This is a genomic window from Streptosporangiales bacterium, from assembly GCA_009379825.1.
Classification (GTDB): domain Bacteria; phylum Actinomycetota; class Actinomycetes; order Streptosporangiales; family WHST01; genus WHST01.
In genome coordinates, this window is sequence record WHTA01000048.1 from 1 (window position 1) to 44,778 (window position 44,778).

The window sequence follows — 44,778 nt, forward strand, 5'->3', positions numbered from 1 at the left end:
CACGTGATCGTCGACCACCACATACAGTGCTGTCAGGAGGGTGTTCAGTTCTTTGGTCACACATCGATCTTGAACACCCTCCGCCCCACGTCTCCGCAGCCGCGCCGACCACACCCTTCAAGGAATCACTCATCTAGCTGTTGGCCCGCCGATTCCCGGCGGCCTGGTGGATCGCGCTGCGGATCTCCGGGTAGCTGCCGCACCGGCAGATGTTGCCTTCCAGGTGCCTGGCGATCTCGTCGTCGCCCGGTTCCGTGTTGTCCGCGAGCAGCTCGTGCGTCATGAGCACGAAGCCGGGAATGCAGTAACCGCACTGCATGGCGCCCTGCTCGACGAAGCACGAGACGACGTCATCGTCGGTCGGTAGCCCGTCGGCTGTCGTGATGTCCGCGCCGTCGTAACGCACGGCGCGGGCCAGGCAGCTGCTCACGCTCGCGCCAGACACCAGCACCGTGCAGGCGCCGCAGGCGCCCACGCCGCAGCCCTCCCTGGTGCTCGTGCACCCGACCTGGTCACGCAGCACGTCGAGCAGCAGGTCGTCGTCGGCGACGACGACCCGGTGTGCGACCCCGTTGACGGTGAGCTCGATCGGCGTCACGCCGCACCTCCTTCAAGCGCGGTGAGCACGCGTTCCGGCGTCAGTGGCAACGTGGTGAGGCGGATGCCGGTCGCGTCGCGTACGGCATTCGCGATCGCCGGTGCGAGCGGGATGAGCGTCGTCTCGCCTACGCCCTTCGCGCCGTACGGGCCGGTGCGGTGCGGGCTCTCCACGATGATGGGCGTCAGCTGGTCGGGGACGTCGGTCATCGAAGGCAGCTGGTAGTCGAGCAGGTTGCCGTTGCGCACCTTGCCCTCGTCGATGACCAGCTCGTCGAACAGCGCCTGCCCGAGCCCCATCAGCGCGGCGCCGGTGAGCTGCTGCTCGACCAGCTTCGGGTTGATCGCGCGGCCGACGTCGCCGGCGATCGCGAGGTGTTCCACGTGGACGCGCCCGGTGCGGGTGTCGACAGTGAGTTGCGCGGCCGCGGCGCCGGCGAACCAGTGCTCGGTGATCCGCGGCGAGCGCCCGGTGGCCTTGTCGTACGGGACCCACTCGGTGACGAACCCCGCCTCCGTGGTGAGCGTCGTGCCGCGGGCGCCGAAGTGGCTCTCCACGAGTGCGTCCAACCGCGTGCTCTGTCCGGACTGCGGGCAGCTCAGCCCGTCGCCGGTGAGCTTGACGTCGGTCGCGGCCACGCCGAACGACGCCGCCGCGATGTCGGTGAGCCGGTCGCGCATAGCTTCCGCGGCACGGCGGACGGCGTTGCCGGTGTGGTAGGTCGACCTGCTGCCCGCGGTGATGGTGTCGTACGGCGTGACGTCGGTGTCCGCGCCGACCACCCGCACCTTGCCCTCGTCCAGGCAGAGCACCTCAGCGACGATCTGCGCCATGATCGTGTCGCTGCCCTGGCCCATGTCCACGGTGCTGATGAGCAACGTCGCCGAGCCGTCCTGGTTGAGCTGCAGCACGGCGTTGGAGATCGTCGGGGTGAGCACGGCCTTGATCCCCACGGCGACCCCGCGGCCGCGCAGGTAGCCGTCAGGTGCCGGTGGCAGGGGAGCGTCCCAGTCGAGCGTGGCGGTCACCGCGTCCAGGCAGCCGACGAAGTCGGCGCTGTGCATGGTGGTGCCGAGCACCGACTCGTCGCCTTCGCGCAGCAGGTTGCGGCGACGGAACGCCGCCGGGTCCTCGCCGCGCTGCCTGGCCAGCTCGTCCACGAGTGACTCGTGTGCCCAGGTGACCTGCGGTACCCCGAACCCGCGGTACGGGCCGGCCGACGGCTTGTTGGTGTAGATGCACCGGGACCTGACCAACGCGCTCTCCAGCCGGTACGGGCCGGTCGCGACCATGCCGGACTTGGCGGCGATCCGCGGGCCGATGTCCGCGTAGGCGCCGGTGTCGTAGCGTACGTCCGCTACTCCCGCGACGACCCGTCCGTCGTCGTCGGCGGCCATGCTCGCCGTCACGGCGACCCCGTGCCTGGTGGTCAGCACGAACGCTTCCTCGCGCGTCACGGCGATCCGCACCGCCTTGCGGTGCAGCCAGGCGAGCGTGGCGGCGAGCGGCTCGAGCCGGTCGTACATCTTCGCGCCGAACCCGCCGCCGAGCGGCGCCGTGGTGACCCGGACCCGGCCGAGCGGCAGGTCGAGCAGGTCGGAGATCGCCTGCCGTACGTACGACGGGGTCTGCGTGGTGGTGAGCAGGGTGAGCCGGTCACCCTCCGGCCATGCCGCCGTGTACGGCAGCTCGATCGGCACGTGCTGTGTCGGCGGGCACCAGAACTCGCCGTCCACCGTGGTCGCGGCGGCCGCGGCCTGCTCCTCGGCGTCGCCGTGGCGGAGCAGGAACTCGTAGTTGACGTTCGTCTCCCGCTTGCCGCTGAGATGCCGCAGGTCGGCGAAGACCGTGGATGGTCGCAGCTCGTCGTGCACGTACGCGCCGCCGCGGACGGCGTCGTCGACGTCGTGCACGGCCGGCAGGTCGCCGTACTCGACGGTGACGGTGGCTGCCGCCTGCCGTGCGGTCTTGCGGTCGTGGGCGAGTACGGCCACGACCGGCTCGCCGACGTACCGTACCCGGTCCACGGCCAGCGGCGGTTGGTCGGAGAACGCCGGGCCGCTGTGCAGGCGGTCACCGAACTCGGCGGCCAGGTCAGCTCCGGTCACCACCGCGACGACGCCGGGCACCCGCCGCGCCGGTTCAGCGTCGATCGCGGTGATCCGCGCGTGCGGACGGGTACTACGGTGGACGGCGACCTCGAGACACTTGGGCACCGGCAGATCGGCGGCGTAGAACAGCTCGCCACGCACCCGGGCACGTCCGTCGCTCCTCGGCCACCGCCCACCGACGGCCGTGGTCATCTCGCCACCTCCTGCCATGCCTGCCGGGTCGCGTCCGCGATGGCGACGAGGGCCAGCTTCCGCTTGTACGAAGCGCTGCCGCGCACGTCGACTGTCGGCCGGATCAGCGGCTGCGCCGCCTGCTCGGCCGCGTCGATCGCGTCGTCCACCGTGGCGCCTGTCGGCAGCTGGACGCTGACGAAGACGGGCACGTCGGCGACCGCGCCGAGGCCGAGCCGCAGCTCGCGCCGGTCCTCGGCGGGTGCGAGCGCGAGCGCCGCCACCGAGGCGCACGGCCAGTCGGCCTCCGCGAGGCTCGTGTACTTCGCGAACGCGGCGCCCGACCCAGGCGGCTGCCGCGGCAGTTCGACGCCGGCGACGAGCTCGCCGGGCGCGAGCGCCGTCGCATGCCGTCCAACGAAGAACTCGCGCGCGGCGACGCTCCTGCTGCCGGCCGCCGAGACGACGTCGATGCGTGCCTCGAGGACCAGCAGGCTGCCGAGCGTGTCGAGCCTGGGGTCGGCGTAGCCGATGCTGCCGCCGATCGTGGCGACGTTCCTGATCCTGGGGTGCGCCACCTCCGCGGCCGCCTTCGCCAGCAGTGGTGCGGCGTCGGCCACCTGCGGGTCGCGTTCCAGCCGCCGGATCGTGACCAGCGGACCGAGCCGGAGGCCGTCCGCCGTGACGGAGAGGTCGTCGAGCCCGGCGACGCCGGAGAGGTCGACCAGGTCGGTGGGGGTGGGCAGTCCCTGGGTGGCGAACAGCGGGATCGCCGTGCCCCCTGCGTACACCGCCGGCCGTGCCGGCCCGCTGAGCAGCTGGCACGCCTCGTCCAGCGAACTCGGCCGGTAGAACGCCGCCATAGGTCGACCGCCTTTGATGACCGCTATGAAAGACTAGAAGTACTGTATAGAGGACATTAAGTGGTCGGCGCCGCAGGGTCAATGATGTCGACACTTGGTGGGCGAGCAGGCCGAGGAGGGTGAACATGGCCGACGTTCCCGCCGTGGCGGCCGCCGTCAAGGTGCTCGAACGCATTGCGGACGCATGGCCGCAGGCGGTGTCGTCCGGTGTGCTCATCAAGGAGCTCGGGCTCAACAGGAGCACCTGCTACAACATCCTCGGCACCCTGGAGCGCGCCGGCTGGGCGACGACCACGGGTGCGCGTTCCGGCTGGTCGCTCGGCCCGCGGCTGCTCGGCCTCACCGGCGTGCCCGCCGAGGCGGTGGCGGCGATCGTGCAGCGTGAGCTCGACGAGCTCAGCGCGCAGCTCGGCTTCGTGCTCTTCGTTGTACAGCAAACCGGCAACGGGGAGTACTCGGTCATCGCCAAGGCGGAACGCGGACAGGGGGTACGCGTCACGGTGAGTGTCGGCGACACGTTCCCGTTCTCCGCGCCCGCGATCATGCAGGCGTTCCACGCCTGGACCGACCGCGACGAGTTCGCCCGCCTCGCCGAGCAGCACGGCATCGACAGGTTCACCCGCCGCACGAAGACGTCGCTCGACCAGGTGGCGCGGCAGCTCACCCGCGCGCGACAGCGCGGCTACGGCACCAGCATCCAGGAGTACGACCTGGCCCAGTCCGGCGTAGCTGCCCCCATCTTCGACCCCCGCGGCGAGGTCGCGCACGTCCTGTGCTCGCTAGCGTTCTCCTCCGAACTCGACGACACCAACGTCGACCAGACAGCCACCCTGGTCCGCGACTGCGCCGCCCGCATCACCAACCAAACCGGCGGCCACCCCCCGCAGTAACCCCGCCCGAGCGCGGAGCGCCCCGCCGAACCGGTTCGCCGGAGGGTCCCGCCGCGGCGGGCCGCGGTCAGGGCCACCGGGCTTGGCCACCCGGGTTCGCTGCCCGCACCCGCACCCCGCGGCCGGCGGTCCGCACCCCCAACCGCCTGCGGCTACCGGTGGCCGCCGCCCCCACGAGGCACTGTGCCTGCGCGGCCCCCCGCGGCCTGGGGCCGGCATCTGCGGTCACCGCCGACGCGCAACCGTGGTCGAGGCGTGGCCGCCGCCCAGGGCTACCCGTGGTGGTCGTCCCAGGGTGCGCCGGTCCGGGCCACTCCTGTCGTGGTGGTCGTCCCAGGGCGCGCCGGTCCGGGCCACTCCTGTCGTGGTGGTCGTCCCAGGGCGCGCCGGTCCGGGCCACTCCTGTCGTGGTGGTCGTCCCAGGGCGCGCCGGTCCGGGCCACTCCTGTCGTGGTGGTCGCCCCAGGGCACCGGTCCGGGCCACTCCTGTCGTGGTGGTCGCCCCAGGGCACCGGTCCGGCCGCCCCGCCCGCGGCCGTCGGCCAGGGCACCGGTCCGGGCCATCCCGCCGGCGGCCACGAACGCCGGCGCGCGCACCACTGCCAGCCGCGCCGTCGACCACACCTGCGGTCGGCGGGTGGACACGAAACGGGGGCGGGGGTGCCCGTGCGTGTGCATGTCTTGTTTCGCGCGAGGTGGTCACATACTATCCAGTCAGTATGGTTGCTCTCGAGCGCGACGACGCCACCGCTGTCGACACTCCCGATGGGTTCGGGGGACAGCGGGTGGGGTCGCGCGGGAAGAAGGCGGAGCAGCGCAAGGCGAGCGTCGAGCGGCTGATGACGCTGGCGCGCAAGCACTTCATCGAGCGTGGTTACGACGCCACCACCGTGGACCAGATCGCTGCGGGCGCCGGCATGAGCAAGGGCGCCGTGTACTTCTACTTCAAGAGCAAGGCGAACCTGCTGCTCGCCCTCATCGACGAGGCGGAGCAGCTGACCGTCGAGCCCGCCGTCGAGGCGGTACGGGGTGCCAGGGGGTCCGCGCGCGACCAGCTGGTGGCGTTCCTGCACGCGCAGTCCGTCGCGGGTCAGGAGCACGCCGACCGGATGATGCTGGTCATCCTGATGTCGATCGAGCTGCACGGCCGTGACGGCCCGGTGGAGGAACGCCTGATCGCCGTCAACGAGTCGATGAAGAAGCTGCTCAGCGGTGTGGTGACCGCGGGCAAGCGGCAGGGGGTATTCACCAAGAAGGTGCCGGCGAAGGAGCTCGTCAGCATCATCATGGCGGTCAACCAGGGCTGTTTCCTCGAGTGGTACAGGAACGGCGATCAGCTCGACGGACATCAGCTCGTACGCGCGCTCAGGACCACGGTCCTGCAGGGCGTCCTGGTCGATGCCGGGCACGGCGGCAGTGGAGGCGATGAGTGATGACACAGGTGATGGACCGCGCCGACGACGCGAGGGAGCGGGCGCTGCGGCAGCGGGTCAAGGCCGGCTACCAGCTCGAGGACCCGAGTGAGATGACGCCCAGGTACCGCGACGTGCTGGTGAATACCATGCACATCGCCGCGGACCTCGAGGTCGTCACCCTGCCGACGTACTCGCCCGCGATCAGGACCTCGCCCACGCTCGACGACAAGATCGCCATCGCGTCGGCCTGCCAGGACGAGCTCGGCCACGCCCAGGTGATGTACCGGCTGCTCGAGGAGTTCGGGTACGACACGCAGAGCTTCCTGTTCGAGCGCGACCCGCAGGAGTGGCGCACGTTCCAGATGCTGGAGTTCCCGCACGAGGACTACATCGAGTCGGTCGTCTCCATGTGCTACGGCGACCGCGCCGGCTACATCACGACCGTCGACCTGGAGGAGAACTGCTCGTTCGCGCCGTTCGCGCGCTCGCTGCGGAAGGTGAACTTCGAGGAGACGTTCCACATCGGGCACGGCGAGCGCTGGGTGCGGTTTTTCTGGAACCTCAACGAGAAGTCGCGCAAGCGGGTGCAGCAGGCGGTGGAGTTCTACTTCCCGCTCTGTGCCGCCTGGTTCGGCGTCCCCGACGAGATGAAGAAGCGCACCGACCAGCTGGCGTACAAGATCCGTGGCGCGTCGAACGACGAGATGCGGCAGAAGTGGCTGTCGCAGGTGGTGCCGTTCAGCGAGTCGCTCGGCATCCGGGTGCCCGCGCACTACGACGAGGAGAGCGGCAAGTTCGTCCTCGACTACGAGCCACCGATCTACCTGGACGAGAAGACCCGCACCTGGGACTACGACAGGCAGATCACCTGGGAAGAGCAGTTCAAGATCTGGAAGAAGGGCAGCAGGCACAAGGTGCCGTCCATCACCAGACTGCACCACGAGGTGTACGGCGAGGACCTGTGGTGATCACGCCATGACCACACAGGCGGAAGTCGTCGAGGCGCTCGAGGACGTGCACGACCCGCACGTCCCCGTGAGCTTGCGCAGCATGGGCATGCTCGCCGGCGTGGAGGTGAGCGGTGAGCACGTGCAGGTGGAGGTGTGCATCCCTTGTATGGCTTGCCCGGCGTCGGAGTTCATCACCGAGCAGGTACGGGAGCGGGTGCTCGCGCTCGACGGTGTGACGTCGGTCGACGTGACTCCCGGGTTCCACCTGTACTGGGACCGCGAGTCGGTCGATCCGAAGGCGCGTGAGCTGTTACGAACCGCCGGCATCCAGCTCTGAGTGGAGGAAGCATGAGCGAACCGGCTGCGGTGCGGAAGACGTTCGACCCGGAGCGCGAACGCGGCGGGCTGACGCCCCGCTACTACGAGGTCTTCGCGCGGAAGAGCTCCGACGACCACCTCGCCCACGTGGGTTCTGTGGAGGCGCCCAACGACGATCTCGCGCAGGTGCGCGCCTGGTACATCTACGACCAGCACTCCTGGAAGGAGATGTGCGTGGTGCCCACCGAGGCGATCATCCCCGTCAGAATCGGCAAACACTCGACCCGGATCAAGATGGCCTGACATGAAACCTTCCCTCGACGGTGTCGACGCGATGACACGAACGTTGCTCCAGGACGAGTTGCTGTGTCTGGCGGACACCAAGCTGGTGCTTGGCAACTGGTTCGCCGAATGCGTGATGAACGGCAAGTCGCTGCCCGACTTCGCGGCCATGCTCGGCATGTGCACCGCGTCGTACGGCCAGACCCGCGCGATCTACCACTACCTCGACACCCTGGACCACTCGTACGGCCATCTCGAACGCGGCCGCGGCCCGGGCGAGATCAGGTCGATGGACCTGCTGGACGCGCCACCGCAGAACTGGCAGGACTTCATCGTCTCCATCTGGCTGGCCGAGCAGGCGACCTGGTCGATGGCGTCGGGTTTCCTGCACAACAGGGACAGGACCGTAGCCGGCGTCGCACGCAAGATCGGTGAGGAGGCGTACTTCCATCTGAAGTACGCGGTCGGCTGGTTGCGCCTGATAGAGGCGTCCGACGTCGAGAGCGAACGCGCACGCGAGTCGCTGCGGCAGCGCTACCCGCTCGCGCTGCGTTGGTTCGGCCCATACACCGAGGACGATCTCCACACCGCCGGCCTTCGTGACGACCCGCTGGTCGACGTCAAGGCCGGCTTCGTGCACGAGGTGAACGACGTCACCAGCTCGCTCGGGGTCTCGACCGACGACCTGCCCGCTGCGTCGTTCGCGCCCGACTGGCGCACGGACGCACGCCGCACCGGTGAGCTGCCTGCCGGCCTGTTCGAGGTGATCAGGTTCAAGGACGAGGAGCTCGCCCGATGACGGGGCCGACGCGCGACGGAGGGTCCAGGCGGCCACCGGACAGCGAGCTCTTCCCCGTCGATCCCGACTTCGCCGACGTCGTGTGCCCGGACTGTGCCGGTCACGACATCGAGGTCGCGTCGTTGTTCGGCAGCACGACCTCGGAGGTGCTGTTCCGGTGCATCTCCTGCCACTCGCTCTTCAACTGGGTGAAGTGGCGTCACCAGCTACCACCTGTCCCAGCGCGCCGTGCCGGCGCAACCGCATGATGGAGGTTACGTGACCTACGACGAGTACGAGTTCCTCGAGATCAGCCGCCGCGAGCGGGTGTTGACCATCGCGCTCAACCGGCCGGAGAAGCTCAACGCGATCAACGGCGGGCTGCACGAGGAACTGTCCCGGGTGTTCGACGACCTGAACAGGGACAGGGACATCGACGTGGCGATCCTGACCGGCGCCGGCCGTGCGTTCTGCGCCGGCGGCGACGCCGACTGGCTGGACACCCTCATCGAGGACCCGCTCGGCTGGGAGCAGCTGAGCGAGGAGAACCGCCGCACGATGATGGGCATCCTGGAGTGCCGGCAGCCGATCATCGCGAAGCTGAACGGCACCGCAGCCGGGCTCGGTGCGACCCTTGCGCTGTTCTGCGACGTGGTCATCGCGTCCGACAAGGCGAAGATCGGTGACCCCCACGTAAAGGTCGGGCTGGTCGCGGGCGACGGCGGCAGCGCGATCTGGCCGTACCTCATCGGCTACGCCCGCGCCCGCGAGTTCCTCTACACCGGCGAGCTCCTCACGGCGCAGCGGGCGGCGGACATCGGCCTGATCAACAGGTGTGTGCCCGCAGACGAGCTCGACGCCGAGGTGGACGCATTCGCGGACCAGCTCGCGAACGGTGCGATCCGCGCGATCCAGTGGACGAAGCAGGCGGTGAACGCGCCGCTGCGGGAGATCGTGGCGCAGAACCTCGAGCTCTCCCTCGCGCTGGAAGCCAAGTCGAACCTCACGGTCGACCACCAAGAGGGCATCAACGCCCTGCGGGAGAAGCGGCCGGCGAAGTTCGTCGGACGGTAAGCCCGGGAGGAGGACGCAGGTGTCCAACTGGATCTATGAGTTCGAGAACCAGGTGCACCACCGTGGCCGTGCCGTCGCGATCGTGCACGACGGCCGGTCCTTCACCTACGACGAGCTGAACCGGTCGGCGTCGAGCTTCGCGCACTGGCTGCGCGAGATCGGAGCCGGCCGGGTTGCCACCTACCTGACGAACTGCTACGAGTTCTACGTCGTGCAGTTCGGCACGGTGAAAGCCGGCGCGGTCAGCGTCGCGACGAACTACATGTTCGGCGAGGAGACGCTGCGTTACGTATTGCAGGACTCCTCGGCGGACGTCCTCGTGGTGGCGGAGAAGGACCTGGCCGAGGCCAAGTCGGCGGCCGCCGGCACGAACGTGCGCTACCTGGTCACCCTCGACGGCCCAGGGAACGACCAGGTGACGTCGCTGCGGCAGGTGCTCACCGACTACCCTGAGCACATCGTGTCGATGCCGAAGGACGACGGCGACCTGTTCAACGTCACCTACACGAGCGGCACGACCGGCACGCCAAAGGGCGTGATGAAGACGCACCGCAACATCGGCGCGCACGTGTCGAACCTCGTACATGCGTGGAAGCTGACACCGGAGAGCCGGTGGCTGTGTGCGGGCCCCGTGTACCACACGTCCGGTCTGGAGTCCTCGTCGTTGCCGGTGCTCGCCGCCGGTGGTTCCGTGATCTCGCTGCGGTGGAAGCCGGACGCGTTCTTCGAGCACGTCGACAGGTACCGGCCGGACGCCGCGTACATCGCGGGCGCGATGATCGTGGACATCGCCGACTACGAGCATCCGGAGCGGTACGACCTCTCCAGCCTGCGGTTCGTCATCGCCGGCGGTGCACCGATGCCCGCCCGCGCCTACCAGAAGATCCTCGACCGTTATGAGTTCACCGTGTGCGAGCGGCTGGGCATGACCGAGGCTGGGATCATCTTCGTCGACCGGGTCGGGCGGCCGGGGTCGTACGAGCCGCGCGACGAGCTGCCGGGTCATCGGATCGGCTCGTGTGGCAGCCCGTTGTACAACCAGACCCAGTTCAGGCTCGTCGACCCGGTGACCAATGACGTCAGGTCGGTCGGTGAGGGCGAGCTGCAGGTGCGCGGTGACTCGGTCTTCGCCGGTTACCTGAACATGCCGGAGCGCACGAAGCAGTCGTTCACCGACGACGGCTGGTTCATCAGCGGCGACATCGTACGGATCGAGGACGACCACGTCTGGCACCTCGGCAGGCGCGACGAGATCATCATCAGCGGCGGCGAGAACGTCAGCCCCCGTTCGGTGGAGAAGGTCGTCGAGTCGCACCCGGCCGTGGTCGAGGCGGTCGCCTTCCCGCTTCCGCACGAGCGTTGGGGCCAGGAGGTGTGCGTGGCCGTCGTCCTGCAACCGGACGCCACGGTCACTGCCGACGAGCTGCTCGACTTCTGCAAGACCGGCGGTGGGCTGGCCAAGTACGAGGTGCCGAAGCAGGTGTTCATCACCGACGACCTGCCGAGGACACCGACACAGTCGGTGCCCAGGGCGAAGCTGACGCAGCGGTACGCCACCGCGACGAAGGAGCCGGCATGATCGACGTCCGCAGCTTGCGGTCGACCATCGAAGGACTGGCCGCCGCCGGGCGACTCGTACGCACCGACGTGCCCGTAGATCCCGACGTCCAGTTCGCGGCCGTGCAGAAGCGCATGGACGGCGGCCCGCCGGTCCTGTTCGAACAGGTCAAGGGGTACGACCACGCCAGGTTCGTGATGAACCTGTTCGCACAGCAGGAGACCATCGACCTGCTGTTCGGTTTCGACGGCGCCACCGTTCGTACAAGCCGGATCGCGGAGGCGATCCGCAAGCCGCTCGCGCCGCGCACGGTGTCCAGGGACGAGGCGCCCGTCCAGCAGGTGGTGCACACAGAGGATCTCAGGCCGGCCGAGTACGTCGTGCCGATCCGGCACACCGAGCAGGAGGAGGAAGCCACCTTCGGCAGTGGCGTCACGCTCCTGTCCGGCCGGTTCTTCGGCGGCGGCAACCACATCGGCTACAACCGGCAGAACTTCCGCTGGGGCGACACCGGCACCTTCCAGATCGCGCCAGGCAGCCACATGTGGATGGCATCGGCGGAGTTCTACGGCAAGGAACGGCTGCCGCTCACCATCAACTTCGGCCTGCCGCCCGCCGTGACGTTGGCCGCAGGAGCCGGTTTCGACTACGTGGTGCTGCCGTACGGCAGCGACGAGCTCGGCGTGGCCGGCGCACTGCAGGGCGCTCCCGTCGACCTGGTGCCGGCCGTCTCTGTGCCTGACGCGTTCGCCGTGGCGAACGCCGAGTACGTGATCGAGGGCTACCTGGACCCGACCGACCGTAGATACGAGACCGAGCGGTCGGAGGAGACCAACCAGCAGGGCGAGCATCCGTTCCACCCGGAGTGGGCCGGCTATATGGGCAAGGCGTACCGCGCGCCGACCTTCCAGATCACTGCCATCACGCACCGCCAGCTGACCGACCGGCCGATGATCCAGCCGATGATCGTGCACGGCTCGGAGGAGAACAACATCCAGACGAGCGTCCGGACGGCTGCGCTGTACGAGCTGGGCAACCGGATCATGCCTGGACTGGTTGCCGACGTGCACATCCCGTTCGCGATGACCGACTGGGGCGGTGCGATCTTCCAGATCGACAAGAGGAGCAAGGTCGACGAGGGCTACCAGCGCAACGTGCTGGTGTCCGCGCTGGCCAGCTCGCGCGGCATGCGCATCGCCATCGCCGTAGACAAGGACATCGACATCTACAGCACCGACGACGTGCTGTGGGCGTTGACCACCCGGGTCGACCCGAACGACGACATGATCGTGCCCGTGCCGGGTGGCGCCGGCCAGGCGTTCCAGCCGAGCGAGCGGTCCTCGGCCGGCCGCGGCGGCTCGGGCACCGCGTTCGAAGGCGGTCTCGCCATCGACGCGACGATCCCGTACGGGACGGCGGACCAGTTCGACCGGCCGAGGTACGCGGTCGACCAGATCGACCTGTCGCACTGGTTCACCGACGACGTGGTGCGGAAGGTCGAAGAAGAGCAGCGGGGGTGGCTGAAGCTGCTAGCCCAGTCCGGGCAGTAGTGACCTACAAGACCGGTCCTACGCAGGAGCGACGATGACAGAGACGTTCTCGCGGCTTGCGGAGTCAGGAACCGCGTACTCGTCCGAGTGGTACGAGTGGCGAGACCCGGAGATTCCTGCTCAGCTGAGCCCTACCTGGTACTTGCTCGACAAGCACCTGGAGACCGATCGCGCCGACAAGGCGGCCCTGGTCGCCGACGGTGTGCCGTACACCTACCGGGAGCTGGCCGCTCTCGTCGAGCGGGTGACAGCGGGGCTCGCCGAGCTCGGTGTGGCACCCGGCTGCCGGCTGCTCATGGTCGGCACCGACAGCGTGGAGTACGTCGCGCTGTGGCTCGCCTGCGTGCGCGCCGGCGTGATCCCCGTGGTCGTGTCCGACCAGGTGAAGCCAGGGCAGCTCGCGTACTACCTGCTGGACGTGGAACCGGCGGTGCTGTACGTCGACGCGGCACACCTGACGAAGCTCGGTGAGGCAGTGGGCGAGGTCGGCCACGCGCCACCTACGGTCGTCGTCCGCGGCGACGCCACCGCGGCCGGCAGCGAGCTTGCGGCCGCAAGGGTCGAGCCGATGCAGCGGCTGACCGACTGTGCGGCGCAGCCACCGGCGCCGGTGTCACTGCACGCCAACGACATCGCGTACATGCTGTACTCGGGCAGCACCACCGGACCGGCGAAGGGCGTCACCCACTTGGCGCACGACTTCCTGCTCGTCCCCGAGCGCCAGGGGGCGTACTGGGAGTACACCGAGTCGGACGTGGTGCATGCGACGTCGAAGAAGTTCTTCACGCACGGGCTGTGGCCAGGTGTGCTGATCCCGCTGTACTGGGGGAGCACGGCGGTGGTCAGCAGCGACGTGCCGAGCGGTGAGTCGGTCGTCGAGATCGTGGAGAAGCACCGGCCGACCAAGCTGATCACCGTGCCGACGACGGTCAAGGCGATCCTGCGCTACGCGGACGAGTCGGGGCGCCGGCCGGACTTCTCGAGTGTCGGTCTGGTGGTCACTGCCTCCGAGCAGGTGCCGACCGAGATCGCCGTACGCTTCGACGAGCTGTTCGGCCTGGAGCTGATGGACTCGATCGGTTCGTCCGAGGTCACCTACGAGTGGATCGCCAACAGGCAGCGCGACTACCGGCGCGGCACGCTCGGCCGGCCGGTCTTCGGTTACGAGATCAAGCTGGTCGGCGCCGACGGCGACGAGGTGACCGAGGCCGGTGTGGAAGGGGAGGCATGGGTGCGCAGCAACACCGCCTGTCTCTTCTACTGGCGGAAGTTCGACGCGTCGCGGAATACGTTCGTGGGCCCGTGGACTCGTACCGGCGACATGCTGAAGCTCACCGAGGACGGCTACTTCCAGTTCGTCGGCAGGCGGGACGACCTGTTCAAGGTGAGCGGCATGTGGGTGTCGCCGCTCGAGGTGGAGGGCGCGATCGCCACCAGCCCGGTGGTGCATGAGGTTGCGGTCGTCGGCGCACCGGACGACAACGGCCTCACGAAGCCCGTCGCGTTCGTCGTGTTGCGCGGCGGTGAGGATCCGACCGACGAGCTCGCCGACGACCTGCGGACCAGGGTGCGCAAGGTCGGCGGCTACAAGGTGCCGAGCGTCGTGAGGTTCGTGGATGCGCTACCGCGTACCCCGTTGATGAAGATCAACAGAAGGGCACTGCGCGAGCTCGACTCTTGACGGCGGTAGGCGACAAAAGTACTTTACAAAAGTCATATATCTCCTCGGTGCACGTCCCGCCGTAGTGTCGACACAAAGGAGCGCGATGGAGGACCTGAGGGCCTGGCTCGAGCACATGCGATCGCGCGACCTCGTGCGTGACGTACGCGGTGCGGATCCGCATCTCGAGGTCGGTGCGATCACGGACCTCAACGTCAAGCGCAACAAGCACGTCCTGCTCTTCGACGAGATAGCGGGCTACGACAAGGGATTCCGGATCCTGACCGGGTCCATGCTCGATGCGCAGCGGGTCAGTCATTCGCTCGGGTGTGCGACGGGTTCGGACGCGCAGGCGCTCGTCCGTGAGCTGCGGTCGCGGCTGCGGCACCCCCGGGCGACCGGCGTGGTCGACCGTGCGGTGGCGACGAAGGACGTCCCGCTCTTCGAGAACCAGCGCTCGGGCAGCGAGGTGGACCTCACCAAGCTACCCGCGCCGCTGTGGCACGAGCTGGACGGCGGCCGCTACCTGGGCACCTTCGACGCGGTGGTGACGCGGGACCCGGATACCGATTGGGTCAATGTCGGCACCTACCGGATGATGCTCTACGACTCGCGCCGGGTCTGCCTGTTCGTGAATGCCAGCCACCACGCCAGGCTGCACATGGAGAAGTACTGGAAACGCGGCGAGCGCGTGCCGGTAGCGGTCTCGCTCGGCCACCACCCGGCGCTGTCCGCACTCGGCGGCATGGAGCTACCGACGGGCATCTCCGAGTACGACGTCCTCGACGAGCTACGAGGTGACGTCAAGCTGGTGGAGGCGCCGGTGACCAAGTTGCCGGTGCCTGCCGGCAGCGAGCTCGTCATCGAGGGCTACCTCACCGAGGAGACCGTGGCGGAAGGCCCGTACGGCGAGTTCCTCGGCTACTACGCCGGCGGCATGATGCAGACGCCGACCATCGAGGTGGAGGGGCTCTACTACCGCAACGATCCGATCATCCTCGGCACGTGCGCGGGAATCCCGCCGTACGACTACTCCTACTTCCGTTGCCCGATGCGTTCGGCGATGATCTGGGACGCGCTCGAGGAGGCCGGCATACCCGGGGTGACAGGCGTCTGGTGCCACGAGGCCGGCTACACCCGCGCACTCAACGTCGTGTCCGTCGAGCAGGCGTACCTCGGTCACGCACAACAGGCCGGCATGGTCGCCTCGCAGGCTCGCGACGGGGCGTTCGGCGGCAAGTACACGATCGTCGTGGATTCCGACATCGACCCGAGCAACCTCGAAGAGGTGATGTGGGTCGTCTGTACCCGTACGGACCCGGCTGAGTCGATCGAGTTCGTGAAGCACTCGTGGGGCATGGCGCTCGACCCGATGGTCGTACGCGGCCCCGACGACGCTCTCAACGAGCTACCGATGTCGCGTGCGGTGATCACGGCATGCCAGCCGTTCAAGCGCCGCCAACGCGGTGAGTTCCCCGCCGTGGTCACCGTGCCCACGGCAGTGGCCGAGCAGGTGACGAGCAGATACCCCGAGGTGCTCGGGCAGAGCTGAGCATCGGCGCCCGATGAGTGTCGACGTCCCGTCGCGGACCTCTTGACGGGAGCACGTGATAAAAGTACTTTACAAAAGTCATTGACTTGAGTAGTTGGAATACCGAGCGAGCCGCACCGTGCAGGAGGCTATGCCCTGTGGTTCGCTGGCTCGACGTGCACTACGCAGGTGGCCAGATGATGATGACTTTTACTCCCGGGATCCTGCATTCTGGCAAAGTGTCGACACCCTTGTCGGCGCCGTCCATGACACGTACTATCCGGTCAGTATCTTGAATGAGTACCTGGCGGATCCGATGAACGCGGTCGGCACGTGCGGGTGCCCCGCCGATCCAACGAGGGGTTGATGATGTCCCCGAACGTGAATCCCCGCGAGCTGACCAGGCCTGGTCGCGGTGTCGCGCACAAGATGCTCGCCGCTGGTGTGGCCGGCCTGTTGACCGTAGCCGCCACCGGGTGTGGTGGCGGCGGCGGGTCCGGCGGCGAACAGGACAAGAGCTGGGTGCACGCGATCGTCACGCCGAAGGGTGATGCCGGCTACATCCTCATGGCGCAGGAGAAGAAGTACTACAAGGAGCAGGGTATCGACGTGAAGATCAAGAGCTTCACGGGGAACATCCCGCTCAACCAGGCGCTCGCCTCAGGTGACGTGGACTCGATCGAGACCTCGCCCGACCCGGTCTTCGACGCCGCCACGAAGGGCGGCAACGCGAAGATCATCGGGTCGACGCTGCCGGGCCTCACCTACGCCGTCATCGCACAGAAGAACGTCAAGTCGTTCGCCGACCTCCGTGGCAAGAAGATCGGCGTGTCCCTGCCAGGTTCGCTGCCCGACGTCGCAGCGCGGGCGATGGTCGAGCACGAGGGCATGGATTCGAAGTCCGTCAAGGCGGTCAACGTCGGCAACGACGCACAACGGTTCCAGGCGGTGTCGGCCGGCCGGGTCGAGGCGGCTGCGGTGTCGTCGGAGTTCGTGCCGCGGGCGGAGGCCAGCGGGAAGCTCCACGTCCTCGGCGTCGCGGAGGAGATGCTGCCGAAGTATCCCCGCTTCATGATCGCGGCGAACGGCGACTCGCTGGAGGAGAAGCCGGACACCGCGGTGAAGTTCCTCGCGGCCACCATGCAGGGCATCAGCCACGCCGCCGCCAACCGCGACGAGGCGCTGAAGATCTCCGCGAAGACGCTGAAGACCGAGCCGTCGGACGAGTCGCTGACCTACTTCTACGACCGGATCCGGAAGTACGATGCGGCCTCACCGCGCTGCGAGGTCCCGATGGACAAGCTGAAGTGGCTGCAGAACTACCGACTGAAGGCAGGCCTACAGAAGGAGCGGGTGAACCTCGACGAGATCGTGGACACCTCGTACCAGAAGAAGGCCCTCAAGCGGGTGGGTGACAAGCTCGAAGAGCCCGAGGACGGTCAATGACCGGTGCCGCCGACGTCGCCAGGTCCACCGAGGAGGCAGCCGCAGGCGGTGGGCCTGGCCGCGACACCCCGAAGGTCGAGGTACGAGAGGTTGCCAAGGAGTTCTCCCGGCGCCAGGACGGGCAGACGGAGGTCGTCCAGGCACTGCACGACGTCTCGCTGACCGTCAACGCCGGTGAGATCGTCACGCTCACCGGGATGAGCGGATGCGGGAAGACCACGCTGCTGCGCGTCATCATGGGGCTGGAGCAGGTGACGTCGGGCACCGTGTACGTCAACGGGCAGGCGATCGACGGCCCGGGCGAGGACCGCGCGATGGTCTTCCAGCACGCCGAGCTGCTGCCCTGGCGCTCTGCGCTCGGCAACGTGGAGTTCGGCCTGGAGATCCGCGGCATCAGGGCGGACGAGCGCAACGAGATCGCCAGGAAGTACCTGGAGCTCGTCGGCCTCGACGAGGCCATGAACCGCAGGCCGTACGAGCTGTCCGGCGGTATGCGCCAGCGGGTCGGCATGGCACGCGCGCTCGCCATCGAGCCCGACGTGCTGCTGATGGACGAGCCCTTCGGCGCGCTCGACGCGCAGACCAGGGAGACGTTGCAGTACGAGCTGCTGCGGATCCACGCCAACGACAGACGCACCATCATCTTCGTCACGCACGACCTCGACGAGGCCGTGCTGATCGCCGACCGGGTGGTCATGATGGCGCCGAGCCCAGGACACATCCACCGCATCATCGACGTGGACCTCCCGCGGCCGCGGGAGAACGCCGCCGAGCTACGTACGTCACCGGAGTTCGGCGAGGTGCGTAGCCGGCTGTGGCAGCTGCTGCAGGAGGCCAACACCACGTCGTCGAGCTCCGGCTGAGCGGGGAGGAGGCAGATGGCAGCACAGCAGGTCGAAGGAGAGGCCGCCGCAGAGACAGCGCCGAAGCGGGCCAGGCAGCCGTCCCCGGCGAAGCGGAAGGTGCTGAACGGGCTCGCCCCCGTGGTCGTCGGTGCCGTCGTGCTCGTGGTCTGGCAGCTCGTCGGTGCCAGCGTCAGCCCGATGGCGATGTCGTACCCCACCGCGGTGCTCGAAGAGGCGGGCGTCCTGATCAGCGACGGGTCGCTGGCCGAGGGGTTCCTGTCGAGCATCCAGTCGTTCGTGCCCGCCTACGTGCTTGCGGTCGTGGTGGGTGTTCCCGTGGGCCTGGTGCTCGGTCGTTACCGGCTCATGGAGGCGGGCTTCGGGCCGTACGTCACAGCGGGGTACGCGACGCCGCTCGTCGCGCTAATCCCGCTGTTCATCGTGTGGTTCGGCACCGGCCTGGTCGTGAAGATCGCAGTGGTCTTCACGCTGACCATCTTCCCGATCATCATCAACACCTGGCGTGGTGTGCAGGCGGTGCCTGGCACGCTGATCGAGGTCGGCTCCAGCTTCGGGGCGTCGCAGTCGGAGATCATGCGGAAGATCATCATCCCCGGCACGCTGCCGCACATCATGACCGGTCTGCGCCTCGCCGTCGGGAGGGCCGTGATCGGCATCGTGATCGCGGAGTTCTTCACCGCCGTCAGCGGACTCGGCGGGATCATCATCAACGCCGGCAACAGCTTCGACACCGCGCGCATGTTCGTGCCGGTGATCGTCGTGCTGCTGCTCGGTGTCGTACTGACCTGGTTGGTGGGCCTGGCCGAGCGGAAGCTCGCGCCCTGGCACGCGGCCATGAGTGGACGGCGGTGACAGCGATGTCCGGGTACCCAGACCTGCACGAGCACGTGCGGCAACTGGAGGAGGCCGGCTACCTGATCAGGGTCGAGCGCGCGATCGACAAGAACACCGAGCTGCACCCACTGGTCCGTTGGCAGTTCTGCGGTGGCCTGGACGCCGAGCAGCGCCGCGCGTTCCTGTTCGAGAACGTCGTCGACGCACAGGGTCGCACGTACGACATGCCGGTGCTCGTCGGTGCGCTCGCGTCGAACCGCGCCATCTACGCGTTGTCCATGGGATGCCCCGTAGAGGACGTCGCGGCGACCTGGGCCAAGGCGATCTCGTCACCGATCGAGCCGAAGCTGGTCGAAGACGCGCCCTGCCACGAGGTGGTGATCGAGGGCGACGACCTGCAGGAGAACGGGCTGAACGCACTGCCGGTGCCGATCTCCACGCCTGGCTGGGACAACGGTCCGTACCTCACCAGCGCGCATTACATCACCAGGGACCCCGACACCGGGGTGCAGAACTCGGGCAACTACCGCGGCCAGATCAAGAGCCCGACGTGTGTCGGCATGAACGCCTCGCACGAGCTGAACCAGGGCATCACCGGCCACTGGGAGAGGGCCAGGGCCAAGGGTGAGCCGCTGCCGTGCGCGATCGTCGTCGGTGCGCCGCCGTGCGTGACCCTGACGGCGGTGCAGAAGGTGCCGATGGGTGTCGACGAGAACGCGGTCTCCGGCGGCCTGGTCGGCGAGCCGCTGCGCGTCGTGCGCGGCCGCACGGTGGACGTACTCGTGCCCGCTGAGGCGGAGATCGTCATCGAGGGCTACATCAGCACCGAGCTGCTCGACCCCGAGGCGCCGTTCGGCGAGTCGCACGGACACGTGAACCTGCAGGAGTTCAACGCGTACATGGACGTCACGGCGATCACCCGTCGCCGCGACGCGATCTTCCCTTCCATCCTCAGTCAGGTGACGCCGAGCGAGTCCAGCCTGATCAAGCGGGTGGCGTACGAGGAACGGTTCCTCACCACGTTGCGCGAGATCGGCATCCACGGTCTGAAGCGGGTCTTCCTGCACGAGCCGCTGACGAACATCAGGAAGTTCGTGGTGCTGGTGTTCGAGCGCGGCGCCGAGGAGACGAACGTCTGGCGCGCGCTGTACGCGGCGAGCTCGCTGCAGAACGCGGTGGGCAAGTTCACCATCGCGGTCGACGACGACATCGACCCGGACAACACCGACGCGATCCTGTGGGCGCTCGCGTACCGGATGGATCCGCGTCGCGACATGCAGGTGCTCGAGCACCGCTCGTGGGGGCACGGCCCGGCCGGTCCCGTCGGCGACGGGCAGGACGCGGCGGTCCTCATGGACGCCACGTTGAAGCGCGCGTACCCGCCGATCTCGCTGCCCAAGCGTGAGTACATGGAACGTGCGAAGGAGATCTGGGAGGAGCTGGGGCTGCCCAAGCTGCAGCCGCAGGCGCCGTGGTTCGGCTACTCGCTGGGTGACTGGAGCGACGAGTTCGAGGCGGAGGCGCAGCTCGCCGTCCGTGGCGAGTTCTGGGAGACCGGGAAGAAGAACGCCGCCAGACGTCGTGGCGACATCCCCATGAACACGCCCGCGGTCGAGGTGGACGGGGGGCCCGGCGGTGCCTGACTGGGAGCGGTTCCTCACCGCGCGGGATCTGGAGGTCTTCGCCGCCTCCGGCTACGGCGTCATGGCGGGCCTGGGTAGCCGGCCGGTGCTGCTCGTGGTCGACGTCACGTACAACTTCTGCGGTGACCGCCCGGAGCCGATCCTCGAGTCGATCAAGCGGTGGCGGAACAGCTGCGGCGCCGAGGCCTGGGACGCCATCGCGTCGATCCGTACGCTCGTCGACGCCGCCCACCAGGCACGGGTGCCGGTGATCTACACCACCGGTATGGACTACCGTCCCGACGGCTTCGACGCCGGTCGGTGGGCGGACAAGAACCAGCGTGCCGGTGAGCAGGTGCAGACGGCCGTGCGTGGCCACGACGTGGTGGCCGACCTGGAGCCGGAAGAACGCGACATCGTGCTGGAGAAGGCGAAGCCGAGCGCGTTCTTCGGCACCTTGCTGCAGTCACACCTGACGGCGCTCGGCGCCGACTCGGTCGTCGTCTGCGGCACGACGACGAGCGGCTGCGTGCGGGCCACGGTCGTCGACGCGTTCTCGTACAACTACCGCGTCGGGATCGTCGAGGAGGGCACCTTCGACAGGTGCACGGCGTCGCACCACATCACGTTGTTCGACATGTCGCAGAAGTACGCGGACGTGATGTCGGTCGACGACACCGTAGGCTATCTCGGCGAGCTGCCGGCCGACTTGTTCACTGGGCAGCTGCCGATTCTTGCTCGCTAGCGCCTCCGGTCCAGCCGTGCGCTTCGATCGCGGCGAGGCCGCGCCTGACGAGTGCCCGGGTGACGGCCACGGCCAGCTCTGCGTTGCGCTCCTCGTACGCGCGGAGCAGCTGGGCGTGGTCGTGCACCGAGGAGTCGAGCCGCTTCGGCAGTGACAGGCTCAGGTGGCGCAGCTGCAGGGTGCGCACGCCGAGGCTGTCCAGGATGCGGGTCAGCTGCCGGTTGGCGGCGATCTGTGCCTCGGCGTTGCGGAACTCGACGTTGGTCCACAGGTAGTCGTCGACATCATCGGAGTCGACGGCCGCCTCCAGCCGGTCCTGCAGGGCGCGCAGGTCGGCCAGGTCGTCGTCGGTGGCGCGCTCGACGACGAGCTCGCTCACCAGCCCGTAGAGGTTGTCGCGCACCCGGTAGATCTCCTGCACCTCGGTGAGGTCGAGTGAGGCAACCCGCGGCCGCCGGCGTGCGGTGATCTCCACCAGGCCGTCACGTTCCAGGCCGAGCAGCGCCTCCCGGATCGGCGTGCGGCTGGTCTTGAAGTGCTTGGCGAGCTCGACCGAGTTGAGGTCGTCGCCTGGCTTCAGCCGGCCCTCCACGATGCCGGTGCCGATGGTGAGGATGACGCGGTTGACGATGCTGCCGCTGTCTTCCGATCGGTCCAGCATCCTGAGCATCTCGGTTGCAGCCGTCCCGCTGGGGGTACGGAGTTTCAGTCGTCGTTTGGGAGCCACCGGTCACCTCGTGCCTCGTCCTGCTGTTACGCACGCTCTCGACTCGGCACCATACCCGTGCACCGTCGCGGGCCCGACCAGGTGGGTTGGTGTCGGCGTCGTCAGCCGTCCTGCTCGAGGGTGTCGATGATCACCTTCGCGATCTCGGCGGACCGCTCGAGCGGGGTCAGGTGCTTCGCACCGGAGAGGACGGTCAGCGAACCGTTGACCGAGTCGGCCAGCTCACGGGCCATCTCAGGAGGCGTCGCGTAGTCCTCGGAACCGACGACGACAGCCACCGGCTGTGCGATCTGCGTGGCGATCGGCCGCAGGTCGGCGTCACCGAGCAACCGGCAGCTAGCGCCGTACGCGTCGAGGTCGTTGGCCAGGAAGGTCTTGGTGAGCGAGTCGACGACGGCCTTGTTGGCCTGCGCGTAGTCCTCGCCGAACCACCGGGCGAGCTGGAAGGGGAGCAGCTCGCCGAACCCGTCGGTCCTGGCCTTGTCGGCGCGCTCCCGCCAGGTCTTCGGTGCCTCCGGGCCATACCAGGCGGTGGTGTCGATGAAGACACTGCCGCGGACCCGGTCGCGGTGCGAGGCGGCGAACTGTTGCGCGACGGCGCCGCCCATCGAGCAGCCGGCGACCAGTGTGTTCGACCAGCCCAGCGCGTCGAGCAGTTCGGCGAGGTCGTCGGCGAGCTGCTCGGTGGTGAAGTCGGGCGTGCCTGTGCCTGACGCCCCGTGCCCGCGGCAGTCGAAGGTGAGTACGTCGGCCTCGTCGACCAGGTGCGGCACGACCTGGGACCACACACCCCGGTCGAGTGCGAGGCTGTGGATCAGCGTCGCTCGCTGCGGGCGCGTACCGGTGCCGAACATGCTGAAAGCCAGCTGCACACCGTCACGAAGACGAACGGCTCCTGTCATCCTCGGTTCGACGTCGGCTAGCCCGCTCATGGATCTCCCTCTGCTCGCCCGCGCTGACGCCCCGACGATATCGAGCCCGCCGATCTTCTGTCGACACTTCACCTGGGCAGCGCGACGGTGGCCCACGCCGGTATGGTCCCGGCTGCGGTCAGTAGTACTCGGGGAGCCCGTTCCCGCTGCGCCGGTAGAGGTCGAGCACCTGTTCGCGCGGGAGCACGCCGCACCGCGCCGCCCACTGCTCGTACTCGGCGGTGAGCTCCCTGGCGACCTTGGGGTGTTTCGCGGAGAGGTCGTTGAGCTCGGTGCGGTCGGCGTCCATGTCGTAGAGCTCCCACGACTTCGGGTACTTGCGTACCAGCTTCCACCGCCCGCGGCGTACGGCTGCGTTGCCTTCGTGCTCCCAGAAGAGCATCCGGTCGGAGGGGCCGTTGCCCTCGCCGCGGAGTGTCGACAGCATGCTCTCGCCCTCGGCAGGCAGCACCGAGCGGTCGGCGAACTCGGTCGGGTAGTCGACGCCGGTGATGTCGAGGACGGTGGCCATCACGTCGGTGAGCTGGTGCGTCTGGCGCCTGACCGCACCGCGCCCGGGCAGGCCCGCCGGCCAGTGCACGACGAACGGGCTGGCGATGCCGCCCTCGTGCACCCAGTGCTTGTACTCGCGGAAGGGCGTGTCGGAGAGGTTCGCCCAGGCCCTGCCGTAGCTGGCGTACGTGGAGTCGGGCCCGGGGAAGACGTCCGGGTGGTTGCCTGAGACCACCGGCTGGCCGTCGCGTGTGGTGTCGTTCAGCGCGAGGAACCGCGGCACCCATTCCTCGACGTTCTCCGCGCACGCCCCGTTGTCGGAGAGGAAGACGATCAGCGTGTTGTCGAGCCGGCCGGCGGCTTCGAGCGCGTCGATGACCCGGCCGACGCCCTGGTCGATGTGGTCGATCTGGGCGGCGAACACCGCCATCCGGTGTGCTTCCCACTCGTGCTCGTCCGCGTCGTGCCAGGGCCCGACGACTGGGTCGCGGTCGCTCATCGGCCACTGCGGGTCGATGACACCGAAGTCGACCAGGCGCCGCATCCGTTGTTCGCGCAAGGCGTCCCAGCCGTCGTCGAAGACGCCCTTGTAGCGCGCGATGGTCTCGTCCGGTGCGTGCAGCGGCCAGTGCGGCGCCGTGTACGTGACGTACATGAACATCGGGTCGTCCGGCCTGGACTCTTGGTGTTCCTCGACGTACCGCACGGCACGGTCGCTGATGGCGTCGGTGTAGTAGAAGTCGGCGGGCAGCTCGTCCTGGTCCAGGCGCTCCTCGCCGTCCATCAGCGTGTGCGGCTGCCAGAAGCTGCCGCCGCCTTCGAGCGTGCCGAAGAACCGCTGGAAGCCGCGCCTGGTCGGCCACGCGTCGTTCGGCGCGCTCATGTCGGCGGCCATGTGCCACTTACCGGACATGTACGTGCCGTACCCGGCCTGGCCGAGCAGCTCGGGAATGGTGACGCACCTGTCGTTCAGGTTGCCCGGGTAACCGTCAGGTCCGTCGTCGAAAGTCAGAATGCCGATACCAGTTTGGTGCGGATGCAAGCCGGTCATCAACGAGGCTCGCGACGGACTGCACCGCGGCGTGACGTAGAACTGCGAAAGCCGGGTTCCGTTGGCAGCCAGGCGATCGAGGTTCGGTGTGTGTACCTCCCCGCCGTAACACCCGATGTCGGAGAATCCCATGTCATCTGCGAGAACTACGACGATGTCGGGCCGTGACGGCATGGGCAGGTCTCCCTCCGGTGTCACCTTACGGGTGACCATATGTAGCGCCGCGAGCTACGTCAACGGACCGGTGCCTCGCCGCGATCGGTACGTACGACGCGTTGGTCGGTGACGATCGCCGTGACGAGTTCCGCGTCGGTGACGTCGAAAGCGGGATTGACCGCATTCGAGTCGGCGGGCGCGATCGGTGTGCCGCCGACCGTCACCACCTCGTCGGCGGGCCGGTCCTCGATCACGATCGTGCTGCCGTCGAGTGTCTGCGGGTCCACGGTCGACTCGGGTGCGACGACGACGAAGGGTACGCCGGCATGCTTCGCGGCGAGCGCGAGCGCGAACGTGCCGATCTTGTTGGCGACGTCGCCGCGGGCGGTGATCCGGTCCGCGCCTGTGACCACGACGTCCGCGTAACCACGGTGCAGCAGCGCGGGGCAGGCGGAGTCGACGGCTAGCCGGTACGTAGCGCCGAACCGCTGCAGCTCCCACGCGGTCAGCCGTGCGCCCTGGAGCAGTGGGCGGGTCTCGGCGGCGATCACCTCGCGCAGCTCGCCGCGTTCGTGCAGGGTCTGGATCACGCCGAGTGCCGTGCCGCGCTCGACCGCGGCCAGCCCGCCGGTGTTGCAGATCGTCATCACCCGCAGCGGGTGGTCGGGCACCAGGTCGGTCAGCAGTGTCGCGCCGCGTCTGCCCATCGCGAGCGATGCCGCGATGTCCTCGTCGCGGCAGGCGATGGCCTCGGCGAGCACGGCGTCCGGCCCTTCGGGCAACCGGCCCAGCGCGCGGTCCACGCCCCAGGCGAGGTTGACGGCGGTCGGCCGCGCCGCGCGCAACCGCATCGCGTGGGCACGTACCTCGGCCTCGGGCATGGCGGTGTGCGCGAGCAGCGCGACACCGAACGCGCCCGCGACTCCCAGGGCGGGCGCGCCACGCACGGTAAGCCGTTCGATCGCCGCGATCAGGTCGTCGACCTCGGTCACGCGTACGACGGTCAGGTCGTGCGGCAGGCGGGTCTGGTCGACGAGCTCGATGCCGCCGTCCACCCAGTCGATCGTGCGCATCGCGGCGTCCTCACGTCGGTGGCTGCCACGTACGACGCTACTACCACTCGGCGTACGAGCCGTCCCCGTGCCGCCACAGCGGCGACCGCCAGCGGTGGCCGGCGCGGTCCGCGCGCCGGACGGCGGCCTCGTCCACGGTGACGCCGAGGCCCGGTGCCTGCAGCCGTTCGACGTAGCCGTCGACGAACCGGAACGCGGCCGGGTCGACGAGGTAGTCGAGCAGGTCGCCTGTGGTGTTGTAGTGGATGCCGAGGCTCTGCTCCTGGATCAGGAAGTTCGGCGTCGCGAACGCCACCTGCAGGCTGGCCGCGAGCGACACCGGCCCGAGCGGGCAGTGGGGTGCCAGGGCGACGTTCCAAACCTCGGCGAGCGAGGCGATGCGCCTGACCTCGGAGATGCCGGCGGCGTGCGAGAGGTCGGGCTGTGCGACGGCGATGCCGGCCTGCAACGCCGGCAGGAACTGCGCACGCTCGTAGAACCGCTCGCCGGTGGCGATCGGCACCGAGCTGGCGGCCGTGACCCGGTCGAGCAGGTGGGCGTGCTCGGGGAGCACCGGTTCCTCGACGAACAGCGGGTGGAACTCGGCGAGCAGGGGGAGCAGCCGGCAGGCGTTCGGCGCGGTGACCCGGCCGTGGAAGTCGACGGCCACGTCGCGGTGCGACCCGAGCACGTCGCGCACCTGGGCGACGCGCTCGACGACGGCACGGGTCTCTGCCGCGCTGGCCAGCGGCGACATCGGCCCGGAGGCGTTCATCTTCACCGCGGTCATGCCTGCGTCGACCTGGGCCTGTGCGGCGTCCGCCAGCTCGCTCGGGTCGTCGCCGCCGATCCACGCGTAGACGCGCACCCGGTCGCGCACCGGCCCGCCCAGGAGCGCGTGTACGGGGGCGTCGTAGAACTTGCCCGCGATGTCCCACAGCGCCTGGTCGATGCCCGCGACGGCGCTGGAGAGCACGGGTCCGCCGCGGTAGAAGCCGGCCTTGGTGAGCACCTGCCAGTTGTCCTCGATCCGCAGCGGATCGCGGCCGACCAGGTAGTCGGCGAGCTCGTGGACGGCCGCTCGTACGGTGTCCGCGCGGCCCTCGACGACCGGTTCGCCCCAGCCGACGATCCCCTCGTCGGTCTGCAGCCGGCAGAACAGCCAGCGCGGCGGCACCTGGAAGGTCTCGACCTGGGTGATCTTCATGCCTGGCTGCCTTTGTCGGTGAGCGCGTCGACGTCGCGGCGCGCCTGCTCGAGCAGCGCGCGCATCGCACGCTCGGCGGCGTCGCCGTCGCCGGCGGCGACCGCGTTGAACACGGCCCGGTGCGCGGGTTCGGCGTCGGCCCAGGTCTCCTGGCCGTGTGCGAGCAGGTCCCTGGTACGTAGCCCGGTCTCGATCACGATCTCCATCTGGCAGAGCAGCTCGTTGTGCGTGGCGAACAGCAGGGCGCGGTGGAACCGGACGTCGGCCGCCACGACCTCCTGGGCCGTCGCGCCCGCGCGGGCGGAGAGCTCCAGGCTGTCGGCGAGCTCGGCGAGGTCGGCGTCGGTGCGCCGCTGGGCGGCCAGGCGTGCGGCCGCAGGCTCGACGATGCCGCGCACCTCGGCGAGGTTGTCGAGGAACCCGGTGCCGCGCTGCTGCTCCAGCTGCCAGCGCAGCACGTCGGGGTCGAGCAGGCTCCAGGCGTCCCGCGGCCGGACGAAGGTGCCGCGCTTCGGCCGGGCGTCCACCAGCCCCTTGGCGGCGAGCACGCGCAACGCCTCCCTGATGACCGTGCGGCTGACGGCGAACTCCTGCTCGAGCGCGTCCACGGCCAGCACGGCGCCCGGACCGAGGTCGCCGGCGAGGATCCGCCGGCCGATCTCGTTGACCGTCTGGCCGTGCATGCCGCGCTGCGGGTAGCTGCTCATGCGGCCCGTCGCAATCGGTCCATCACCCGTCCAATCTTGCTCCACCCTTGCCCAATCAAGTTATCATCTCATAATTTTGTAGTACTAATTCTTCGGCGAAAGGTGGCCCGTGATGTCAGGCTCAGCGCTGAGCCGCCGGGGACTCCTGTCCGGCGCGGCCGCACTCGGTGGTGCGACCCTCCTCGGTGGTTGCATCAGCGGGGGGAACAACTCGTCCGACGCGAGCGGCAAGCTCGTACTCCAGGTGTCGCAAGGCGACCCGAAACCCGCGAAGGCGCTCGCCGACGTCGTCGCGAAGTACTCGAAGCACGAGGTCACGGTCAACCGGGTGGCGACCGAGTCGTTCCGCGCCCAGCTGCCGACGTACCTCAACTCGGCCAAGCCACCGGACGTGCTCACCTGGTACGCTGGCTCGGTGGCGCGTGACTACGCCTCGAAGGGACTGCTGCTCGACGTCTCCGAGCTGTGGCGCGGCGACGGCGCCTGCGCATCGTTCTCCCAGGCCCTGAAGGACCTGTCGAGCACGGACGACGGCAAGCAGATCTTCGTGCCCACGCACTACTACTGGTGGGGGATCTTCTACCGGAAGTCGAACTTCAGGAAGTGGCAGGTCGAACCGGCGGAGAACTGGTCGGACTTCCTGAAGCTGTGCCGGACGCTGAAGAGCAAGGGCGTGGTCCCGCTGAGCATGGGCACCGGCGGCGGCGAGGCGTGGGTCGCGTCCGGCTGGTTCGACTACCTCAACCTGCGCATCAACGGCGCGCAGTTCCACCTCGACCTGCTGACCGGCGAGCACAGCTTCGACAGTGCCGAGGTACGTGACGTGCTGAAGGCGTACCGGGAGCTGTTGCCGTTCATCGACCCGAAGGGGCGTTCGCTGAACGGGCAGCAGGCCGTGACGCCGTTGATCAACGGCAAGGCGGCGATGTACCTGTACGGCGCGTTCTTCACCGCCGCTGTGCCGGAGAAGACGCTCGCCGACATGGACTTCTTCCGGGTACCTGTCGTCGACGAGGGCGTACGCAACGCGGAGGAGGCGCCCACCGACGGCTACTTCGCCGCGGCGAAAGGAAAGAACAAGGATGGCGCCAAGGAGCTGCTGTCCTACCTGGCCGCGCCGAAGACCCAGTCGATGTACATCGCCAAGTCCGGGTCGGCGAACATCCCGACGTCACCCGAGGTGGACACGTCCGGCTTCGCGCCGCTGGTGCGGAAGGGCATGCAGTTCCTCGACGACTCCAAGGACCTGACGCAGTTCTTCAACCGGGACTCCAGTGACGAGCTGCAGAAGACCGCGGACACCGCGCTGACGAAGTTCCTCGACCGGCCCGACCAGGTGGACGCGATCCTCGCGGAGTGGCAGAAGTCGGCTGAGCGGGTGCGCGACAAATGACGGAACGGGCTGCCGCGGCTACCGACCGCGGTTCGCTCATCCGTCGGCTCGGCCAGGTGCCGCGCGGCGTCTGGGTGTTCGTCGCGATCCCGTTCGTGGTCGAGGCGATCTGGGTGTTCTGGCCCGCGCTGAACAGCTTCTGGCTGTCGCTGACGAAGTGGAACGGTACGGGTGCACCGAAGTTCGTCGGCATGGACAACTACCGGCAGCTCGTCACCGACGCAGTCTTCCGGCAGGCGCTGCTGAACAACGCGATCTGGCTGGTCGGTTTCGGCGGGCTGTCGGTGCTGATCGGGCTCGCTCTCGCCATGGCGCTGAACCGCCCCCGCAGGCTCGTCGGCCTGTACCGCAGTGCCATCTACGTGCCGATGGTCTTCTCGCTCGCGGTGACCGGGTTGTTCTGGCGGGTGTTGTACGCGCCTGACGGCTCGATCGACTCCGTCCTGCGCGGCCTCGGGTTGGGCTCGTTGACGCGGCAGTGGCTGGCCGACCCGGACACCGCTCTCGGCGCGGTGTTGATCGCCGCGGTCTGGCGGCAGGTCGGCTACCTGATGGTGCTCTATCTGGCCGGGCTGAAGGGATGCGACCCGACGCTGGACGACGCGGCGGCCATCGACGGCGCGAACGCCTGGCAGCGGTTCAGGTAGGTGACGCTGCCGCAGCTGCGTGGGGTGAACACCGTCGTCTTCGCCGTCACGGTGATCGACTCGCTGCGCACGTTCGACCTCGTCTGGGCGATGACCCAGGGTGGCCCGTACCACGCGACCGAGTTGCTCAGCACATACATGTTCCAGCACGGCTTCACGTTCCTGAACCTCGGCTACGGGTCGGCGCTGGCGATCGTGATCTTCGTGCTCGCGATCGGTTTCATCATCACGTACCTGGTGCGGGGATCGCGGCAGGAGGCGATCTGATGGCGGCGGCGGCCGGCAGGCACGCAGGGCACCGCCGCGGCGGGGGCGTGCTGTTCCACGCCGTGCTGGCCCCGCTGACGCTGGTGTGGGTCGCGCCGATCATCTTCGTCGTGCTCGTCGGGCTGCGCTCGTTCGACGACCTGGCGGCGAACGGGCTCGGCTCGTTGCCGCGCTCGCTCACGCTCGATGGGTTCTTCGCCGCGTTCACCGAGGTCGAGCTCGGACAGGCGCTGTTCAACAGCATCCTGCTGACCGCGCCCGCCGTCGCGGTGTCGCTGCTGCTCGGCTCGATGGCGGCGTTCGGGCTCAGCCGTTACGAGATCCCGTACCGCAAGGTCGTGCTGCTGCTCATGCTTGCGGGCAACCTGTTGCCGCCGCAGGTATTGCTGATCCCGGTAGCGAAGATGTCGGAGAACATCGGCACGTACGACACGATCCTCGGGCTCGTCGCGATCCACGTCGGGTTCGGGCTCGGCTTCTACACGTTCGTGCTGCACGGGTTCATGCGCGGCATCCCGCGGGAGATCACCGAGGCGGCGATCGTGGACGGCGCGTCGACGGCGCAGGTGTACTGGCGGGTGGTCATGCCGCTGAGCCGTCCCGCGCTCGCCGCGCTCGCCGCGCTGGCGACCACGTGGATCTACAACGACCTGCTGTGGGCGTTGACCGTGCTGCAGTCGCAGGCGAAGTTCCCCATCACCGCGGCACTGGTCAACCTGGGCGGCAGCTACGTGACGCAGTGGAACGTGGTGGCGTCGGGCGCCCTGATCGCGGCGCTCCCCACAGCCATCGTGTTCTTCGCCTTCCAACGGCACTTCGTGTCGGGACTACTCGTCGGCTCCACGAAATGAGAGGCACTACAGGTATGCGCACAGCTGTTCCCGATCACCTGCCCGAGCGGCTCACCGTCACGCTGTGGGACTTCTCCTGGTACGTCCGTACAGCACCGGGCGACGCGTTCGCGGACCTGGACGGCTGCTTCGCGGAGGCGGTGCGGCGCGGTTACAACACGATCCGCATCTGCGCGATGCCGTACCTCCTGTTCGGTACGGGCATCGACCCGTCGGCGCTGACGTTCACGCCGCTCGGCGGTGAGTACGGCCAGCGCACCCGGTGGTACGACGTGAAGGGCACGGCGACGCTCGACGGCAGGCAGCACCTGCTCGACCTGTTCGCCGCGGCGCGCAGGCACGACTGCTACCTGATCGTCTCGAGCTGGGAGTACCAGCAGAGCCCGTGCTTCCTCGACGGCCCCGCGTGGGCGGACGCGCTCGCCGCCGTCGCGCCGCACGACCGGCCGGCGGCGCTGGCCGACGCGCTCGCCGACCTGGTGGACTTCCTCGCCGAGCACGGCCTCGACGACAGGGTCGCGTTCGTGGAGCTGCACAACGAGGTGCAGGTCGGCAAGCTCACCGACGTCGCCGACAACCGGATCTTCGCGCTGCCGGTGCTGCGGCCGCTGCTCGAAGGCGGCATCGAGCGGTTCAAGAAGCGGCACCCCGGGCAGCTGGTCACCGCCAACTACGCGGGCGTGCCCGTCGGTCACATGCGGCACCTGCCGGAGAACGTCGACGTCGCCGTGTTCCACCCGTACGTCTACGGTGTGCTCGACGAGCTGATCTCGACGTACCACCTGCGCGACGACGAGCCGTTCGACGAACAGCGGCTGCACAGGGAGCTGCTGCGCGGCGGCGCGCCGCCGCTGGAGGAATGGCTGCCGCCTGAGCCCGACCGGTGGCGGATGCGCGCGACGATCATGCGCCACAGGGAGCTGTACGCGCACGACTGGTGCGATCCGGTGAAGTGGGACCGGTGGCTCTACGACCACTACGGCGAGCACCGGATCGCGATGGAGCAGAAGCTGACCATGTGGCTGGACGTGGCCCGCGACTGGGCGCAGCCGCGTGGGATACCGCTGGTGTTCGGCGAGGGCTGGGTGGGCTACACGCCGCTGCTCGGCACGTTCGAGGAGGGCCCCGTCGGCGCCGCGTTCTGCGAACGCGCAGTCGCCGAGTCCGCCCGCGTAGGCGCGTGGGGCACCCTGGTGTGCTCCAACGCCGCCCCGCAACACCCGATGTGGGCCGACATCGACCTCCAGCAGCGGCTGAACGCAGCGTTCGTTGCCTAGCCGTGGGCGAGCCTGGTGCCCGCCTCGAGCCGGATGGTCTCGCCGTTGATCATCGGGTTCTCCGCGATGCTCCTCACCAGCTTCGCGAAGTCCGTGGGCAGGCCGAGGCGCTTCGGGAAGACGTGGATGTCGGAGAGCCGCTCACGCAGCTGGTCGCTCGCCGCGGCCAGCATCCCCGTGTCGAAGAGGCCGACCAGGTTCACGTCGATGACCTTGCGGTAGAGGTCGAGCGGGAACATGTCGCCGAGGTGCACGTGGTCTGGTCCGCGGCGGCGGTGTGGTCGACGCGCGATATTACCGCGTTCGGTCGCGCCCGGCTGGCCGACGTGGGGATCGCCGTGCCGGACGCGGACGGTGCGTTCGACTGCCCGCGCTGCCACAGCGAGCGGGTGGTCATCGACAGCGAGTTCGGCGCTGCCCTGTGCCGTCGGCTCGCGCACTGCGAGCAATGCGGCGAACAGCTGGAGGTCATGCGTACCCGGCCGCGGTCCGGTCAGGTCGTGGGCGCGGGGGACTCCACCTCGTAGAGCTGGGCGCTTTCGACGAGTGCGTCGACCATGTCGGTGGCGTCGACGCGGCGTTCGATCTCGCGTAGGTCCGCCGGCTTGGAGCTGGTGGCTACGTACGGCGGGGTGAGCAGCGAGCAGCAGTCCTCGTCCGGCAGCTCGGAGATCGCCAGGGTGCCGAGCTTGCGCGCCTCCCGGATGATCTCGACCTTGTCGTAGCCGACGAGCGGCCGCAGCACGGGCATCTGCACGGCGTCGTGCAGCGTCGTCATGTTCGACAGCGTCTGGCTGCTGACCTGGCCGAGGCAGTCGCCGGTGACCAGTGCCTGCAGGCGCTCGCGGTGCGCGAGCTGCTCGGCGGTCTTCAGCATGATCCGGCGCTGCGCGATGATCTGCAGCCGGCCGGTGCCCGCGGACGCGAGCTGCTGCTGCGCCTTGCCGAACGGGATCACCCACAGCCGCAGCCCGGCGGCGTACTTGCCGAGCAGCCGCTGCACCGCGTACGCCTTGTAGATCGACTCCGGCCCGGTCTGCGGCATGCCGGAGAAGTGCAGCAGGTCGCACCACAGGCCGCGCTGCATCATCCGGTACGTGGCGACGGGGGAGTCGATGCCGCCGGACAACAGCGCGAGCGCCCGCCCGCTCACCCCGACCGGCAGTCCGCCGGGGCCTGGCAGTGCCTCGGTGAAGACGAGGATCTCGTCGTGGTCCACCTCGACGCGTACCTCGATGTCCGGGTGCGACAGGTTCACCGGCATGTCGTGCGCGCGCTGCACCTCGGTGCCGATGTACGCGGCCAGCTCGCCGGACGTCATGGGGAACCGCTTGTCCCTGCGGCGGGCGCGCACGGTGAACGCGCCCTTCGTGCGGCCGGCGAGCAGCTGGACGGCCGCGTCCGCGGCGGCCTCGGCCGTCTTCGCGACGCGTACCGCCGGGTGCACCCAGACCAGGCCGATGACGTGCTTGGCGCGCTGCGCGACCGCGAGCGGGTCGACGCCCTCGCCGGGCTCGAGGAGCACGACGCCGTAGCGCTGCCTGATGGTGACCGGTCCGACCTCGTCGAGCGCGACCCGCAGGTTGTTGCGCAGCTTGCGCTCGAACATCTTGCGGTTGCGGCCCTTGAGGACGATCTCGCCGACCTTCAGCAGCACGCACGGTCTACCGATGTCCGGCAGTGCGGCCGTGGTGGGCGGGTCGGTGGCCGGCAACGTCGCCATGACGCGCAGTCCTCCAGAACGAGAGTCGGGTGGGTCTCGGCGAGGTGCCGAGTCGGACAAAAAGTCTAACCGAAGACGCCGGCGGCGTCCGCGGTGTGCGTCCTGACGGGGGCCGTCCCCGGTCGGGTAGCCGTCGCCACCAGCTACGATGGGTAGCCGAAGGGGAGTAGTTCCCGTCGCCGGGCCGTAGCGGCTGGTGACGGAGGTGCGTCGACACACTGGCCGGCAGGCCCGGTGCACCACCCGCACGCAGGGCGAGCGAGACCTTCGGTCAGGCAGTCACGACCTACCGTCGCACGAGTCGGCACTGACCGGGGACGCGGCCGTTCTCCTCGGTCAGGGCAATGAGGAGGACGATGCCCGCGGCCAAGTCGATCGGCGACCACCCGGCGAGCCCGCGCCCGCAACCCGGCCCCGCCGAGATCAAGCGCTGGCGGCAGTACCTCGCCGATGAGCGGGCCGAGGCCGCCGTCTACCGGGATCTCGCCCGCCGGCGGACGGGTGAGGAGCGGGCGATCCTGCTTGCGCTCGCGGCGGCCGAGAAGCGCCACGAGCAGCACTGGCTGGAGCTGCTCGGCGACGAGGTCGGGATGCCGCGCAAGGGCGGGATCCGCACCCGGCTGCTCGGCTTCCTCGCCCGCAGGTTCGGGTCGGTGTTCGTGCTGGCGCTCGCGCAGCGCGCGGAGGCGCGGTCGCCGTACAGCAGCGACGTGCACGCGACGCCGAGCATGGCCGCCGACGAGCAGATCCACGAGGAGGTCGTGCGTGGCCTGGCCACCCGCGGCCGGAACCGGCTGTCCGGCACGTTCCGGGCCGCGGTGTTCGGCGCCAACGACGGGCTGGTCAGCAACCTGGCGCTCGTGATGGGGATCGCGGCGAGCGGCGTCTCCAACCAGACGATCCTGCTGACCGGCCTGGCCGGCCTGCTCGCCGGTGCACTGTCGATGGGTGCCGGTGAGTACGTGTCGGTGCGTTCGCAGCGGGAGCTGCTCGATGCGTCCGCGCCGAGCCCGGACACCGGTGCCGCGGTGTCGCACCTGGACATCGACGCGAACGAGCTGGCGCTCGTCTACCGGGCGCGCGGGATGGCCGAGGCTGAGGCGGAGGCGAAGGCCAACGAGGTGATCACCGCGCACGGCAGGGACGCCGGCGTCTCCGCCGGTGCCGAGCAGGCGGGCGACGTGCACGAGGCGGTCGGCACCGGCTTGCGGGCCGCGGTGTCGAGCTTCTGCTTCTTCGCCTCGGGTGCGCTGATCCCCGTGCTGCCGTTCCTTGTCGGGTTCGAGGGCCTGGTCGCGGCCGGGACGGCCGCGGTGCTCGTCGGGCTGGCACTGCTCGTCACCGGCGCCGTCGTCGGTCTGCTCTCCGGCGCGCCGCCGCTGCGCCGTGCCCTGCGGCAGCTGCTGATCGGCTACGGGGCAGCGACCGCGACGTACCTGCTCGGCCTGCTGTTCGGCACTACGCTCGGCTGATGACCTCGATCCGATACGGCCTCAAGCTCAGCCAGCAGGCGACCATGGAGCAGCTCCGTGCCGTCTGGCAGCTCACCGACCAGGCGGGCTTCGACCACTGCTGGAACATGGACCATCTCGCCACCCTCGGCCCGCGCCAGGACGGTGACATCTTCGAGGCGTGGACCATGCTCGCCGGCATGGCCGCCCTGACCTCGCGGACGCGGCTCGGCTGCTCGGTCGCAGGGAACACGTACCGGCACCCGGCGGTGCTCGCCAAAGCGGCGGTGACCGTGGACCACCTGTCCGGCGGCCGGCTGGAGTTCGGTATCGGCTCGGCGTGGGCGGAGAACGAGCACACCATGCTCGGCCTGCCGTTCGGCACGGCACGTGACCGGGCCGACTGGCTCGACGAGTCCTGCCAGGTGATCCGCTCGCTGTGGACGGAGGAACGCACGACGTTCGCCGGTGCGCACTACCAGCTCGTGCACGCGATCGCCGAGCCCAAGCCGGTGCAGCGGCCGCACCCGCCTATCTGAATGGCAATGTATAAACTGACCCTAGCCGAGGAGGGTCAGCGATGGCAAGTCGGAAGAAGACCACGGGTCTTGTACTCGATATCTACGCGCGGGTCTCACGGGTCGGCGATGACCGACAGCGCTCCACCGAGGGGCAGGTGGACGACTGCAAGCTACGGGTTGCCGAACGCGGCGCCGTGGTCGGTGAGGTGCATATCGATTCGGGGCGGTCGGCGTGGAACCCGAATGTGAAGCGCCCGGATTGGGACCGGTTGATGGAGCGCCTGGAGTCAGGGGCGACCGGTGGTGTGGTGGTGTTCGACTTGGAGCGGTTATCCCGGCGTCCGATCGAGGGTGAGCGGTTGATCGCCGCCGCTGAGCGTGGTCTGGTCGTGCTCGATTCGGAGGGTGAGTACGACTTGACGACGGCGAACGGGAAGAAGGCGTTCCGCGAACAGCTGGTCAGTGCTGCGTACTACTCCGACCGGTTGTCGACGAAGGTCAAGCGCGGCAAGCGACTCAAGGCAATGAAGGGCGAGTCGAACGCGTCGTGGCGGGGGTTCGGGTTCCCCGGTAAGGATCTCAGGACCGGGGAACCGGTGTCGGAGGAGCAAGTGCAGCGGGAGCGAGAGATCCTGCGCGACCGAACCAGGCGTCTGTTGGCCGGGGAGAGTCGACACAGCATGATCAACGAGCTGAACAAGCAAGGCATTCTGACGTCCACCGGTGGGCATTGGACACAAACGGGATTCGACAACGTCATGCTCCGCCCGGCGAACGCCGGCCTAGTCACCTACGAGGGTGAGGTGGTGGGCAGGCTGCCGGGAGAGCCGATCATCAGCGAAGCGGACTACGAGCGCGTGGTCGCGTTGTACGCGTTGCGGCGTCGGGGTCGCCCGGCGTCGGATGTCTATCTCTGCACCGGCATCGTCTGGTGCGGCAGGTGCCGGCAGCGCACACTGTCGGGTCGCGCGCGCAGCCATTTGCCGCCGTATCCGGAGGATGGTGGGATCCGACGGGTGTACAACTGTCAGCCTCGCCCGCATCCCACCAACAGTGGCTGCGGCAAGCTCACAGTCGATCAGCGGGCGCTCGACAAGCATGTCGAGAGGCTGGTGATTGCCATCCTGGCTGACCCCCGGCATGCCGCGAGTGTCCAGAAGGCGGCGCGGCAGGTGGCCAGTGAGAAGGAGAAGCTGGACGCGGAGATCGCCGAGATCGAGCAGACCACCATCGAGCTCGCGAGCCGGTTGGGCAGGGGTGAGATCAGCCTGGCCCGGCACGATGCGGCCGTCGGCCCGCTCGACCGGCGCCTGGCCGCGCTCGAGGAGAAGCGGGCCGCGCTCGGCCAGGCGAGCGCGGCCGGTCCGATCTCGGCGGAGGAGATCAACGCGTCGCGCGCGGAGTGGGAGCGGCGGTGGAACGATGCCACTACCGACGAACAACGCAAGCTCATCCGCCGCGCCCTCCAAGGCCGCCGCCTGTTCGTGATGCCCGCCGACCCGCATGCGCCCCGCCGGTTCGACCCCAACCGGATCGTCCTCGAGGACGCCGAGAAGTCCCGGTAGCTGTCACCGGCCCACCGGCACGTGGACAGGTCCCCATGTTGCCCTGGGTCCTGCCCAACGCGTGCTGCGTCGCCGTGCGTCGTGCATGTCCCGTGCGGCGGCGAGGAATTCGCTGCCGCACGGTTGGCTGGCGCGCTATGGCGGTGGCGGCGGGCCTGCACCACCGGTCGGGAGCAGGCCGGCATGGGCGTTGTCGGAGTCGTCGACATGCACCCACACCACCGGGCGGCCGTCGTCACGCACGCTGGGGGCGACCACCTTCAGGCACTGCACCGGGTAGCCGGCCTGGACGAGTCGGTCCACCAGCATCCTGGCGACGTGCTGGGCAATGTCGAAGGCTTCGTAGACCGAGGGCAGGTTGTCCGCCGTCACCAGGCGCAACACCGTGTCCCCGATCATGGCCTCGAACGGTTCGGCTTTCTGGTTGTTTGGTGACTCGTCGTGCGTCGTCATGTTCCGGGGGCTCCTCACACGTGTTCCAGGTGGGGAGCCGACACGCCACCAGCGCAGCGCGGGGTTCCCCGATACCATCGGCATCGGGGAACCCCGCGAGGTTTCCCACCGGCCCACCCGGGTCCGTGCAAGGTGTCGGGTGGGCCGGCTGTGTCTTCGGGGGCCGCTCGACGTTGACCGCGCGTCGCGGGCCGGTGTTGGTGGTCCGTTCCTCGGGCGGTCGGCGTAGTGGTCACCAGGTCCACCCTGGTGACCGCCACGCCCGATGGTGTGGTGACCGGCAGGGCGGGCGGGTGTACCGGTCACCACACCAGCGCGCGGCGGTCAGGCGAATTCGCCTGCTGCCGCGCCGCGGACGAACGCCCGCCACTCGGCGTTGTCGAACACCAGGGGGTCACCCTGCGGGTTCGTCGAGTCCCGCACCGCCACGCCACCAGCGATCAGCGCGACCTCGACACAGTTGTGCGGGTTCGAGAAGCTCGACTTCCGCCACGTCGCGTTGGTCAGGTCGACGTCGTACAGCTCGGCTTTCTGCAGCTCGTCCATCTGGTTTCCTCTCGATCTCGGGGCACCGTCGGGTGGGTCACACCGGCGGGGAAGGGTCGGGTCCGTACCCGGCATCGGGGCTACCAGGCACGAACCCGACCCGGCTCTAATGCGGCGCAGCCTTGCTGCTGCGCCGTGCGTTGGTCAGGCGTTTCCGGGCGCCGTGCACGCGGCCGTCGCGGATCACCGCTTCGATCTCGGCGGCGTCGGTCGCAGTCACCTCTCCGGCGCGTTGTGCGCGCCACAGCGCGTCCAAGACGGCGAGCTGGTCACCGGTCAGCTCCGCACGCTCAGCGCGCCGCTGCGCGTAGATCGCAGCGAGGTGATCCGCGTCCATCACGCCGTCACCGCCTGCACCGTCACCACCCATCCCGTCAGTCACCCCCTTGAGTGGAAGGCAGGACAGCCGCCGGCCCAGGGGCATCGCGGCGACCGCCCCACCACGCTTTTCACATGACCGAACACCCGTTGACCCAGCGAGTGGGCCGTCGGCACCGCCGTCGTCCCAGACGATGTCTTCGACGGAACTGGCGGCCTCCGCCGTGTTGACGAGCACGGCGTCCTCCTTTCTCGACTAAGCGTTCGGGTGCGGTTACTGTGGTTCCACATCGTCGGATGTGGGAGGCGCTTCCGGGAGGGCGCAAACGGGGGCGCAAATGTGCAGTGGGGGTGGCTGCTGCGAACGTGAATGAGCGTCTTGCTGCCGTCATGCGCGAAGCCGGCTGCTCGAACAAGAGATTGGCTCGGCTGGTCCGCGAGACGGCGAGCAACTGAGCACGGACCACACAGCGGTAAGCCGCTGGTTGAACGGGAAGGTCCGTGCTCCTCGTGCAGCGGCGTACGTCGCGGAGGCGCTGAGCGCCGAACTCGGGCGAGAGGTGACCCTTGCCGATGTCGGGTTCGGCCACACGGCGGACCTACCGCCAGGTTTCGGATTGGTCTACCCATCGACGACGGTCGAGACCGTAACGACGCTCGAACGCCTTCTGCGCGCCGACATCGATAGGGCCTCCATGCTCGACCGACCAGCCCAGGGGACGGCGTGGCAGGAAGCGCCGTTGAGCTGGCTGGTGTCGACTCGGCGGCAACCATCGTCAAACGGCGGCGTGTCGGCGCTTCCGACGTTTCGGCATTCGGCGCCAGTGTCGAGCTCTTCAGTCAGTTGGACGCCACCCGTGGCGGTGGCTATGCTCGCGCCGCGCTGGTCTCATTCCTACACGGAACGCTGACACCGTTGCTCGATGGTGTGTTCAGCGAGCGCGTCGGACGCAGCCTGTTCGCCGCCGCTGCTGAGGCGACGCTCCTTGGCGCGTGGATGAGCTACGATGCGGGTCGCCATGGCTTGGCGCAGCGGTACTTCGTCCAAGCGGTCGGTCTGGCCGAAGATAGCGGCAGCCGTGCCTTGTCCGGGACCGTTCTCTCTGCCATGAGCCACCAAGCGACCTACCTCGGGCACGCACGCGATGCCGCGAACCTCGCAAGGGCAGCGCTGCTCGGTGCGTCCGCCACGATGAGCATGACGCAGCAGGCTCAGGTATACGCGATGGAGGCACGTGCACTTGCCGGGCTTGGCGAGGCGCGCGGCTGTGACCAGGCGCTCACGAATGCGACATCTGCACTGGAACGGGAAGACGCAGACATGCCCGCGTGGATCAGCTACTTCGACCAGCGCGAGCTGTACGCGGAGATCGGGCACTGCATCCGCGACCTCGGGCGTACGGCGGCGGCAGCGCGGTACGCTGAACGGTCCGTCGACGGTGGCTGCGGACCGCGCAGTGACTTCTTCGCAGAGATGGTGGCTGCCGACGCCTACCGCGCCGAGGGTGAGTACGAGCTGGCGACCACGACAGCGCTACGAGCACTGCGGCTCGGCGAACAGCTCGACTCCCGCCGCTGCCTGGCCTACGTCAACGACTTCCGCCGAAACCTGCCCACCGACGATGCCAGCGCCGTCGTCCGGGAGTTCATCGAGCAGGTCGAGGACTACCCGCTCTGGCAGCAGACCGACGAGTCGGTCCCATGACAGTGCGGTCAGTACGGCGACCAGTCCTTGCGTGAGCCGCCGGCGCGTAGTGCGTGGACCCGTTTGCTGACCTCCCGAGCCGTTCGCTGCGACTCGCCGGATTTCTGCGCCAGCCACGTCACCATCAGGAGTTCTCGTAGGTCACACAGCATCTCGTAGGCAGGTGAGGATCGTACGTCGTATCCGTACGTCCGTACGAACGCCTCGTACTCTTCGGTGGAGTGCCAGCCGAACCGTTCGTAGTACAAGGCGGTCAGCACCAGGTCCCACTCCCGAGGTCCGACCGCGAACCCGTCGAGGTCGATCAGGACCGGTCGGCCGTCGCGGTCGTGGACGACATTGCCGATGCTCGCGTCTCCATGGACGACACCCGTGGGCAGTTCGAACGACGCTTGGTCGTAGCGCTCGCGGAGACTGCTCAGCCATTCCCGCAGGAAGGCGCGGTCGCCGTCGGTGACTGCCGGCGCGCTCTCGATGTGCTGAGCGCCCCGAATGAACGGGTCCAGCTCGGGCAGTTCCAGTGTCGCCGGCTGTGACAGTTTGTGCAGGTCACGGACGATCTCCGCCACCTCTACGACCGTCGCATACTCGTCTTCTTCGGATACCGACACCCAGAACGTCACCGGGGTTCCACCGACCAGCACCGGCTGCTCGACGGGCAGAGCCCGCACCGCCGGGAATCCCTCCGACTCCAGCCAGCGCGCCACCTCAACCCCCGTGCGGACGCGCTCCGAGCCGTCCCGCGCGACGCGGGCAACCACACGGTCCGGCAACCGGAAAACCGCATTCGAGCCCATACGCAGCAACTCTGCACCTGTGGAGTCGACGCTTACCTGCTCGCATGCCGCCGTGAGCTTGGCCAGCGCCGTGTCCGGTGTGAGCGTGTTCCTGTCCGATCGATCAGCCACGAACATCGAGGCTATCTGGCAGCACGCTCAATATGACAAGCACGTGGCTTCTACAGTGGCATAGGCCACGAGTGATCGCTCGCAGGATGATCGAGCCAGACGTACCGGTTCTCGGTCGCTTCGAGCGCGGTGATGCTCTACCGGGTGCGGTGCGGCCGGTCGAGGGCATGCCACCGCCGTACCGCGTGTTCGGGCGTGTCCCACGGTGGGTGACTGGCTCGTTGGAGCACCGGCCATGACGCGGGAGCTTTTGGCGTGAGCGCTGCTTGCGCGAGGCTCGCTACATCGGCGACGGTGACGGTCTTGCCGAGCCGGGGATGGTCGCTCGTACCGAGCATAAGCCCGGGCAGGTGTAGGTGCAGGAAATGCACCAGGTTGTCGTCGGGGTCGAGGAGCTGGGTGGGGTCGACGTCGGTGATGCCGTCGTGGGTCATACCCGTCGCGGGGATACCGAGTATGCCGCCACCAGCGAGGGGATTGGTGAGGTCCGAGCGGAGCGGCATAAAGCTCACCGGTGCGCGTCGAATCGACCGGTGACCTCGTCGGAGCTGGTCTTTGTGCTGACCATGAGCGCGGCATCGTGCGGGCCGGCCAGGGTGCGACGAGCTACCTGTGGGTGCGAGTTGACGTTTCCATTCCGACGGGATATGGGAGACAGCGTACTTTGCCAGGATCGCGTCGTAGGGACCACGGCCCGCCACACCTGCGTAGCCGTCGCCGGTGACGATGGTGGTTGGTAGTCGAGGCCAGTTAGCCGGTCACCAACAATGCTGGTGAGCTCGGGGTCGAGGTCGATCGTGGTGCGTCTGGGGGACGTTCATCGCAGCAGACGCGGCGAGAGAGCGAGCTGCCGTGGCTTGTACTCGGCATCGGCGAGCGCGGACGGGTGATTGACCCATCGCGCTGGCAGCGACCGAGGACGCCGCCGACGCCGACGCGGGCCTGGGACCGCGAGAACCGCAGTTCCGGACCGGACAACCCTTCGGGCATGGCGAAGTCGCCGGGACGCCTGTAGTACACCGACCGCACACCGTCCAGTGTGAACGCACTGTCGCCGTCCACCCTGTGGACCCACCATGCGGTATCGAGCGCCGTGTCGAATTATGCGGGCATGCTCAGCTGTTGCGGGAAATCCGCTGGATCCAGCCAGGCGTACTCGCGTCCGCGCATGGTGAGCTGCTCGGGAGCGTAGTCACCGCGCGGAGACGATGAGCACGTCGGTCACGTTAGCCGTCCGGGTGTAGTAGGTGTCCGGGACGGTCTTGCCGTCACGGCTGGTCTGCTGCACGTGCAGCTGCTGGGTACGCGGCGTGCGGTGCTTCCCCGCCTCCACCACACTGGTCTCCGGCACCGCACCACGCAACCGTACGGTCGGCGCACTCGGCGCCTCGTCGCGGGGGACCGGCGAGACGCCGGCATCGGCGGGTTCGCGGACATCACAAGGCTCCCATCACTTGATGTGCTCAACGGGCGCGACCCGTCTGCTTGACCGGCGTCAACGTGTAGGTCAGCTGGGTGTCGTCGGCGGTGTAGCGGGTCTCCTCCATCGCCAGCACCCGTCCGGCCTCGTCGGTAGTGGTGCGGCGGGTGATCAGCATGGGGATGTTGTCGCCGATGCGGAGGGCGGTTTGGTCGTCGGGTGAGGGCATGCGCTGGCGATCGCCGATATCGTCACGGAGCGGCAGCTGACCGAGTCGATCGTGTGCAATGTGGACCTGTGGGCGTCGTGCATCGGCGGCGCCGCGCAGGAGGACGCCTACCGGCACGCGATCGAGTCTGCCGGGCTGCGCGTCGAACAGGTGCGCACCAACCCCTATGCCTTCATCTCGCCGAGCGCGCGCAACGCCACGTCTACCTACGGGGTCAAGAGCATCTCGCTGTTGGCACGCAAGACCGCCGAGAGCTGAGTAGGAGCTGTCGTGGCTTCCGAGGAGCTGAAGAAGAAGCAGAGCGTCATCTGGGGCTTCGGCCCCTATGAGCGGCTGCCGGAGCATTACGCATCGCTGGTCGATCATCTCGCCCGTGCCATCGCGGTGCGGCTCGCCCGCGCCGGCGCGACCGTCACCGGTGTCGATCTCGCGCCCGCCTTGATCGAGACCGCCAAACGGATCGCTGCCGAGGAGGGCCTCGCGATCAGCTACCAGGTCGGTGACGCCGAGCTACTGCCCTACGAGGACAGCGAGTTCGACGTCGTGGTGTCGAGCATCGGTTCGATGTTCGCGCCGGACCATGCCGTCGCACGCGAGCTCACGCGGGTGTGCCGGGCTGGTGGTCGGCTCGGACTCGCGCATTGGAGCCCGGATCGGGGGGGTAGTGGACATGTTCATGGTGATGGCGCCCTTCATGGCGCCGCCGCCCGGCGCAGGCTCGCCGTTCCGTTGGGGCGATCGGAAACATGTCGAGAACCTGCTCGGCGCGGCGTTCGACCTTCGTTTCGAAGCGGGCGACGCGCCGCAGCGCGGCGAGTCCGACGAGGAGATCTGGCAGCTCTTCTCCACCGTCTACGGCCCGACAAGAACCCTCGCCGAGTCGCTCGACCCCGGCCGCAGAGGCCAGCTGCACCGCGTCTTCGTCGAATTCTTCGAAGGCCACCGAACCTCCGACGGAGTGCACCAGTCCCGTCCTTACTCGATCGTCCTCGGCACGAAGCACGACTGATCACCCCCCCGGACAGGACAGTGCAGTCATAGCGGCTTATCGTAAAGGCCATACCCGGAGATGATCGACACGTGGCACTACCGGATGGGTGACGGAGAAGCAGACCCGCTGGTCCACGTGTCTGGGGCGGGTCTACGTGTCGAAGTTTAGCGTTGCTCGATTGACGTCTGGGCGTGCGTAGCGCAGGAAGTCGGCGCCGGCGAGCTCCGCGTGGCCCATGGCGGTGGCAGCCGAGATGCCGAGCATCTCGGCCAGGACACTCGGTGGCCCTTCGCGGACGAGCTGCCGCCAGGTTGTAGCGCGTGTCGGTTGGGCGGGCACGTCCATGCGCTTGCCCTCGGGCTGGCCATCGTCACCGGTCCGCTCGCCGAGGACTTGTGGGGTGGTTCCCTCTCCGGCACCGTCGCGGGCGTTTGGGACGCCGCCGTGGGACAGCTCGTGACGGGCTACCACCGGGCCTTCGCAGTTTTCACGGCTATCTCGGCGTCGCCGCCTGCCTGGCGAGCCGGCACGTGGGTGTTGCCGCCGTTCCGCGGACGGGCAGAAGTCTCCGCGACGAGGCACGCGTGTTGACCGCACTAGGACTTGATTCTAGAATCAGTATCTGATTTAGTCATCGTCGACTCTGATACCGCTCTTCGGGGGCAAGTGACCACCGACGTTCGTACGCGACGCGTCGAACGGAGGCGAGATACGGTGTTCGTGCATCGAAGGGAGAGTCGGATGACTCTTTCAATACCTCGCTCGATACTTCGCCACAAGGTAGCGACGGTGTTGACCACTGTCCTCGTAGCGGTCTCGGCATACATCAGTGATCTAACCTCTCACCACTGTCCGATATCCCGGGACGGCTCAGGAGGGCGACTCGACAGAGAGCCGTGCGGATCCTGAGGACTAACAACTCGGTAC

Annotated in this window: 44 protein-coding genes and 1 pseudogene; 28 read left to right on the forward strand and 17 right to left on the reverse strand. The window is 68.4% G+C overall.

Annotated elements, in window-relative coordinates:
- Window positions 1-133: 133 nt before the first annotated feature.
- The 3 genes from GEV07_20370 to GEV07_20380 are packed head-to-tail and all read right to left on the reverse strand — an operon-like array spanning window position 134 to window position 3,743.
- Window positions 134-598: a 2Fe-2S iron-sulfur cluster binding domain-containing protein gene (locus GEV07_20370; protein ID MQA04971.1), complete on the reverse strand. Its 465-nt coding sequence runs from the start codon at window positions 596-598 to the stop codon at window positions 134-136.
- Window positions 595-2,919, reverse strand: coding sequence for a molybdopterin-dependent oxidoreductase (locus tag GEV07_20375; protein ID MQA04972.1), 2,325 nt, complete (start codon window positions 2,917-2,919; stop codon window positions 595-597). Before GEV07_20375 ends, GEV07_20370 begins: the two co-directional genes overlap by 4 nt.
- Complete coding sequence (locus tag GEV07_20380; GenBank protein ID MQA04973.1) at window positions 2,898-3,743, reverse strand: molybdopterin dehydrogenase; 846 nt, start codon at window positions 3,741-3,743, stop codon at window positions 2,898-2,900. Before GEV07_20380 ends, GEV07_20375 begins: the two co-directional genes overlap by 22 nt.
- A 125-nt stretch (window positions 3,744-3,868) precedes the next feature.
- Between GEV07_20380 and GEV07_20385 the strand changes: the two genes are divergently transcribed.
- The 17 genes from GEV07_20385 to GEV07_20465 all read left to right on the forward strand — a co-directional run bounded on the left by GEV07_20385 (window position 3,869) and on the right by GEV07_20465 (window position 21,262).
- The gene (locus GEV07_20385) at window positions 3,869-4,633 is read left to right on the forward strand and encodes a hypothetical protein (GenBank protein MQA04974.1); all 765 of its coding nucleotides are present in this window, start codon (window positions 3,869-3,871) and stop codon (window positions 4,631-4,633) included.
- Between the two features lie 719 nt (window positions 4,634-5,352).
- Window positions 5,353-6,066: a TetR family transcriptional regulator gene (locus GEV07_20390; GenBank protein ID MQA04975.1), complete on the forward strand. Its 714-nt coding sequence runs from the start codon at window positions 5,353-5,355 to the stop codon at window positions 6,064-6,066.
- Window positions 6,066-7,016 carry a phenylacetic acid catabolic family protein gene (locus tag GEV07_20395; protein MQA04976.1) on the forward strand — a complete coding sequence of 317 codons (951 nt, stop codon included), beginning with the start codon at window positions 6,066-6,068 and terminating at the stop codon, window positions 7,014-7,016. The genes GEV07_20390 and GEV07_20395 overlap by 1 nt, the downstream gene beginning before the upstream one ends.
- A gap of 7 nt (window positions 7,017-7,023) precedes the next feature.
- Window positions 7,024-7,335 (forward strand): DUF59 domain-containing protein, encoded by a 312-nt coding sequence (locus GEV07_20400; GenBank protein ID MQA04977.1) that lies wholly within the window; start codon window positions 7,024-7,026, stop codon window positions 7,333-7,335.
- 11 nt (window positions 7,336-7,346) lie between these two features.
- Window positions 7,347-7,619: a phenylacetic acid degradation b gene (locus tag GEV07_20405; protein MQA04978.1), complete on the forward strand. Its 273-nt coding sequence runs from the start codon at window positions 7,347-7,349 to the stop codon at window positions 7,617-7,619.
- 1 nt (window position 7,620) lies between these two features.
- On the forward strand, window positions 7,621-8,397 hold the full coding sequence (locus GEV07_20410) for a hypothetical protein (GenBank protein ID MQA04979.1): 777 nt from the start codon (window positions 7,621-7,623) through the stop codon (window positions 8,395-8,397).
- Window positions 8,394-8,645 (forward strand): hypothetical protein, encoded by a 252-nt coding sequence (locus GEV07_20415; GenBank protein ID MQA04980.1) that lies wholly within the window; start codon window positions 8,394-8,396, stop codon window positions 8,643-8,645. The genes GEV07_20410 and GEV07_20415 overlap by 4 nt, the downstream gene beginning before the upstream one ends.
- 10 nt (window positions 8,646-8,655) lie before the next feature.
- The gene (locus tag GEV07_20420; GenBank protein ID MQA04981.1) at window positions 8,656-9,450 is read left to right on the forward strand and encodes an enoyl-CoA hydratase/isomerase family protein; all 795 of its coding nucleotides are present in this window, start codon (window positions 8,656-8,658) and stop codon (window positions 9,448-9,450) included.
- A 19-nt stretch (window positions 9,451-9,469) separates the two neighbouring features.
- Window positions 9,470-11,029, forward strand: coding sequence for an AMP-binding protein (locus GEV07_20425; GenBank protein MQA04982.1), 1,560 nt, complete (start codon window positions 9,470-9,472; stop codon window positions 11,027-11,029).
- Complete coding sequence (locus tag GEV07_20430) at window positions 11,026-12,558, forward strand: UbiD family decarboxylase (GenBank protein MQA04983.1); 1,533 nt, start codon at window positions 11,026-11,028, stop codon at window positions 12,556-12,558. The genes GEV07_20425 and GEV07_20430 overlap by 4 nt, the downstream gene beginning before the upstream one ends.
- A 34-nt stretch (window positions 12,559-12,592) precedes the next feature.
- Window positions 12,593-14,239, forward strand: a complete 1,647-nt coding sequence (locus GEV07_20435; GenBank protein ID MQA04984.1) for an AMP-binding protein — start codon at window positions 12,593-12,595, stop codon at window positions 14,237-14,239.
- An 85-nt stretch (window positions 14,240-14,324) separates the two neighbouring features.
- Window positions 14,325-15,770 (forward strand): UbiD family decarboxylase, encoded by a 1,446-nt coding sequence (locus GEV07_20440; GenBank protein ID MQA04985.1) that lies wholly within the window; start codon window positions 14,325-14,327, stop codon window positions 15,768-15,770.
- Window positions 15,771-16,115: 345 nt separating this feature from the next.
- Window positions 16,116-17,195 carry a PhnD/SsuA/transferrin family substrate-binding protein gene (locus tag GEV07_20445; protein MQA04986.1) on the forward strand — a complete coding sequence of 360 codons (1,080 nt, stop codon included), beginning with the start codon at window positions 16,116-16,118 and terminating at the stop codon, window positions 17,193-17,195.
- The gene (locus GEV07_20450; GenBank protein ID MQA04987.1) at window positions 17,192-18,058 is read left to right on the forward strand and encodes an ATP-binding cassette domain-containing protein; all 867 of its coding nucleotides are present in this window, start codon (window positions 17,192-17,194) and stop codon (window positions 18,056-18,058) included. The genes GEV07_20445 and GEV07_20450 overlap by 4 nt, the downstream gene beginning before the upstream one ends.
- A 15-nt stretch (window positions 18,059-18,073) precedes the next feature.
- On the forward strand, window positions 18,074-18,913 hold the full coding sequence (locus GEV07_20455; GenBank protein ID MQA04988.1) for an ABC transporter permease subunit: 840 nt from the start codon (window positions 18,074-18,076) through the stop codon (window positions 18,911-18,913).
- 5 nt (window positions 18,914-18,918) lie between these two features.
- Window positions 18,919-20,538 carry a UbiD family decarboxylase gene (locus GEV07_20460; protein ID MQA04989.1) on the forward strand — a complete coding sequence of 540 codons (1,620 nt, stop codon included), beginning with the start codon at window positions 18,919-18,921 and terminating at the stop codon, window positions 20,536-20,538.
- Window positions 20,539-20,599: 61 nt separating this feature from the next.
- Window positions 20,600-21,262, forward strand: coding sequence for an isochorismatase family protein (locus tag GEV07_20465; protein MQA04990.1), 663 nt, complete (start codon window positions 20,600-20,602; stop codon window positions 21,260-21,262).
- Here GEV07_20465 and GEV07_20470 read toward each other — a convergent pair.
- The 6 genes from GEV07_20470 to GEV07_20495 all read right to left on the reverse strand — a co-directional run bounded on the left by GEV07_20470 (window position 21,231) and on the right by GEV07_20495 (window position 27,586).
- Window positions 21,231-21,932 carry an FCD domain-containing protein gene (locus GEV07_20470; GenBank protein MQA04991.1) on the reverse strand — a complete coding sequence of 234 codons (702 nt, stop codon included), beginning with the start codon at window positions 21,930-21,932 and terminating at the stop codon, window positions 21,231-21,233. The two genes, GEV07_20465 and GEV07_20470, sit on opposite strands and share 32 nt — an antisense overlap.
- A gap of 158 nt (window positions 21,933-22,090) precedes the next feature.
- A complete protein-coding gene (locus GEV07_20475) occupies window positions 22,091-22,921 on the reverse strand; it encodes an alpha/beta fold hydrolase (protein MQA04992.1) in 831 nt (276 codons plus the stop codon).
- A 118-nt stretch (window positions 22,922-23,039) separates the two neighbouring features.
- Window positions 23,040-24,638: a sulfatase-like hydrolase/transferase gene (locus GEV07_20480; protein MQA04993.1), complete on the reverse strand. Its 1,599-nt coding sequence runs from the start codon at window positions 24,636-24,638 to the stop codon at window positions 23,040-23,042.
- 59 nt (window positions 24,639-24,697) lie between these two features.
- Window positions 24,698-25,693 carry an S-methyl-5-thioribose-1-phosphate isomerase gene (mtnA, locus tag GEV07_20485; GenBank protein ID MQA04994.1) on the reverse strand — a complete coding sequence of 332 codons (996 nt, stop codon included), beginning with the start codon at window positions 25,691-25,693 and terminating at the stop codon, window positions 24,698-24,700.
- Between the two features lie 40 nt (window positions 25,694-25,733).
- The gene (dgoD, locus tag GEV07_20490) at window positions 25,734-26,879 is read right to left on the reverse strand and encodes a galactonate dehydratase (GenBank protein MQA04995.1); all 1,146 of its coding nucleotides are present in this window, start codon (window positions 26,877-26,879) and stop codon (window positions 25,734-25,736) included.
- Entirely contained in the window at window positions 26,876-27,586 is a 711-nt protein-coding gene (locus tag GEV07_20495) for an FCD domain-containing protein (protein MQA04996.1), read from the reverse strand. The genes dgoD and GEV07_20495 overlap by 4 nt, the downstream gene beginning before the upstream one ends.
- Before the next feature lie 112 nt (window positions 27,587-27,698).
- On the opposite strand from GEV07_20495, the gene GEV07_20500 reads away from it, so the two are divergent.
- From GEV07_20500 to GEV07_20515, 4 genes and pseudogenes are all read left to right on the forward strand, one after another.
- Complete coding sequence (locus tag GEV07_20500; protein MQA04997.1) at window positions 27,699-28,979, forward strand: extracellular solute-binding protein; 1,281 nt, start codon at window positions 27,699-27,701, stop codon at window positions 28,977-28,979.
- Window positions 28,976-29,893 (forward strand): annotated as a pseudogene (locus GEV07_20505) (ABC transporter permease subunit). The gene GEV07_20500 and the pseudogene GEV07_20505 overlap by 4 nt, the downstream one beginning before the upstream one ends.
- Window positions 29,893-30,744, forward strand: coding sequence for an ABC transporter permease subunit (locus GEV07_20510; protein MQA04998.1), 852 nt, complete (start codon window positions 29,893-29,895; stop codon window positions 30,742-30,744). Before GEV07_20505 ends, GEV07_20510 begins: the two are co-directional and overlap by 1 nt.
- Window positions 30,745-30,758: 14 nt before the next feature.
- Window positions 30,759-32,021, forward strand: a complete 1,263-nt coding sequence (locus tag GEV07_20515; protein MQA04999.1) for a hypothetical protein — start codon at window positions 30,759-30,761, stop codon at window positions 32,019-32,021.
- On the opposite strand, the gene GEV07_20520 is transcribed toward GEV07_20515, so the two are convergent.
- Entirely contained in the window at window positions 32,018-32,275 is a 258-nt protein-coding gene (locus GEV07_20520) for a hypothetical protein (GenBank protein MQA05000.1), read from the reverse strand. The two genes, GEV07_20515 and GEV07_20520, sit on opposite strands and share 4 nt — an antisense overlap.
- On the opposite strand from GEV07_20520, the gene GEV07_20525 reads away from it, so the two are divergent.
- Entirely contained in the window at window positions 32,276-32,548 is a 273-nt protein-coding gene (locus GEV07_20525) for a hypothetical protein (protein ID MQA05001.1), read from the forward strand.
- Here the strand turns inward: GEV07_20525 and thiI are convergent.
- Window positions 32,515-33,744 (reverse strand): tRNA 4-thiouridine(8) synthase ThiI, encoded by a 1,230-nt coding sequence (gene thiI, locus GEV07_20530; GenBank protein ID MQA05002.1) that lies wholly within the window; start codon window positions 33,742-33,744, stop codon window positions 32,515-32,517. The genes GEV07_20525 and thiI overlap by 34 nt on opposite strands.
- A 356-nt stretch (window positions 33,745-34,100) precedes the next feature.
- Between thiI and GEV07_20535 the strand changes: the two genes are divergently transcribed.
- From GEV07_20535 to GEV07_20545, 3 genes are read left to right on the forward strand one after another with little or no spacing between them, the layout of a single operon-like run.
- The gene (locus GEV07_20535) at window positions 34,101-35,216 is read left to right on the forward strand and encodes a rubrerythrin family protein (GenBank protein ID MQA05003.1); all 1,116 of its coding nucleotides are present in this window, start codon (window positions 34,101-34,103) and stop codon (window positions 35,214-35,216) included.
- A complete protein-coding gene (locus tag GEV07_20540) occupies window positions 35,216-35,734 on the forward strand; it encodes an LLM class flavin-dependent oxidoreductase (protein MQA05004.1) in 519 nt (172 codons plus the stop codon). The genes GEV07_20535 and GEV07_20540 overlap by 1 nt, the downstream gene beginning before the upstream one ends.
- A gap of 41 nt (window positions 35,735-35,775) precedes the next feature.
- Window positions 35,776-37,281, forward strand: a complete 1,506-nt coding sequence (locus tag GEV07_20545) for a hypothetical protein (GenBank protein MQA05005.1) — start codon at window positions 35,776-35,778, stop codon at window positions 37,279-37,281.
- Window positions 37,282-37,416: 135 nt separating this feature from the next.
- Here GEV07_20545 and GEV07_20550 read toward each other — a convergent pair whose 3' ends face one another.
- The 3 genes from GEV07_20550 to GEV07_20560 form a co-directional block, all read right to left on the reverse strand.
- Window positions 37,417-37,734 carry a hypothetical protein gene (locus tag GEV07_20550; GenBank protein MQA05006.1) on the reverse strand — a complete coding sequence of 106 codons (318 nt, stop codon included), beginning with the start codon at window positions 37,732-37,734 and terminating at the stop codon, window positions 37,417-37,419.
- Window positions 37,735-38,058: 324 nt separating this feature from the next.
- Entirely contained in the window at window positions 38,059-38,280 is a 222-nt protein-coding gene (locus GEV07_20555; GenBank protein ID MQA05007.1) for a DUF397 domain-containing protein, read from the reverse strand.
- A 106-nt stretch (window positions 38,281-38,386) separates the two neighbouring features.
- Window positions 38,387-38,836, reverse strand: a complete 450-nt coding sequence (locus GEV07_20560; GenBank protein MQA05008.1) for a hypothetical protein — start codon at window positions 38,834-38,836, stop codon at window positions 38,387-38,389.
- A 534-nt stretch (window positions 38,837-39,370) separates the two neighbouring features.
- Here GEV07_20560 and GEV07_20565 point away from each other — a divergent pair.
- Window positions 39,371-40,303 carry a regulator gene (locus GEV07_20565; GenBank protein ID MQA05009.1) on the forward strand — a complete coding sequence of 311 codons (933 nt, stop codon included), beginning with the start codon at window positions 39,371-39,373 and terminating at the stop codon, window positions 40,301-40,303.
- An 8-nt stretch (window positions 40,304-40,311) separates the two neighbouring features.
- Here the strand turns inward: GEV07_20565 and GEV07_20570 are convergent, their stop codons facing one another.
- The 3 genes from GEV07_20570 to GEV07_20580 form a co-directional block, all read right to left on the reverse strand.
- Complete coding sequence (locus GEV07_20570; protein ID MQA05010.1) at window positions 40,312-41,217, reverse strand: phosphotransferase; 906 nt, start codon at window positions 41,215-41,217, stop codon at window positions 40,312-40,314.
- Between the two features lie 131 nt (window positions 41,218-41,348).
- Window positions 41,349-41,939 carry a hypothetical protein gene (locus GEV07_20575; protein ID MQA05011.1) on the reverse strand — a complete coding sequence of 197 codons (591 nt, stop codon included), beginning with the start codon at window positions 41,937-41,939 and terminating at the stop codon, window positions 41,349-41,351.
- 735 nt (window positions 41,940-42,674) lie between these two features.
- A complete protein-coding gene (locus GEV07_20580) occupies window positions 42,675-42,860 on the reverse strand; it encodes a UTRA domain-containing protein (protein ID MQA05012.1) in 186 nt (61 codons plus the stop codon).
- 51 nt (window positions 42,861-42,911) lie between these two features.
- Here GEV07_20580 and GEV07_20585 point away from each other — a divergent pair, with 51 nt between their 5' ends.
- Both GEV07_20585 and GEV07_20590 read left to right on the forward strand, forming a co-directional pair.
- Window positions 42,912-43,118 (forward strand): hypothetical protein, encoded by a 207-nt coding sequence (locus GEV07_20585; GenBank protein ID MQA05013.1) that lies wholly within the window; start codon window positions 42,912-42,914, stop codon window positions 43,116-43,118.
- Window positions 43,119-43,130: 12 nt separating this feature from the next.
- Entirely contained in the window at window positions 43,131-43,901 is a 771-nt protein-coding gene (locus GEV07_20590; protein ID MQA05014.1) for a methyltransferase domain-containing protein, read from the forward strand.
- Window positions 43,902-44,778: the final 877 nt, after the last annotated feature.

What these genes read in the sequence shown, in the direction of transcription:
- mtnA (MQA04994.1), bottom strand. Translation starts at nt 25,693, where the DNA reads ATGCGCACGATCGACTGGGTGGACGGCGGCATCGAGCTCGTCGACCAG.
- GEV07_20495 (MQA04996.1), bottom strand. Translation starts at nt 27,586, where the DNA reads ATGAGCAGCTACCCGCAGCGCGGCATGCACGGCCAGACGGTCAACGAG.
- GEV07_20410 (MQA04979.1), top strand. Translation starts at nt 7,621, where the DNA reads ATGAAACCTTCCCTCGACGGTGTCGACGCGATGACACGAACGTTGCTC.
- GEV07_20555 (MQA05007.1), bottom strand. Translation starts at nt 38,280, where the DNA reads ATGGACGAGCTGCAGAAAGCCGAGCTGTACGACGTCGACCTGACCAAC.
- GEV07_20465 (MQA04990.1), top strand. Translation starts at nt 20,600, where the DNA reads ATGGCGGGCCTGGGTAGCCGGCCGGTGCTGCTCGTGGTCGACGTCACG.
- GEV07_20435 (MQA04984.1), top strand. Translation starts at nt 12,593, where the DNA reads ATGACAGAGACGTTCTCGCGGCTTGCGGAGTCAGGAACCGCGTACTCG.
- GEV07_20380 (MQA04973.1), bottom strand. Translation starts at nt 3,743, where the DNA reads ATGGCGGCGTTCTACCGGCCGAGTTCGCTGGACGAGGCGTGCCAGCTG.
- GEV07_20415 (MQA04980.1), top strand. Translation starts at nt 8,394, where the DNA reads ATGACGGGGCCGACGCGCGACGGAGGGTCCAGGCGGCCACCGGACAGC.
- thiI (MQA05002.1), bottom strand. Translation starts at nt 33,744, where the DNA reads ATGGCGACGTTGCCGGCCACCGACCCGCCCACCACGGCCGCACTGCCG.
- GEV07_20545 (MQA05005.1), top strand. Translation starts at nt 35,776, where the DNA reads ATGGCAAGTCGGAAGAAGACCACGGGTCTTGTACTCGATATCTACGCG.
- GEV07_20450 (MQA04987.1), top strand. Translation starts at nt 17,192, where the DNA reads ATGACCGGTGCCGCCGACGTCGCCAGGTCCACCGAGGAGGCAGCCGCA.
- GEV07_20430 (MQA04983.1), top strand. Translation starts at nt 11,026, where the DNA reads ATGATCGACGTCCGCAGCTTGCGGTCGACCATCGAAGGACTGGCCGCC.
- GEV07_20440 (MQA04985.1), top strand. Translation starts at nt 14,325, where the DNA reads ATGGAGGACCTGAGGGCCTGGCTCGAGCACATGCGATCGCGCGACCTC.
- GEV07_20375 (MQA04972.1), bottom strand. Translation starts at nt 2,919, where the DNA reads ATGGCAGGAGGTGGCGAGATGACCACGGCCGTCGGTGGGCGGTGGCCG.
- GEV07_20445 (MQA04986.1), top strand. Translation starts at nt 16,116, where the DNA reads ATGATGTCCCCGAACGTGAATCCCCGCGAGCTGACCAGGCCTGGTCGC.
- GEV07_20400 (MQA04977.1), top strand. Translation starts at nt 7,024, where the DNA reads ATGACCACACAGGCGGAAGTCGTCGAGGCGCTCGAGGACGTGCACGAC.
- GEV07_20395 (MQA04976.1), top strand. Translation starts at nt 6,066, where the DNA reads ATGACACAGGTGATGGACCGCGCCGACGACGCGAGGGAGCGGGCGCTG.
- GEV07_20475 (MQA04992.1), bottom strand. Translation starts at nt 22,921, where the DNA reads ATGAGCGGGCTAGCCGACGTCGAACCGAGGATGACAGGAGCCGTTCGT.
- GEV07_20570 (MQA05010.1), bottom strand. Translation starts at nt 41,217, where the DNA reads ATGTTCGTGGCTGATCGATCGGACAGGAACACGCTCACACCGGACACG.
- GEV07_20515 (MQA04999.1), top strand. Translation starts at nt 30,759, where the DNA reads ATGCGCACAGCTGTTCCCGATCACCTGCCCGAGCGGCTCACCGTCACG.
- GEV07_20385 (MQA04974.1), top strand. Translation starts at nt 3,869, where the DNA reads ATGGCCGACGTTCCCGCCGTGGCGGCCGCCGTCAAGGTGCTCGAACGC.
- GEV07_20510 (MQA04998.1), top strand. Translation starts at nt 29,893, where the DNA reads ATGGCGGCGGCGGCCGGCAGGCACGCAGGGCACCGCCGCGGCGGGGGC.
- GEV07_20405 (MQA04978.1), top strand. Translation starts at nt 7,347, where the DNA reads ATGAGCGAACCGGCTGCGGTGCGGAAGACGTTCGACCCGGAGCGCGAA.
- GEV07_20470 (MQA04991.1), bottom strand. Translation starts at nt 21,932, where the DNA reads ATGCTCAGGATGCTGGACCGATCGGAAGACAGCGGCAGCATCGTCAAC.
- GEV07_20580 (MQA05012.1), bottom strand. Translation starts at nt 42,860, where the DNA reads ATGCCCTCACCCGACGACCAAACCGCCCTCCGCATCGGCGACAACATC.
- GEV07_20540 (MQA05004.1), top strand. Translation starts at nt 35,216, where the DNA reads ATGACCTCGATCCGATACGGCCTCAAGCTCAGCCAGCAGGCGACCATG.
- GEV07_20535 (MQA05003.1), top strand. Translation starts at nt 34,101, where the DNA reads ATGCCCGCGGCCAAGTCGATCGGCGACCACCCGGCGAGCCCGCGCCCG.
- dgoD (MQA04995.1), bottom strand. Translation starts at nt 26,879, where the DNA reads ATGAAGATCACCCAGGTCGAGACCTTCCAGGTGCCGCCGCGCTGGCTG.
- GEV07_20480 (MQA04993.1), bottom strand. Translation starts at nt 24,638, where the DNA reads ATGCCGTCACGGCCCGACATCGTCGTAGTTCTCGCAGATGACATGGGA.
- GEV07_20390 (MQA04975.1), top strand. Translation starts at nt 5,353, where the DNA reads ATGGTTGCTCTCGAGCGCGACGACGCCACCGCTGTCGACACTCCCGAT.
- GEV07_20455 (MQA04988.1), top strand. Translation starts at nt 18,074, where the DNA reads ATGGCAGCACAGCAGGTCGAAGGAGAGGCCGCCGCAGAGACAGCGCCG.
- GEV07_20500 (MQA04997.1), top strand. Translation starts at nt 27,699, where the DNA reads ATGTCAGGCTCAGCGCTGAGCCGCCGGGGACTCCTGTCCGGCGCGGCC.
- GEV07_20550 (MQA05006.1), bottom strand. Translation starts at nt 37,734, where the DNA reads ATGACGACGCACGACGAGTCACCAAACAACCAGAAAGCCGAACCGTTC.
- GEV07_20460 (MQA04989.1), top strand. Translation starts at nt 18,919, where the DNA reads ATGTCCGGGTACCCAGACCTGCACGAGCACGTGCGGCAACTGGAGGAG.